The sequence below is a fragment of the Pseudomonas izuensis genome, from assembly GCF_009861505.1.
Taxonomy (GTDB): Bacteria; Pseudomonadota; Gammaproteobacteria; order Pseudomonadales; family Pseudomonadaceae; genus Aquipseudomonas; species Aquipseudomonas izuensis.
The window spans coordinates 1-57671 of record NZ_WTFT01000022.1 but is presented as its reverse complement, the minus strand read 5'-3'; the positions used below and the strand labels follow the sequence as shown (position 1 = coordinate 57671).

Genomic DNA, 57671 nt, shown 5'->3' with positions numbered 1-57671 from the left:
GATCCTCGACCCGAACAACCCGATGCAGATCATCGGCGTGCTCGACTGGGAGCTGACCACCCTCGGCGACCCGCTGATGGACCTGGGCAACACCCTCGCCTACTGGATCGAAGCCGGGGACCCGCCGCCGGTGCAACTGATGCGCCGCCAACCGAGCCACGCACCGGGCATGCTGACCCGCCGCGAGTTCGTCGATTACTACGCCGAACGCTCGGGCATCCAGATCGACAACTTCGACTTCTACTACACCTACGGCCTGTTCCGCCTGGCCGGCATCGTGCAGCAGATCTACTACCGCTTCTACCATGGCCAGACCCAGGACAAACGCTTCGCGCAGTTCATTCACATGAACAAACTGCTGGAGCAGATGAGCCTGCAAGTCATCCAGAAATCCAGCCTCTGACGCCCCCCCTGTAGGAGCGAGCCTGCTCGCGATGCTCGTCAACGATAACGCGTGCTAGCTGGATGAACGTGTTGTCCGGACGTTTTTCGCGAGCAGGCTCGCCCTACAGTGGACAGAATTAGCCTCTGATCCAGATCTCCAATAAGGAAAATCCCATGTCCAAGACTCAGTTGTTCGACCTCGACGGCAAGATCGCTTTCGTCTCCGGCGCCAGCCGTGGCATCGGTGAAGCCATCGCCAAACTGCTGGCGCAGCAAGGTGCCCATGTCATCGTTTCGAGCCGCAAACTCGAAGGCTGCCAGCACGTGGCCGACGCGATCATCGCCGCTGGCGGCAAGGCGACGGCCATCGCCTGCCATATCGGTGAAATGGAACAGATCAGCCAGGTCTTTGCCGGCATCAAGGAACAGTTCGGGCGCCTGGACATCCTGGTCAACAACGCGGCGACCAACCCGCAGTTCTGCAACGTGCTGGATACCGACCTCAGTGCGTTCCAGAAAACCGTCGACGTCAACATCCGCGGCTACTTCTTCATGTCGGTGGAAGCCGGCAAGCTGATGCGCGAAAACGGTGGCGGCAGCATCATCAACGTGGCGTCGATCAACGGTGTTTCGCCGGGCGTGTTCCAGGGCATCTACTCGGTGACCAAGGCGGCCGTGATCAACATGACCAAAGTGTTCGCCAAGGAATGCGCGCAATTCGGCATCCGTTGCAACGCCCTGCTGCCGGGCCTGACCGACACCAAGTTCGCTTCGGCGCTGGTGAAGAACGAGGCCATCCTGAACACCGCGCTGCAGCAGATTCCACTCAAGCGCGTGGCGGATCCGAGCGAAATGGCCGGTGCGGTGCTCTACCTGGCCAGCGATGCATCGAGCTACACCACGGGCGTTTCGCTGAACGTGGACGGTGGTTTCCTGTCCTGACCCGCAATACCCGGCGCCTGTAGGAGCCGGCTTGCTGGCGAAGGCGTCTGCATGGGCGATGCAAAACTTGAGGCCGCCTTCGCTGGCAAGCCAGCTCCTACAGAGGTCAGGGATGAATGGAATATCTGCGGCTGACGCAGCATGTGTAGGAGCCGGCTTGCCGGCGAAGGCGTCCCGGTAGTCGATGCAAGGCTTGAGGGCGCCTTCGCTGCGGTGCGGCGATCCGACAAGCCAGCTCCTACTGGGTGACACAGCGCGTCGTGGTAGTGAGCCGGGTCATTTCTCCCTCTTCAGCCCTCACATCACCCATGACATCGGTTTTATCCATGGTCTGACAGGTACGCTCAGGCGGTGGCGGCGGTGCAGCCGGTGGAGGTGGCGGCGGGCTGGCACAACCACCGAGAATCACGGCACTGAGTGCAATCGGAGCGAAAATGCATTTCCCGAAGCTGTTCATAAGATGACCCGCGATAAGTGATCGATAAGTTTGTGACAACGAAACACTGCCAAAAAGTTCACGATTGGGTCACAGAAAAGCTGCTTTCGTGGGTCTTGAAGCCCGACCGGGAGTCAAAACCGACAAAAACTATCGTACGGGATCGGGCCGAGGCAGGGTGTTGCTTTCCAGTTCGTAACGCAGCTCCTCGATCAGCGCCACAACCGCTTCGCTGGTGTTGAGTGTTGTCACGTTCAATCCACTGACCACCAGGTCCACCTGCCCCGATACCGGATGGTAGAGCTTCACTGTCAACGAATGATCGCCGGTGATCGTGCAATCGCAGGCCAGGGGAGAAAAGCTGCGCTCCAGTAGCAGCCGCAGTTGCGCCACGTGAATCATTACAATTGACCCTCGTGGCAAGGGGCTGCGAATGGAATGGATTTTGGGTGCATGGCGGGTCCTTGAGCGGCTGGAGAAATCGCGGACGGAAGATCCAGGGATCCCCGTTCACACGCTCTCAGCCTAAGAGCCGTCGCACCTCGCCAAAACATCCATTTGCACTAGAGCGACTAGTGCATTTGCACCTTAACGCTGCCCCCTGGATCGCCCGGCACTGGAGAACAACCCACGCTCTCGCGCCCAGACAATCGCTTCGCCGCGACTGTGCAGATCGAGCTTGGAGTACACCGTCGCCACGTGATTGCGCACCGTGTTCGGCGCAAGCTTGAGGCGCGCGGCAATCTCCTTGTCGGCCAGACCTTCGCAGATCAGCTCAAGTACCTCTCGCTCCCGCGCCGTCAGGTCGGTGTAGGACACACTGGGCAACTGCGGTGAATTGACATGCTTCACGTTGGCCAGTTTTTCGATCAGCGTGCGGCTGAACCACGAGGCGTCTTTCATCACCTCTTCGATGGCCGCCACCAGCTCCAGCTCCGTGCGTTTGCGTTCGGTGATGTCCATCAACACCAGCAAGTAGCAAGGGCTGTCCTGGATGTTCACGGTGTCCGCCGATACGGCGCAGTCGATCAGTTCGGCGTCTTTTTTACGCACGCGAACATCAACGCGATCCAGGCTTGCGCTGTTCTCCAGCGCCATGAACAGTGCTGTCTTCGCCCCTCTGTCATGGATGAAGTCGATCTCGGCGATGGTCTTGCCCAGCACCTCTTCACGGGGATACACGAGGGTATCGAGGAACGCCTCATTCACATCCAGCACCACCTGATCAGTCGCGCTGCACACCAGGATCGGCACCGGTGTCAGGCGGAACGCCTTGGCAAAACGCTCCTCGCTCTGGCGCAGGGCGATTTCGGCCTTGTGCCGGGGCTCCATGTCGACGAAGGAAAACAGCATGCAGGGTTCGTCGTTGAGTTCCAGGGGTTGCCCGGCGACGATCACTTGCTTGTGGCCGCCGCCAGCCATACGCAGCTCGGCCTGCATTTGCGGGATGGTCGCGCCTTCGCGCAAGCGCTGCTTGGCCAGGTCCTTGTTTTCGGCCTGGTCCAGCACGTCCAGCTCATAGGTCGAGTGGCCGATCACTTGATCGCGGGCATAGCCGGTCATTTCGAGAAATCCGGGATTGACCTTGATGTAGCGCAAATCGCTGAGACGGCAGATCACCGCAGGCGCCGGATTGGCGGCGAAGGTTTTTTCGAAGCGCTGCTCGGCGCTGGCCCAGTCAGTGACATCGTCCATGATCAGCACCAATGACGCCGGCTCGCCGTGGCTGTCGGTCACTACCAGGCTGCGCACACGATGGACCCAGGTGCGATCTTCGTCATGGATCGGAGTCAACTCGACCAGCACGTCACTGAACGTCTCGCCGCGAGCGACACGACTGATCGGATAATTCGCGACCGGGACCGGGTGATTATTGCGATAACGCAAGGCGAAGCGCCGCGCGTACTCCTTGGCGTCGGCCCCCAGCTCGCCGATCCGCTCGACGCCATGCATGGCCAGCGCGGCGTCGTTGGCCCAGACGATCGTCTCGTCCAGTTCCAGCAGGATGACGCCGTCGGACAGGCCGGTGATGATCTGCTGCAACTGGCGACGGCTGGTTTCGGTGGTCAGAACGTCTTGGCTCATGGGATCTCCACGGGGGCGTCGGCGCGCGCAGGCGCCGACCTGTGAAGATGTCGACCGCGGGGGGTGGCGATCGTGCGGACGACTTGCCCGGCCACCGTTGCCACCTTGTTATCGCATGTCGAGTGAATCCTGCAGTCCCACTAACTTCTCCGGATTACGCATGATGAAAATCCGGCTCACCCGCCCCGCTTCGTCAAAACCAAAGGTCATCGACGCCGTAATCATGCCGTCGGCCCGGATGATCACGCCCTGGGTGCCGTTGATTTCGGTGGGCAGCCATTCGCATGCCTGCCAATAGGCATGCAAAGACCGGCCGATAAAATCCCGTACAGCATGGATACCCGACAAGGTCTCGCGAATCGCCGCCGCCTTGCCGCCGCTGTCGGCGCACAGTTCGACGTCTTCGCTGAGCATTGCCGTCAGGGAGGCGGTCGATCCGCTGGCGATGGCGCTGTGGAAGGCGTCGAGCAGTTGTTCCTGGCGACCGACTTGCGGTCGATAACGAACCTGCCCGGCACCGAGACTGGCCTTGGCCCGGGACACCAGTTTGCGACAGGCCGCTTCCTGAACACCCACGGCATCGGCAACCTGCGGGTAATCCATCTCGAAGATTTCGTGAAGCAGGTACGCGGCGCGTTCCTTGGGGGTCAGGCGTTCGAGCAACAACAGGAAAGCTGTGGAGAGCGACGAGGCCAGTTCATGCATGTGTTCGGGTGAATCCTGGTGGGTCGTGTGAATCGGCTCCGGCAGCCAGGTGCCGATGTAGTCGACCCTGGACTTGTGCGCCGAGCGCAGCAGGTCGATGCAGTGCCGGGTGCAGGCCGTGGTCAGCCAGGCCGCCGGCGTGGCGATGGCGGCACGATCGGCTTCCAGCCATTTGATGAACAGCTCTTGCACCGCATCCTCGGCTTCGGCGCGCGAACCGAGGATGCGATAGGCCAGTCCCAGCAAAAAGGGTCGGCGCTGCTCGAACACAGCGCCGGCGTTTTCAGTGCAATTCATCGATCAGTGTCTCGATACCTGCAAACGATTCCACAGGTTGATCATGCCGATCTCGGCCGTCAAGGCAGCGATCAGGGCATCGTCGAAATGCTCGCGCAAATCGGCGCGCAGGCTGGCGTAATCGGTCTTCTGGTCGAGCACGGTCAGGGCTTCGGTCCAGGCCAGGGCAGCGCGTTCGGCGGCACTGAAATCATTGACGTGACGCCAGACGACCAAACGGTCCAGACGTTCACTGGATTCATTGGCTTCGCGGGCCTCGCGGCTGTGCATCTTCACGCAGAACCCGCATTGATTGATCTGCGAGGCGCGCAGGTGAACCAAGTGCTTCAGGCTCGACGGCAAGTCGTGGCTGTCGAGGGCGACATGAACCCGGGCCAGGCTTTCGAAGACCTGAGGCATGGCGTGTTGCAGGTTGACCGGTTGAGTGTTGGACGACATCGTGTTGCTCCACTGTTTTGAGGGATTCAACAGGATGACGATTGGGGATACCGGTTTGTGACGTGCGCTGTTTTTTTTCAGCGCACGTCACGTATTTCAGGCAGCCAATTGCCCCCCGGCAATCGCCGCCGACGCCGCCAGCATCGCCCGCAACAGCACCGCACACCCCGCCGCCAGGTCATCCGGCGCGGCGTTTTCGATTTCGTTGTGACTGATGCCGCCTTCGCACGGCACGAAGATCATCCCGGCCGGACCGAGTTCCGCGAGGAATATCGCGTCGTGCCCCGCGCCGCTGACGATGTCCATGTGGGACAGGCCCAGCCCTTGCGCGGCGCCGCGTACCGCTTCGACGCAGCCCTTGTCGAAATACAGCGGCGGGAAGTCGGCGGTGGGTGTCAGCTCGTAGGTCAGGCCATGTTCCTCACAGGTGGTTTCGATGACTTCGCGAACTTCGGCGATCATCGCGTCCAGGCGTGACGGCTCCAGATGCCGGAAGTCGAGGGTCATGCGCACTTCGCCGGGGATGACGTTACGTGAGCCGGGATAGGCTTGCAGGCAACCGACGGTGCCGCAGGCGTGGGGTTGATGACCGAGCGCGGCGCGGTTGACGGCGCCGACGATCACGGCGGCGCCGACCAGTGCATCCTTGCGCAGGTGCATCGGGGTCGGGCCGGCATGGGCTTCGACGCCGCGCAGTTTCAGGTCGAACCACTTCTGCCCGAGGGCGCCCATGACGACGCCGATGGTCTTGCGTTCATCTTCCAGAATCGGCCCTTGCTCGATGTGCGCTTCGAAGTAGGCGCCCACCGCGTGACCGCTGACTGCGCGCGGCCCGGCATAACCGATGGCGTTCAACGCCTCGCCGACGGTCACGCCCTCGGCATCGACCTTGGCCAGGGTTTCTTCCAGGGTGAATTTTTCCGCGAACACACCGGAGCCCATCATGCACGGGGCGAAGCGCGAGCCTTCTTCGTTGGTCCACACCACCACTTCCAGCGGTGCCTCGGTTTCAATGCCCAGGTCATTAAGGGTGCGCAGCACTTCGACCCCGGCCAGCACGCCGAAGCAGCCATCGAACTTGCCACCGGTGGGCTGGGTGTCGATGTGGCTGCCGGTCATCACCGGCGGCAGGTCCGGGTTGCGCCCAGGGCGGCGGGCGAAGATGTTGCCCACGGCGTCGATGCTGACGGTGCAGCCGGCATCGATGCACCACTGCACAAACGTATCGCGGGCCTGGCGGTCGAGGTCGGTCAGGGCCAGGCGGCAGACGCCGCCCTTGACCGTGGCACCGAGCCTGGCCAGCTCCATGAGCGACTGCCACAGGCGATCGCGGTTGATGTGCTGATGGGTGGACTGCAGAACGTCTACGGCTGCGTTCATGGGGATCTCCTCAGGCTGTTCTTATGGTTTTTTCAGGCAGTTTCCGGGTGTTCGTGAGGCCGTCTTCGCTGGCAAGCCAGCTCCTACAGTTGACCGCGATCCTCTGTAGGAGCTGGCTTGCCAGCGAAGAGGCCAGTGCTCACACCGCAGTTTTCGCCACGGATGGACTGGGCCGCGTCGCGCACAACCCGTAATAAATCAACCCGCCAAGGGCCGAGCCGGTGAACCAGCCATAGCTGTAGAACCAGCTGAACGCGTCGCTGCCCAGAGACAACAGCGTCAGCACCACCGGCACACCGAACGCGAGAAAACCGTTCCAGTTCCACGCCGGGTACACGTCATCGCGGTACAGCCCGGCCAGGTCCAGTTGCTGTTTCTTGATCAGGAAATAGTCCACCACCATGATCCCGGCAATCGGCCCCAGCAGGCTGGAATAGCCCAGCAACCAGTTGGAATAGACGGTTTCCAGGCTGACGTCCGAGACGATCAGCCCTAGCTTCTTGAGCAGTTCATGCCCCATCAGCGCCAGGCCAACGAAACCGGTGAGCATCACCGCTTTGGTTCGGTTGATCACCCTGGGTGCGATGTTCTGGAAGTCGTTGGTTGGCGACACGATGTTGGCTGCGGTGTTGGTGGACAGCGTGGCGATAATGATCAGTGCCATGGCCAACGCGACCCAGACCGGGCTCTGGATATGGCCGATCAGCGTCACCGGATCGGAGACCGTCACGCCCACCAGCTTCACCGAGGCGGCGGTCATGACCACGCCCAGCGAAGCGAACAGGAACATCGTCAGCGGCAAGCCCATGATCTGCCCGACGATCTGCGCCTTCTGGCTTTCGGCATAGCGACTGAAGTCTGGAATGTTCAGCGACAACGTGGCCCAGAACCCGACCATGGCGGTGAGCCCGGCGGCGAAGTAACTGACCACACTGGCCCCTTCAGGACGCTTGGCCGGAATCGCCAGCAATTCGGTCATCGAGACATTGGGCATCGCCCACACCAGCAGCCCCACGCCCACGGCCACCAGCAACGGCGCGGACAGGGTTTCCAGCCATTTGATCGACTCGGCGCCGCGAATCACTACCCACAGGTTCAGCGTCCAGAACATCATGAACCCCAGGACTTCACCGGTGCCGCCCAAGGATTTCCAGCCATCGAAAATCGACCCCAGGAACAGGTGAATGGCCAGGCCACCGAACATCGTCTGGATACCGAACCAGCCGCACGCCACCAAGGCGCGGATCAGGCACGGGATGTTGGAGCCAAGGATGCCGAACGACGAACGCAGCAACACCGGGAACGGAATGCCGTACTTGGTGCCGGGAAAGGCGTTCAGGGTCAGGGGAATCAACACGATGATATTGGCGAACAGAATCGCCATCAGCGCTTCACCGACGCTCAGGCCGAAGTACGCGGTGAGCACACCGCCGAGGGTATAGGTCGGCACGCAGATGGACATGCCGACCCATAGGGCGGTGATGTGCCATTTGTTCCAGGTTCGTTCGCGCACCTTGGTCGGTGCCATGTCGTGGTTGTAACGGGGACTGTCGAGGACATCGCTGCCGGCTTCCAGCTCAAACAAGCCGTCGCGCTCGGTCACTTGCGATCTGATCTGTTGCATGGCCGCTCCACTGTTCTTTGAATTATTTTTTTGCTCATCAGGGGCTGGCGACATCAATAAACGTGCCGGGCACCCCGTCTGCGCATCGGGCAGTTCCATAAACACTTTGCAAGTATCTGATTTTATTAATACAACTTTTGAATCCGCGGTTACTTGCAATGCCACTCAGGCCGAAGGTCAGGCAAGTTGTCCGAACTGACAGGACTCAATCTGGTGCGTGGATCTTTTTTTCAATGCCGCGCATCAACCATAGACCACGCTCAATCAGCTGATTTCACATAGGAAATCTTGACCATATTTCGATCCTGTCAAGTGCGTCAAAATGGTGAGCGTCCTCACCATTTTGGTGATTTTCAACTTTAATCTTTAATTATCAATGCGTTAAAACAGATATAAGCTTATAAAAAATATTCTTGCTGATTCCTCTAACAGCAGCTAGCGTTTATTCCTGACAGCGCTGACAGGAACACACCTGTTTTCGCTGTCTTCATATAAGAACGTCAAGAACCGGCATCAGCCGGTCATGCCTGCGAGGAATCCGGAATGTCTCTGTTGATTCGTGGCGCCACCGTTATTACCCATGATGAAAGTTATCGCGCCGACGTGTATTGCGCAGACGGCGTGATCAAGGCCATCGGCGAAAACCTCGAAGCGCCGGCAGGCGCCGAGATACTCGACGGCAGCGGCCAATACCTGATGCCCGGCGGCATCGACCCGCACACCCATATGCAACTGCCCTTCATGGGCACCGTGGCCAGCGAGGACTTTTTCAGCGGCACGGCGGCGGGTCTGGCCGGTGGCACCACCTCGATCATTGACTTCGTGATTCCCAATCCACAGCAGTCCTTGATGGAAGCCTTTCATCAATGGCGCGGCTGGGCCGAGAAATCGGCTTCCGACTACGGCTTCCACGTCGCCATCACCTGGTGGAGCGAGCAGGTCCGCGAGGAAATGGCCGAGCTGGTGAACCATCACGGAGTCAATAGTTTCAAGCACTTCATGGCTTACAAAAACGCGATCATGGCAGCCGACGACACCCTGGTGGCGAGTTTCGAGCGTTGCCTGGAATTGGGCGCGGTGCCGACCGTGCACGCAGAAAACGGCGAGCTGGTCTATCACCTGCAACGCAAGCTGATGGCCCAGGGCATGACCGGGCCGGAAGCCCATCCGCTGTCGCGTCCTTCCCAAGTCGAAGGTGAAGCCGCGAGCCGGGCGATCCGCATTGCCGAAACCCTCGGCACGCCGCTGTACCTGGTGCATGTCTCGACCCGGGAAGCCCTCGACGAAATCACCTACGCCCGGGCCAAGGGCCAACCGGTCTACGGCGAAGTGCTGGCCGGGCATTTGCTGCTGGACGACAGCGTCTATCAACACCCGGACTGGCAGACCGCCGCCGGTTACGTGATGAGCCCGCCCTTCCGCCCTCGCGGTCATCAGGAAGCCCTGTGGCATGGCCTGCAAGCCGGCAACCTGCACACCACCGCCACCGACCACTGCTGCTTCTGCGCCGAACAAAAAGCCGCCGGCAAGGACGATTTCAGCAAAATCCCCAATGGCACTGCCGGCATCGAAGACCGTATGGCCGTGCTCTGGGAGGAAGGGGTGAACACCGGGCGTCTGTCGATGCAGCACTTTGTCGCCCTGACCTCGACCAACACCGCGAAGATCTTCAACCTTTACCCACGCAAAGGCGCGATCCGCGTGGGCGCCGATGCCGACCTGGTGCTATGGGACCCGCAAGGTACACGAACGATTTCGGCCAAGACCCATCACCAGCAGGTCGATTTCAACATCTTCGAAGGCAAGGTCGTGCGCGGCGTACCCAGCCACACCATCAGCCAGGGCCGGGTGGTCTGGGCCGACGGCGATTTGCGCGCCGAGCGCGGGGCCGGGCGGTATGTCGAACGGCCGGCTTATCCGGCGGTGTTTGACTTGTTGAGCAAGCGGGCCGAGTTGAATCAGCCGGTGGCCGTGAAACGCTGAGAGCGGCCTTCGGCCTATCGCTGGCAAGTCGAATCGTCGCACCGCAGCTCCCACAGGGATCTCGGGTGTTCACAAACCCTGTGGGAGCTGGCTTGCCAGCGATGGGGCCGGTACGGACGACACAAAAAATCAATGCCCACCAGAGGCATAACCTCCATCACCGTGAGGCTAACAACCGTGATCAAGACCCTGAGCCATCTCCCGCACCCTTACGAGAATGCGGCCGCCCTCGCCAGCCATTTTACCGATCTGGCGCCGCCGCTCAATGACCGACAGGCCCACCTGGAAGCCTCGCGCTGCCTGTATTGCTACGACGCACCTTGCGTGAATGCCTGTCCGAGCGAAATCGACATCCCCTCGTTCATCCGCAACATCCATCAGGACAACGTCCAGGGTGCGGCACAGAAAATCCTCTCGGCCAACATTCTTGGCGGCAGTTGCGCCCGGGTCTGCCCGACAGAGATCCTTTGCCAGCAAGCCTGTGTGCGCAACAACGCCCATGAATGCGCGCCGGTGTTGATCGGACTCTTGCAACGTTACGCCGTGGACAACGCGCATTTCAGCCAGCACCCCTTCCCTCGCGCCGCCGCCACCGGTAAGCGCATTGCCGTGGTCGGCGCCGGTCCGGCCGGGTTGTCCTGCGCCCATCGCAGCGCCATGCACGGCCATGACGTGGTGATTTTCGAGGCACGGGAAAAGGCCGGCGGCCTCAATGAATACGGGATCGCCAAGTACAAACTGGTGGACGATTACGCGCAGAAGGAGCTGGACTTTCTGCTGGAGATCGGTGGCATCGAAATCCGCCACGGTCAGAAGCTCGGCGACAACCTGAGCCTCAGCGACCTGCATCAACAGTTCGACGCGGTATTCCTCGGCCTCGGCCTCAATGCCAGCAAACAGCTGGGTCTACCGCATGAAGAGGCACCTGGTCTGCTCGCTGCCACCGACTACATCCGCGAGCTGCGCCAGGCCGATGACCTGACCCAATTGCCGCTGGCTGACCATTGCATCGTGCTCGGCGCCGGCAATACCGCCATCGACATGGCCGTGCAAATGGCCCGCCTCGGTGCCCATGACGTCAACCTGGTGTACCGCCGTGGTGTCGAAGACATGGGCGCCACCCACCACGAGCAGGACATCGCCAAGGCCAATCAGGTACGCCTGTTGACCTGGGCGCAACCGGACGAAGTGCTGCTCGATGATCTGGGTCAGGTGCGCGGCATGCGTTTCGCCCGCACCCTCCTGGTCGAGGGCCGCCTGCAGACCACCGGCGAAACCTTCGACCTGGCCGCCAACGCGATCTTCAAAGCCATCGGCCAGAGCTTCGATGAGACCGCCCTCACCGACCCATTGGCCCGTGAACTCAAGCGCCAGGGCGATCGTATACAGGTGGACGAGCAGCTGCGCACGAGCATCCCCGGCGTGTATGCCGGCGGCGACTGCACCAGCCTGGACCAGGACCTCACCGTGCAAGCGGTGCAGCACGGCAAACAGGCCGCCGAGGCCATCAACGCTCAACTGATGCTCAACGTGGAGGCTGCGTAAATGGCCGATCTGTCGATTGTCTTCGCCGGCATCAAAAGCCCCAATCCGTTCTGGCTGGCCTCCGCGCCACCGACCGACAAGGCCTACAACGTGGTCCGCGCCTTCGAGGCCGGCTGGGGCGGCGTGGTCTGGAAAACCCTGGGTGAGGACCCGGCGGCGGTCAACGTGTCGTCGCGTTACTCGGCGCATTTCGGGGCTAATAGAGAGGTTCTCGGCTTTAACAACATCGAACTGATCACCGACCGTTCGCTGGAGATCAACCTGCGGGAAATCACCCAGGTCAAAAAGGACTGGCCGGACCGCGCGCTGATCGTGTCGTTGATGGTGCCCTGCGTCGAGGAATCCTGGAAAAACATCCTGCCGCTGGTGGAAGCCACCGGTGCCGACGGCATCGAATTGAACTTCGGTTGCCCCCACGGCATGCCGGAACGCGGCATGGGTGCGGCGGTCGGCCAGGTGCCGGAGTACGTCGAACAGGTCACGCGCTGGTGCAAGACGTATTGTTCGCTGCCGGTGATCGTCAAGCTCACGCCGAATATCACCGACATCCGCGTCGCCGCCCGCGCGGCGCACAGGGGCGGTGCCGATGCCGTGTCGCTGATCAACACCATCAATTCGATCACCAGCGTCAATCTGGAGCGCATGGTGGCCAATCCGATGGTCGGCAGCCAGAGCACCCATGGCGGCTATTGCGGTTCGGCGGTCAAGCCGATTGCCCTGAACATGGTTGCCGAAATCGCCCGCGACCCGCAGACCCAGGGCCTGCCGATCAGTGGCATTGGCGGTATCGGCAACTGGCGCGACGCGGCGGAATTCATCGCCCTGGGCAGTGGGTCGGTGCAGGTGTGCACAGCGGCCATGCTGCACGGCTTCCGGATCGTCGAGGAAATGAAGGACGGCCTGTCGCGCTGGATGGACAGTCAGGGTTACGCGAGCATTTCGCAGTTCTCAGGTCGGGCGGTGGCCAATACCACGGACTGGAAGTACCTGGACATCAACTATCAGGTGATCGCGAAGATCGACCAGGAGGCGTGCATCGGGTGCGGCCGCTGCCACATCGCCTGCGAAGACACCTCGCACCAAGCGGTGGCCAGCGTGAAAAAGGCCGATGGGACCCACGCCTATGAAGTGATCGATGAGGAATGCGTGGGCTGCAATTTATGCCAGATCACCTGCCCGGTGCAGGACTGCATCGAAATGGTGCCGGTGGACACCGGGAAACCGTTTCTGGATTGGAACCATGATCCGAGGAATCCGTATCACGTTGCCGTCTGAGTTCAGCGGTGCCTGAACTGACGCCATCGCGGGCAAGCCTTGCTCCCACAGGATTAAAGTCGACTCATCAATGTGTGAGCTACCTTTAACCTGTGGGAGCAAGGCTTGCCCGCGATGAGGCCAGCAGCAACACCACACCTCTTCAAGGCTCCAACCCAATCCCCCGCAATATCACACTCGTCACCGTCTGCACCGCGCGCTCGAACTGCATGTCCGACAGCGGCTGATGGTCATTGAGAATATTCACCTGGTGATCGAAATCGGCGTAGTGCTACACCGGGAAACCGTTTCTGGATTGGAACCACGATCCGAGGAATCCCTACCATGTAGCAGTCTGAAATTTACGGTGCCTGAACTGGCGCCATCGCGGGCAAGCCTTGCTCCCACAGGATTAAAGTCGACTCATTAATGTGTGAGCTACCTTTAACCTGTGGGAGCAAGGCTTGCCCGCGATGAGGCCAGCAGCAACACCACACCTCTTCAAGGCTCCAGCCCAATCCCCCGCAAAATCACACTCGTCACCGTCTGCACCGCCCGCTCGAACTGCATGTCCGACAGCGGCTGATGGTCATTGAGAATATTCACTTGGTGATCGAAGTCGGCGTAGTGCTGGGTCGAGGCCCAGATCATGTACAGCAGGCTCGAGGGCTCCACCGGCAGGATGCGTTTGTCGTCCACCCATTGGCGGATTTTCGCTTCTTTCATCTTGGCCCAATCGTACAGGCTGGCGTCCAGTGTCTCGCCCAGGGTCGGTGCGCCGTGGATGATTTCGTTGGCCCAGACTTTCGAACCGTAGGGCCGGCTGCGGGAGTGGTTCATCTTGGCGCGGATGTAGCTGCTGAGCACCACCCGCGGGTCATCGAACATCTCGAAGCACAGCGCGTCCTGCTTCCACACTTCCAGCAGGCCCAACAGCACAGCGCTGTATAGCTCGGTCTTGGTGCTGAAGTAGTAATGCAGATTGGAGCGAGGCAGTTGCACCTCGGCGGCGATGTCGGCCATGGCGGTGCTGCCGAAGCCTTTTTCGGCGAAAACCTTCTCGGCCCCCAGCAGGATTTTCTCGACGTTACTGCGACGAATCTCGATCTTGTGATTGCCCATGAGGGCTCCCTGACAACAGCGTTAAACAAGACTAGCATCCGCTCTACCTCGCGGCGACAGGGTAAAAGCAAACTTCGTATAACTCGCGTCGCGCGACTAAACTTGCGCCCACATCGAACCTGCCGCCGAGGGACTCAACATGCGCTTCAAGAAAACCCTGACCGCCGCCGCCCTGCTCGGCTCGCTGCTCGCCGCTTCGTCGGTGTGGGCCCACGCTCATTTGAAGAGCCAGACGCCCGCCGCCGACAGCACCGTCAGCGCGCCGGCAGAATTGAGCCTGATCTTTTCCGAAGGGGTCGAAGCCGACTTCTGCAAAGTCACGATCACCAAGGACGGTGCCGACGTACTGGTGAAAAGCCTGATCACCCAAGGCGGCGATAAAAAGACCCTGATCGTCACCCCGGCCGTCCCCTTGACCAAAGGCAACTACAAAGTCGAGTGGCACGTCGTGTCGGTCGATACCCACAAAAGCGAAGGCGCTTACGCGTTCACGGTCGGCCAGTAATACATGACGAGCGCGATGGTGCTGTGCCGTTTCCTGCATTTCACCGTGGTGCTGATGCTATTCGGGGCGTGGGTGTTCAGGCCGCTGCTGTTAGCGCGCGGCACAACACTGGATCAGCCGTTGGCCCGTATCAGCCGTTGGCTGGCGGCCGTGGCGCTGATCAGCGGCGTTGGCTGGTTGCTGCTGGTCACCGCCAGCATGGCCGGTGCCTGGGACGCGGCGTTCGAGCCATCGACCTTGCGCCTGGTGCTGGACCGTACTTTTTTTGGTCAGGTCTGGCGCTGGCACCTGGTGCTCAACGGGGTGCTGGTCGTGTTGCTGCTGACACCGCTGCGTGCCAGCCGGCCCTTGCAAATTATTCTCGGCAGCTTGCTGATGGCGACCCTGGCCCCGGTCGGTCATGGCGCCATGCTCGACGGTATCGAGGGCCAACTGCTCATCCTCAATCAACTGGTGCACCTGACCTGCGTCGGCGCCTGGCTCGGTGGCTTGATGCTGCTGGTGATGATCCTGTGGCGACCTGACGGGCATTCCATCAGCGCGCTGTTGCAGCGTTTCAGTGGTGTCGGTTACGGGTTGGTGGCCGGGTTGTTGGTCACCGGCCTGATCAACGTGCGGGTGCTTACGGGGGCCTTCTGGCCGACGCCCCTGCTGTCCGGGTTTGCCTTGATTCTGTTGATCAAGGTCATGTTGATTGCGGCAATGCTTGGGTTGGCGCTGTTCAATCGGTTGCAGATCAACGACTGTGAACCGCGTCTGGCGACGTTGCGCAAGAGCGTGATGCTGGAATGGTTGCTGGGGATGGGCGCGGTGGCAGCGGTCTCTCTACTCGGTACCATGCCGCCGATGATTTCCAGCTGACACCCCCCAATCTCCTGTGGGAGTGAGCCTGCTCGCGAATAGCAATCTCACATTCACCCTCAATGTTGACTGCCTGTCAGTCTTCGCGAGCAGGCTCGCTCCTACAGGGTCGAGGCAGGCTTTCGAGTCATCGTACAACTTCTGATTGACAACACGTAAAGCCCTCGCAAATAATCGCCCTCATGTTGTACGACGACGTATGACAACCATAACAACAAAAAACAAGAGAGCGTCACAGTGAGCAAACTCGCCCGCAATTCATCCCTCCGCAGTCTCCGTCCCACCTTTGCCCGTCGTCACACCCTGAGCCTGATCGGTTGCAGCAGCCTCGCCCTCGCCCTGCCCATGGTCAGCCAGGCCGAAGGTTTCACCGATGACGCCAAAGCCACGCTGAATCTGCGCAACGCCTACTTCAACCGCAACTTCACCAACCCGGCCTACCCCCAGGGCAAGGCTGAAGAGTGGACGCAGAACTTCATCCTCGATGCCAAATCCGGTTACACCCAAGGCCCGGTCGGCTTCGGTGTGGATGTGCTGGGGCTGTACTCGCAAAAGCTCGATGGCGGTAAAGGCACTGGCGGTACTCAGTTGCTGCCGATCCACGATGACGGCCGCCCTGCCGACAACTTCGGCCGCCTGGGCGTGGCGCTCAAGGGCAAGGTGTCGAAAACCGAATTGAAGGTCGGTGAATGGATGCCGGTGCTGCCGATCCTGCGCTCCGACGACGGCCGCTCGCTGCCGCAAACCTTCCAGGGCGCTCAGTTGACCTCCACGGAAATCAGTGGCCTGACGCTCTACGGCGGCCAGTTCCGCCAGAACAGCCCGCGTAACGATGCGAGCATGGAAGACATGTTCATGAACGGCAAAGCGGCGTTCACCTCGGACCGGTTCAACTTCGGGGGCGGCGAATACGCCTTCAACGACAAACGTACCCAGATCGGTGTTTGGTACGCCGAACTCAGCGATATTTATCAGCAGCAGTATTTCAACCTGACTCATAGCCAGCCCCTGGGCGACTGGACACTGGGCGCCAACCTTGGCTATTTCATCGGCAAGGAAGACGGCAGCGCCCTGGCCGGCGACCTCGACAACAAAACCGCCTTCGCCCTGCTCTCGGCCAAGTACGGTGGCAACACCTTCTACGTCGGCCTGCAAAAACTCAACGGCGATGATGTCTGGATGCGGGTCAACGGCACCAGCGGCGGCACCCTGGCCAACGACAGTTACAACTCCAGCTACGACAACGCCCGGGAGAAATCCTGGCAGGTGCGCCACGACTACAACTTCGTTGCCCTCGGCATTCCCGGTCTGACCCTGATGAACCGCTACATCAGCGGCGACAACGTACACACCGGCACTATCACCGACGGCAAGGAGTGGGGACGCGAATCGGAACTGGCCTATACCGTGCAGAGCGGACCGCTGAAAAACCTCAACGTCAAATGGCGCAACGCGAGTATCCGCAAGAACTTCAGCACCAACGAGTTCGATGAAAACCGGATATTCATCAGCTATCCAATCAGCCTGCTGTAATCACTGTGGGAGCGAGCCTGCTCGCGAAAGCGGTTTAACATTCAACATTAATGTTGCCTGACTTGGCGCCTTCGCGAGCAGGCTCGCTCCCACAGGGTGAGTGTCTTGCCCCCGCGTCAATTTCCATCAAAGTTGGTTTGACAAAAACCGGGAAGTCTTACGATACTTCGACATAGTCGTACGACAACCTACAACAATTTCATGACAACCTGTCCAGGGATTCCCATGACGACCACTTCAACAGCCCGCGCCCCTTTCAATCGCCTGCTTCTGACCGGTGCTGCCGGTGGCCTGGGCAAAGTCTTGCGCGAAAGTCTGCGCCCCTATGCCAATGTCATTCGCCTGTCGGACATCGCGGACATCGCCCCAGCCATCGATGATCGCGAAGAAGTCGTACCCTGCGACCTCGCCGACAAGCACGCCGTGCATCAATTGGTCGAAGGCGTGGACGCCATCCTGCACTTCGGCGGCGTGTCCACCGAGCATTCCTTCGAAGACATCCTCGGCGCCAATATTTGCGGCGTGTTCCACATCTATGAAGCCGCGCGCCGTCACGGTGTGAAACGCGTGATCTTCGCCAGCTCCAACCATGTCATCGGCTTCTACAAGCAGGATGAAGTCATCGATGCCCGCTCCCCTCACCGCCCGGACAGTTACTACGGTTTGTCCAAGTCCTATGGCGAAGACATGGCGACCTTCTACTTCGACCGCTATGGCATCGAAACCGTCAGCGTGCGGATCGGCTCTTCGTTCCCGGAACCACAAAACCGCCGGATGATGAGTACCTGGCTGAGCTTCGGCGACCTCACCCAATTGCTCGAGCGCGCGTTGTACACCCCGGACGTCGGTCACACCGTGGTCTACGGCGTGTCCGACAACAAGGACATCTGGTGGGACAACCGCTACGCTGCCGCGCTGGGTTATGCCCCGAACGACACCTCCGAAGTGTTCCGCGAAAAAGTCGAGGCCCAACCCATGCCCGCCGCCAATGATCCGGCACGGGTCTATCAGGGCGGTGCCTTCTGCGCGGCGGGTCCGTTCGGCGACTGAAACCAATCCTGCTGATCACTTGATCCCCACAACAATCCCAAGGGAATGAGTTGCCATGCAAGCCGAATTGATTGTCGATGCCCGCAACGCAGTCGGTGAAAGCCCGGTCTGGGTCCCCGGGGAAAACGCCCTGTACTGGGTCGATATTCCCGCCGGGGGCCTGCAACGCTGGAGCGCTGATACCGGTCATGTCGACGCTTGGAAAACCCCGGAAATGCTCGCGTGCATCGTCCGCCATCCCGACGGTGGCTGGGTCGCAGGCATGGAGAGCGGCTTTTTCCACCTGACGCCGCACACTGACGGCAGTCTCGACAGCGAACCTCTGGCCCATGTCGATCATGCCCGCCCGGACATGCGCCTCAACGATGGTCGCTGTGACCGTCAGGGGCGTTTCTGGGCCGGCAGCATGGTGCTGAACATGGGCGCCAATGCAGCCGACGGCATGCTTTATCGCTACAGCGCCGGGCAACCCGGGCCGCTGGCAGCACGACTGGGCGGCTTCATCGTGCCCAATGGCCTGGGCTTCAGCCCGGACGGACGCACGATGTACCTGTCCGACTCCCATCCATCGGTCCAGCAGATCTGGGCCTTCGACTACGACATCGACAGCGGCACACCGTCCAATCGCCGGGTCTATGTCGACATGAACCGGTTTGCCGGTCGCCCCGACGGCGCGGCCGTGGATGCCGAAGGCTGCTACTGGATCTGCGCCAATGACGCCGGGTTGATTCACCGCTTCACCCCCGACGGTCGTCTCGACCGCTCCCTGGCCGTTCCCGTGAAAAAACCGACCATGTGCGCCTTCGGTGGCAGTCGACTGGACACACTGTACGTGACCTCGATTCGCCCCGGTGACGACCATGATCCACAGTCACTCGCCGGTGGCGTGTTCGCCCTCGATCCCGGCGTCAAGGGCTTGCCCGAGCCGCTATTTCAGGATCGTTGATACCTTCTCCATGACCATGAAACTGCTCGAACTCAAAGACGAACTCACCCACCTCACCCTCGCCCCCGAACTCGGCGCGAGCATCGTCAACTGGATCGTGCGCGGCAGCGGCCAACCCTTGCTGCGCCACGCCGATGCGCAGGCACTGAACACCGGTTTACCTGGCAAACTCGGCTGTTTCCCGCTGGTACCCTGGTCCAACCGCATCGCCGAAGGCGGTTTCGACTGCCCCGATGGCTGGCTGACCCTGGCATCCAACAGCCTCACCGATCCGTTGCCGATTCATGGCAGTGCCTGGCAGCAACCATGGCAAGTGGTTTTCCAGTCAGCGGACGAAGTGGTCCTGCAACTCGACAGCAGCACGCCCTTCGCCTACCGCGCCCGCCAGCGCTTTCACCTGAGCGCGGGAAAGCTGAGTATCGAGTTGCAGGTCATTCATCTGTCTGAACACGCGGCGTGGCATGGGCTGGGTTTGCATCCTTACTTTCCGCGCACGGCGAACACACGCCTACAGGCACGGGCCGAACAGGTCTGGTTGAGCGATGCGTCCAAACTGCCGACCCGTCTCGTTGCACTCCCCGCCGAATGGGATTTCCAGCAGCCCAAGGCATTACCCGAAACACTGGTCGACAACGGCTTTTGCCAATGGAACGGCCACTGCCTGATCCAGCAGCCGGACCTGGGGTATGAACTGCAGTGCCAGGCCACCGGTAGCGACTACTACCTGCTCTATTGCCCGGCGGGGCTGGGTTTTTTCTGCATCGAACCGGTCAGCCACCCAGTCAACGCGCATCACCTGCCGGGGCGACCGGGGTTGCGTTTGCTGGAGCAAGGTCAATCCACGGCGCTGGGGTTCAATCTTCAGTATCGAGCGTGCACCAACATGTAAACGGCGACGATCAGGCAGACGCTGGCAAACCCTACTTGCAACGCCCGCGCCGGCACGCGGGCGCAGAGTTTTCGGCCGATGATCATGCCGACGATGCTGGAGGCAATGAAAGCCACGCCCAGCCCGTCGATGCGCACCCCGGCGTGCAACGCGCCGATCACGCCGATAGCCGAGATCAGGCTGATCACCATCAGGGACGTGGCGATGATCCCGCGCATTTGCACGTCGGTCAGTTGCTTGAAGGCCGGCACAATCAGAAAGCCGCCACCCACGCCCAGCAATCCCGAGACCACGCCGGTCACCGCGCCGAGGGCCGCGAGGGTCGCGGTGCATTTGGCCGTCCAGGAAAAGCGCCCGGTCTGTTGGTCGAGCATGCAGTTTTTCTGGCCCCAGCTGGCGTGACCGTGATCACTGGGCCCCTCGTCCTTGCGCTCCCGACGCAGCATCCGCCCTGCCACCATGACCATCAGCAGACTGAAGAGGATCATCAGGACCTTTTCCGGCAACTGATGGGCGAAGTAGATGCCCACCGGCGAAAAAACCGCGCCGAGCGCCGCAATCAACAACGCCGCACGATAGCGCACCAGACCGTGACGCAACCCATCGATGGCACCGACCGCCGCCGCGCTGCCCACGGCAAATAGTGCAACGGGTGCCGCCGCGGTCATGCTCCATCCCAGGCCCAGCACCAGCGCCGGTACCGCAAGAATGCCGCCGCCGGCCCCGGTCAAACCGAGCACCAGCCCCATGACCACACCAAAAAAACTCGCCAGCAACATAGAACGCTCGTAATCCATGACAAAGGCCGGGAACGCCCGGTATCGATTGAGTGACAGGATAGAGCCCGCACGGTTTTTTTCATTAACAGAATTGACGCGGGACTGGTCAGCACAGTGAGAATGAAACTAACCTCATGGCTTCTCCACGAAGAAAAACACCATGTCAGCCTTGATTGAAGCCTTTTTTGACGACGCCTCGTCCACCTACAGCTACGTGATCTACGAAGCTGAAGGCGGGCAATGCGCAATCGTCGACCCGGTGCTCGACTACAACGCCGCCGCCGGCCGAACCTCTACCGTGCACGCCGACCGGATCATCGCATTCGTGCGCGAGCATCGCTTGCAAGTGCAATGGCTGCTGGAAACCCACGCCCACGCCGATCACCTCTCCGCCGCGCCGTACCTGCGCCGGGAGCTGGGCGGCAAGATCGCCATCGGCCAATCGATCTGCAAGGTGCAGGACGTATTCAAGGCGCTGTTCAATCTTGAGCCGCAATTCCGTATCGACGGTTCGCAGTTCGATCACCTGTTCGCCCCCGACGAGTCATTCCACATCGGCAACCTCAAGGCCACGGCCCTGCATGTGCCCGGCCATACCCCGGCGGACATGGCGTACCTGATCGGCAACGACGTGATTCTGGTGGGCGATACGCTGTTCATGCCGGACGTGGGTACCGCGCGCTGCGACTTTCCTGGCGGCGATGCCCACCAGATGTTCACCTCGATCCACAAGCTGCTGGCCTTCCCCGCCAGCGTGCGCCTCTACGTCTGCCACGACTACCCGCCCGCGGGCCGCGAACCGGGCTGCATGACCACGGTGGGCGAACAGCGTAAAAGCAACATCCACGTGCGCGACGGCATCGACGAAGCGGCCTTTGTCGACATGCGCACCCGCCGCGATGCCGGGTTAGGCATGCCGACGCTGTTGCTGCCGGCGATTCAGGTCAATGTACGGGCGGGGAATCTGCCACCGGCAGAGGACAATGGCGTGACCTACCTCAAGATCCCCCTGAACAAATTCTAAGCCCGACCCCCTGCGCAAACTAAACCTGTGGGAGCAAAGCTTGCTCGCGATGGCGGCGTATCAGGCACCATCGCAGTTGACTGGACGGACGCCATCGCGAGCAAGCTTTGCTCCCACAGGGTTTGCTTACCTCAGGTACCTAGGGTCAAGCCGTTGGCCGGCAACGGCAACGCCGTCTTGTAGCGCACCTGCTTGAGCGCAAAGCTCGAACGAATGTTGGCCACGCCCGGCACCTTGGTCAGAAAGTCCATCATGAAACGCTCCAGCGACTGGATGGTTGGCACCAGGACCCGGATCAGGTAATCCGGGTCGCCGGCCATCAGGTAACACTCCATCACTTCCGGGCGATCCGAGATCGCCTCCTCGAAATGCTGCAACGCCTCCTCCACCTGTTTTTCCAGGCTGACATGGATGAACACGTTCACGTGCAACCCCAGCAGGTCGGCATCGAGCAGGGTCACTTGCTCGCGAATCAGGCCCAGTTCTTCCATCGCCTTGACCCGGTTGAAACACGGCGTTGGCGACAGGTTGACCGAGCGCGCGAGGTCAGCGTTGGTGATGCGTGCGTTCTCTTGAAGGCTGTTGAGAATGCCGATGTCGGTACGGTCCAGTTTGCGCATGAGACAAAAACACCTGTTTTTTATGTTTATGCAGATTTTTTATCTGCAAATGATCTTTAGCGCAACGAAACAGAGAGAAATATTCTTCTTGGCCGGGCCTATGATTGTTGTAGGACAAGATTTCGTTTACCGAACGAAGCCTGTCAGCTCACTACAAGAAATTCACAAGATCGAGCGTAGAAGCCATGAACCAAGCGTACGAACCGCTGCGCCTTCACGTCCCCGAACCTTCGGGCCGTCCCGGCTGTAAAACCGACTTCTCCTACTTGCACCTGACCGATGCCGGCACGGTGCGCAAACCCCCAATCGACGTTGAACCCGCCGAAACGGCCGACCTGGCCCGCGGCCTGATTCGCGTGCTCGACGATCAGGGCAATGCCCTGGGTCCGTGGGCCGAAGGCGTGCCGGTGGAGATCCTGCGCAAAGGCATGCGCGCCATGCTCAAGACGCGGATCTACGACAACCGCATGGTCGTCGCCCAGCGCCAGAAGAAAATGTCCTTCTACATGCAGAGCCTCGGCGAAGAAGCCATCGGCAGTGCCCAGGCCCTGGCGTTGAACATCGACGACATGTGCTTCCCTACCTACCGTCAGCAAAGCATCCTGATGGCCCGCGACGTACCGCTGGTCGACCTGATCTGCCAGCTGCTGTCCAACGAGCGCGATCCGCTCAAGGGACGCCAGTTGCCGATCATGTACTCGGTCAAGGAAGCCGGTTTCTTCACCATTTCCGGCAACCTCGCCACCCAATTCGTACAAGCCGTAGGCTGGGCCATGGCCTCGGCGATCAAGGGCGATACCAAGATCGCCTCGGCGTGGATCGGCGATGGCGCCACCGCCGAATCGGACTTCCACACCGCCCTGACCTTCGCCCACGTGTACCGCGCGCCGGTGATCCTCAACGTGGTCAACAACCAGTGGGCCATCTCCACCTTCCAGGCGATTGCCGGTGGTGAAGCCACCACCTTCGCCGGTCGAGGTGTCGGTTGCGGCATCGCTTCCCTGCGGGTCGACGGCAACGACTTCTATGCGGTCTACGCCGCGTCTGCCTGGGCCGCCGAACGCGCCCGCCGCAACCTCGGCCCGACCATGATCGAATGGGTCACCTACCGCGCCGGCCCGCACTCGACCTCCGATGATCCGTCCAAATACCGTCCTGCCGACGACTGGAGCCACTTCCCGTTGGGCGATCCGATCGCGCGCCTCAAGCAGCACCTGATCAAGGTCGGCCACTGGTCCGAAGAGGAACACACCGCCGTCAGCGCCGAACTGGAAGCCGAAGTGATCGCCGCGCAGAAGCAAGCCGAGCAGTTCGGCACCCTCGCCGGCGGCCAGATTCCAAGCGCCGCGACCATGTTCGAAGACGTCTACAAAGAGATGCCGGAGCATTTGAAGCGCCAGCGTCAAGAGCTGGGGATCTGACATGAACGATCACAACAACAATATCCAGCTGGAAACCGCCATGACCACGACCACCATGACCATGATCCAGGCCCTGCGCTCGGCCATGGATGTGATGCTTGAGCGCGACGAAGACGTCGTGGTGTTCGGCCAGGACGTGGGCTACTTCGGCGGCGTGTTCCGTTGCACCGAAGGCTTGCAAACCAAGTACGGCACCTCACGGGTATTCGACGCACCGATCTCCGAAAGCGGCATCGTCGGCACCGCCGTGGGCATGGGCGCCTACGGCCTGCGCCCGGTAGTGGAGATCCAGTTCGCCGACTACGTGTACCCGGCCTACGACCAGATCATTTCCGAAGCCGCCCGCCTGCGTTATCGCTCGGCCGGTGAATTCACCGCGCCGCTGACCCTGCGCATGCCTTGCGGCGGCGGTATCTATGGCGGCCAGACTCACAGCCAGAGCATCGAGGCGCTGTTCACCCAGGTCTGCGGCCTGCGCACCGTCATGCCGTCCAACCCGTACGACGCCAAAGGTTTGCTGATCGCCTCCATCGAAAACGATGACCCGGTGATCTTCCTTGAGCCAAAGCGCCTTTACAACGGCCCGTTCGATGGCCACCACGAGCGTCCGGTAACCCCGTGGTCGAAACACCCTGCCGCACAGGTTCCGGACGGCTACTACACGGTGCCACTGGACGTTGCCGCTATCGCCCGTCCGGGCAAGGACGTCACCGTGCTGACCTACGGCACCACTGTCTACGTGTCGCAAGTCGCCGCTGAAGAAAGCGGTGTGGATGCCGAAGTCATCGACCTGCGCAGCCTGTGGCCGCTGGACCTGGAAACCATCACCAAGTCGGTGAAGAAAACCGGGCGCTGCGTGATCGTTCACGAAGCGACTCGCACCTGCGGTTTCGGTGCCGAACTGGCCGCACTGGTGCAAGAGCACTGTTTCCATCACCTGGAAGCGCCGATCGAACGCGTCACCGGTTGGGACACCCCCTACCCGCACGCGCAAGAGTGGGCGTATTTCCCAGGGCCGTCCCGTGTGGGCGCGGCGTTGAAACGGGTCATGGAGGTCTGAATGGGCACGCACGTTATCAAGATGCCGGACATTGGCGAAGGCATCGCAGAAGTTGAATTGTCTCAGTGGCACGTGAAAGTCGGCGACATGGTTGTCGAGGATCAGGTGCTGGCCGATGTCATGACTGACAAGGCGATGGTGGATATTCCGTCGCCGGTGCATGGCAAGGTGATCGCATTGGGTGGTGTGCCCGGCGAAGTCATGGCGGTTGGCAGTATCCTGATCAGCATTGAAGTCGAAGGCGCGGGCAACGTGAAGGAATCGGCTGCACCAGCGGCGGCTCCCGTGAAAGAAGCGCCAGCAGTCACCGCGCCGAAAGTCGAACCGGTCGTGGAAAGCAAACCGGTAGCAGCAGCACCGCGTCCGGCAGCCGTATGCCAGGGACCGATGGTCGCCCGCGAAGCCAATGAGCGTCCGCTGGCCTCCCCGGCCGTGCGCAAACATGCGCTGGACCTCGGCATTCAGTTGCGTCTGGTACGTGGCTCCGGCCCGGCCGGTCGTGTTCTGCACGAAGACCTCGATGCCTATCTGGCTCAAGGTCAGTCCAATGCATCGTCCGTCAGCAGCGCCTACATCCAGCGTAACGACGAAGAGCAGATCCCGGTGATCGGCATGCGCCGCAAGATTGCCCAGCGCATGCAGGACGCCACGCAACGCGCCGCACACTTCAGCTATGTCGAAGAAATCGATGTGACCGCCGTGGAAGAGCTGCGCGCGCACCTCAACGAGAAACACGGCGCGACCCGCGGCAAGCTGACCCTGCTGCCATTCCTGGTCCGCGCCATGGTCGTCGCCCTGCGCGACTTCCCGCAGATCAACGCCCGCTACGACGACGAAGCCCAGGTCATCACCCGCCTCGGCGCGGTGCACGTGGGCATCGCCACCCAGGCCGACATCGGCTTGATGGTGCCGGTGGTGCGTCACGCCGAAACTCGCAGCCTGTGGGACAGTGCGGCGGAAATTGCCCGCCTGGCCACCGCCGCACGCAACGGCAAGGCCAGCCGCGATGAGCTGTCCGGCTCCAGCATCACCCTGACCAGCCTTGGCGCGTTGGGCGGCATCGTCAGCACCCCGGTGCTGAACCTGCCGGAAGTGTCGATTGTCGGCGTGAACAAGATCGTCGAACGGCCAATGGTGATCAAAGGCCAGATCGTGGTCCGCAAGATGATGAACCTCTCCAGCTCCTTCGATCACCGCGTGGTCGACGGCATGGACGCGGCGCTCTTCATCCAGGCCATCCGTGGCCTGCTCGAACAACCCGCCACGCTGTTTATGGAGTAAGTCATGCAAACTCTGCACACCACGCTGCTGATCATCGGCGGCGGCCCTGGCGGTTATGTGACGGCAATCCGTGCCGGCCAACTCGGTATCTCGACCATTCTGGTGGAAGGCGAATCATTGGGTGGCACCTGCCTGAACATCGGCTGCATTCCGTCCAAGGCGCTGATTCACGTTGCCGAGCAGTTCCATCAAACGCAGCGCCACAGCCAGCAGTCGACACTGGGCATCAACGTGTCGGCGCCGACTCTGGAAATCAGCAAAAGCGTCGAGTGGAAGGACGGTATCGTCGATCGCCTGACCACCGGCGTCGCGGCGCTGCTGAAAAAGAACAAGGTTCAGGTCATTCAAGGCTGGGCCAAAGTGGTTGACGGTAAAACCGTCGACGTTGGCGACACGCGCATTATTTGCGAACACTTGGTGCTGGCCACGGGTTCCAAAAGCGTGAACCTGCCAATACTGCCGATGGGTGGTCCGATCATTTCCTCCACCGAAGCCCTGGCACCGAAGTCCGTTCCGAAGCGGTTGATCGTGGTCGGTGGCGGTTATATCGGTCTGGAGCTGGGGATTGCCTATCGCAAGCTCGGTGCCGACGTCAGCGTGGTCGAGGCCCAGGAGCGCATCCTGCCGGCCTACGACGCCGAGTTGACCCAGCCGGTACATGAAGAACTGAAGAAACTTGGCGTGAGGCTTTACTTGAATCACAGCGTGCAAGGCTTTGATTCAAATACAAATACCCTGCAAGTCAGTACGCCCGATGATCGCACATTGAATCTGGAAACCGATCAGGTGCTGGTCGCCGTTGGCCGCAAACCGAATACCCAAGGCTGGAACCTCGAAGCGTTGAACCTGGACATGAACGGTTCGTCGATCAAGATCGACAACCGCTGCCAGACCAGCATGCGCAACGTGTATGCCATCGGTGACCTGAGTGGCGAACCGATGCTCGCCCACCGGGCCATGGCCCAGGGCGAGATGGTCGCCGAGTTGATCAGCGGTAAGTCCCGCGAATTCAACCCCACCGCCATCGCCGCCGTGTGTTTCACCGACCCGGAACTGGTGGTAGTCGGCCAGACCCCGGACGAGGCCAACGCCGCCGGCCTGGACTGCATCGTTTCCAGCTTCCCGTTCGCCGCCAATGGCCGGGCGATGACGCTGGAGTCGAAAAGCGGCTTCGTGCGCGTGGTCGCCCGTCGCGACAATCATGTGATTGTCGGCTGGCAGGCGGTGGGCGTTGGGGTCTCCGAATTGTCCACGGCGTTCGCGCAAAGCCTGGAGATGGGCGCGCGACTGGAAGACATCGGCGGCACCATCCATGCCCATCCGACGCTCGGTGAGGCGGTGCAGGAAGCGGCGCTGCGGGCCCTTGGCCACGCACTCCACCTGTAACCAGACCTGTGGGAGCAAAGCTTGCTCGCGATGAAAGCACCGCGGTGCACCTGCGAAACCGTGTCATCGTTCATCGCGGGCAAGTCGGGTCGCCGCATCGCTTGTTCCCACAAGGAACGCATTTCAGGCTGCGAAACATCAGCCGAATGAAGTATTGTTGTGCCCATCCGGAAAAACGTCAGAAGCCTTGAACCGTTTCGGCGGTTGTTAAGTGAAAGAGGGTGTCATGGGTAACGAAAGCATCAACTGGGACAAGCTGGGTTTTGACTACATCAAGACCGACAAACGCTATCTGTCGTACTTTCGCAATGGCGAATGGGACAAAGGCACCCTGACCGAAGACAACGTGCTGCACATCAGCGAAGGCTCTACTGCCCTTCACTATGGCCAGCAATGCTTCGAAGGCCTGAAGGCCTATCGTTGCAAGGACGGCTCGATCAACCTGTTCCGCCCGGACCAGAACGCCGCGCGCATGCAGCGCAGCTGCGCCCGCCTGCTGATGCCGCATGTGTCCACCGAACAGTTCATCGAAGCCTGCAAGGAAGTGGTGCGCGCCAACGAGCGCTTCATCCCGCCTTACGGTACCGGCGGCGCGCTGTACTTGCGCCCGTTCGTGATCGGCGTGGGTGACAACATCGGCGTGCGTACCGCCCCCGAGTTCATCTTCTCGGTGTTTGCGATCCCGGTCGGCGCCTACTTCAAGGGCGGCCTGACCCCGCACAACTTCCTGATTTCCACCTACGACCGTGCCGCGCCACAAGGCACCGGCGCAGCCAAGGTCGGTGGCAACTACGCCGCCAGCCTGATGCCGGGCTCCCAGGCCAAGAAGGCGCACTTCGCCGACTGCATCTACCTGGACCCGCTGACCCACACCAAGATCGAGGAAGTCGGTTCGGCCAACTTCTTCGGGATCACCCACGACAACAAGTTCGTGACCCCGAACTCGCCGTCGGTGCTGCCGGGCATCACCCGCCTGTCGCTGATCGAGCTGGCCAAGACCCGTCTGGGCCTGGAAGTGATCGAAGGCGACGTGTTCATCGACAAGCTCTCGGACTTCAAGGAAGCCGGTGCCTGCGGCACTGCTGCCGTGATCACGCCGATCGGCGGCATCAACTACAACGATCACCTGCACGTGTTCCACAGCGAAACCGAAGTCGGCCCGATCACCCAGAAGCTCTACAAAGAGCTGACCGGCGTGCAAACCGGCGACATCGAAGCGCCAGCAGGCTGGATCGTCAAGGTTTGATCTGACGTCAACCCGCCCTAAAAATCGCCGCCCTCGGTTGTCGAAGGCGGCGATTTTTTTTGTCTGGCGCCAGGGCGGGCCTAAGCCAGGTGGCCCACACGCTCCGGGTCCGGCCAGAACAAGGCCGCCTGACCACAAGGAGCACCCTGCTCGTCTATCAGCGTCCACACGCTGCCGTGGTGAATCATGAAGGCTTGGCCCGAGCGGTCCACCCGGTAACCGCTATAGCCATGGGCAATGCCCTTGGCCGTGACTTGCTCCAGCAGGAATTGGCGCATTTCCCAATCCAAAGGCGATGCGCTGAAACGCGAAGGCATGCCGATGAACTGCTCACGCGGGTATTTGAAACTGGCGAGCGCCTGCTCGTTAGCATAGTAGAACAGTGGATCAGCCTCCGTGCCGTGGGCCAGCAAGGCATACGGCGCCTGAGCATGCAGCCAGGCCAGACGCTCGTGTTCACCCAGGGAATCCGGTGCGGGCAAGGGGACGCCGGTCCAGTGTCGGTAAGCGATATCCAGTTGTTGAACCAACGCTGTGAATTCGTTGAGTGACGACATGGGTTTCCTTGCAGAACGATGGTGAGGGAGACGTCGCGCAATGACGCTACTGAAAATCCACCCTGAAAAACAGCCCCACATACATGAATCGCTCTTTGTAGGAGCGAGCCCGCTCGCGATGGTCGTTAACGATTACGCTTAAGGCCAGGTACCCATCGGCGCATTGCCGTTTTTCGCGAGCAGGGCTCGCTCCTACAGGTGCCTGTCAATAAGACCAAATGCAGTCTTAATGACCAGGTCAAGATCCAGTCATAACGACCACACCTCGTCTGTAACACCCGGTTTTTCGGGCCCGTCCTGTTGGCCTGCTTTTTGGTACGTGAACAGCGAAAGCTTATTTACCCAAAAGGAAACCGTGTATGAACAATGCTTTTCAGGATCGCCTTGCCGTCGTCACTGGCGCCAGTTCCGGCATAGGCCTGGCCGTTACCGAGCGGCTGCTTACCCAAGGCGCTCGCGTACTGGCCATGTCGCGCCAGATCGGTGACCTCGGCGATTTAGCGGAGCGCTTCACGACACAGCTCTCGTGGGTGACCGGTGATGTCACCCGGCAGGCCGACCTGGAGCGGCTGGCAAAACAGGCCTCGACCATGGGCCCGGTCAGTTTCCTGGTGCCCAACGCCGGTATTGCGGAACTGGCCGATGGGCTGGACCTGGCAGCATTCGACCGGCAATGGGCGGTCAACGGCGCCGGGGCACTGAACACCCTGGCCTGCCTGCGTGGGCAACTGGCGGCGACCGCCTCGGTGGTGTTCATCGGTACTTTCCTGGCGCAAGTGACCTTTCCGGGCCTGGCGGCCTACATCGCCTCCAAAGCCGCATTGATCCACCATGCCCGCACCCTGGCGGTAGAACTGGCGCCCCACGGCATTCGCATCAACACCGTGTCCCCCGGCCCCACCGCCACACCTATCTGGTCAACGCTGGGATTGAAAAACGAAGAGCTGAGCCAGGTCGCCAACACGGTCAATCAGCGTTTGCTCGACGGTCAATTCCTGGAGCCTGGCGCCGTTGCCGACGTGATTTTGTTTCAGCTCGGCAACGGTGCACGCAATGTGATCGGCCAGGACTGGGTGGTCGATAGTGGGTATACGTTGCGATAGTTACGGCGTGTAGATCAAAAGATCGCAGCCTGCGGCAGCTCCTACAGAGATCTAATGTTCACTCGATCCATGTAGGAGCTGCCGCAGGCTGCGATCTTTTGATTTTGCGACCCAGGCAGATGCATCCGACCGACGCATGCTCCAGCTCAGGCACGGGCACGGGCACGGGCACGGGCAAGCAAAGCGGCGGCGTGATGCCACTCGCACCATCACGGATAGAAATTCGATATGACTTCACGGCGCTCATTAATTCGCCGCACAGCATTAGCAGTCCCCACGTTGCCCAAAGGAAACCCCTTGTAAGCTTTACTTGGAGTTGACCACAGCATCAGGGTTTCGTGAGCCTCATCCTGATTCATAATAGTCCGAAATAATTTCCCTTGATGATGACCATTCATGTACGTTGGATTACTTGGATTGCGCCAATCATAGCTATGATCAACCCCAATGTTATGCCCCATTTCATGAACAGGAGTAATGCCTGAAAAACATTTTGAATCCACTACAGAAAAAGCTGTATCTACCCTTGAATTAAGCCATGCTCTCCCACACAGAACATCAGGCGGAAACCAAGCCGCATACATAACTAAATCGCTACGACTTGCATCTCGAAGGGGCGCTATGATGGAACCCAAGTTCGGATCATCCTTATCCCTCATCTTGCCCAAGACTTTAGACATCGATAAGCCATGCATCATCGGCGAATAGTTTATAGTCTTAAAATCACTCAATCTAAAAATAACATCAACACCACTATTCCTGTTCGCTGAATTGGCTTTTTGCACCATCAGCATCGCATCAAGAAGATCTATGCTAGGTTCAAAGGCTGATGATGCAACGACAAGAACATCTATTACACTATAAGGGGTCTTCGGTGATGTCACCTCGACATCAGCAGGCAATTGATTGCTTGCCGATAGAGGTTCATCAGGCGGAACTTTCGATTCATCTATTTTTACAAAAATATACGTTTTATCCTTCAGCGTCCTAAGCGAATACTCATCCCCCGCAACCCACAACGAGCCTGCAACCTCATCTCCTTTACGCAGAATGAGTGCAGAATTCAATGGATCAACATCGACCTCCTCCTTCGATGGATATTGAACATGCCTGTCTGAATCAATTTGCCCCTCCCATGACGATATTCCATTCTCAAGTTCTTTAGATGCAATCAACCGATAGGAGACGTTTTTATTATCTGCAACTTTAACAACCAACTCCTTGGTATCCGGTGCGATCAACGCTGTATTCACGCCAACAAACCTGACCTCTTCGTTGGCCGGGGTAGATCGTAGTATCTCTAGCTCTTTAGCCTCTTTTTTTTGCATCTCCACCTGTTCGGCTTCGGGAACAAAAGTTAACAGCTCATTGGGCGAACCGGCATAGCTCGGGGAAGCAAGCATCATGCACGCGCTGCCAAAACTTAACGACCTCGTGATCAACACCTGTATTGACTTGCAATTGCGAGCAACTTCAAGCATGGCACTATCCTCACAAGTAGAGAACTCGTCCATGCATTGAAATTCACTTTCGCTTATTCAACAACTGTCACAGTTGACAGGGTGTATACCTATACACCCTGTCAACTATACTCAAACCTAAACAAATAACTGAAATAAACTACTGTTTATTCTAGAGAACTTTTCGAAAGTATCGGCCAAGCCCTCCTGACAATACAACAAAGCGTACCCGTCACTCGCCTCGTAGTTTTGGCCAGACTTTGCCATTTCAGACCGCGCGTAATGCCCCCGATTGATCAGTCATCCCGCGTCTGTACTTCCAGCAATTCAATCTCGAAAACAAGGTTCGAGTTCGACGGGATCTTGCCCATCGTGCGCTCGCCATAGCCCAGATGCGCCGGCACCAGCAATTTGCGCTTGCCACCGACTTGCATGCCCATGATGCCCTGGTCCCAGCCCTTGATCACACGCCCGGTGCCGATCACGCACTGGAACGGCTTGCCCCGGCTCCAGGAAGAATCGAATTCAGTGCCGTCTTCCAGCCATCCGCGGTACTGCGTGGTGATCAGTGCGCCTTTGACGGCGGCTTTTCCGTCACCTACCTGGAGTTCGATTACCTGAAGGTCGTCATTCATTGTTTTCACTCGTATCCTTGTTGCCCGAAAGGCTTGATGGGCGCCGTTTTCCCAGATTTTCAGCCAATTGGCAACCATCGCCGCCACTTGACGATGGTTTGCCGCTGTTTGCCGAAGTTAGGCTGAACTAAGCTAACCCCCACTTCTCCACACGGTTCACTACGCCATGATGGCAATCTTCGAATGATATTGCTTTGGACCAGCGCCGCCATCGGCTCGATGATGCTCATTTTGATCGTCGTGTTGATCGGTCGCGAGCGCGGGTTACGCAGGCAACTGGCCGAATATCGCTCGATCATCAATGACCTGGCCGAGGGCCATAACATCCGCCAGGACGGTGACGTCGAGCGCTTCAAGCGCAGCCAGTACTTCGCCCGCATCGGCACCTGGGACTGGGATGTCGACACCGACAAGCTCTACTGGTCCGAAGCAATCTACGCCATGTTCGGGTTCAGGATCGGCGAAGTGACCCCCTCCTACAGCCTGTTTTGCGCCTGTGTGCACCCGGACGACCGGGCCAGGGTCCGGGCCGGCGAGCTGCGCTGCCTGGCAACCGGCGAAAACCACGACGAGGAATACCGCGTGGTCTGGCCCGACGGCACCATCCGCTGGCTGCGGGAAACCGGTAATGTGGTCAAGAACAATCACGATGAAACCATCAAGATGATGGGCGTGGTGCGCGATATCACCGAGGAAAAAGCCTCGGCCAGCTACCTGCAACACTTGGCCCATTTCGACCCGTTGACCGGATTGCCCAACCGGCTGGTGCTGGAGGAACGCCTGTCCGATGCACTGGAACAGGCGCGAGTCAGCGCCACCAGGGTGGCACTGGTGTTTGTCGACCTTAACGGTTTCAAGGCCATCAATGACCGCTACGGACATGCGGCCGGCGACCGTGTGTTGATCACCACCGCCACACGGCTGAAAAAAATACTGAACACCGCCGACACCGTCGCCCGGATCGGCGGCGACGAATTCGTGGTCATTCTCCAGGGCCTGCCCCAAGGCATCTGCCTGCAGGATGAAGCCCGCAGCATCTGCCAGAAAATCTTCGTCGAACTCTCCCCGCCCGTGACCATCGGCAATGACCAGCGCCACATCGGCACCAGCCTGGGCGTCGCCGTATTCCCCGACCATGCACCCAGCATGGACCGGCTGATCCACATTGCCGACCTGGCGATGTATGAGGCCAAGCGCAGCGGGAACAATCAGTATCGGTTGGGTGAGCAGGCAGTGTTTCATCCAACATGAATGCTGACTGGCAGGGCCTCATCGCGGGCAAGCCTTGCTCCCACAGATCGCAGTGATGCTTCTGTGGGAGCAAGTCTTGCCCGCGATGGCATCCGCCCATACGACACAGCTACATTGATCCACCCCGCGCATCAATGCATGCCAACTATGCAATTAACATATCGCTCCCCCTGCTCCACTATCCGCCCCAATAAGAACCGTGCGCCGCGTCCAGGCGACGCACGTCATAAAAGCGGTGGAGTACTTATCTATGACAGCCTCAATCCCACGCGGACGCTCCCGCGCCAGTGCGATTTTCCGGGTTACCTCGGGTAACTTCCTTGAACAGTTCGACTTCTTCCTCTTCGGTTTTTACGCCACGCAAATCGCTGCCGTGTTCTTCCCGGCCAGTAGCGAATTCGCCTCGCTGATGATGACCTTTGCCGTATTCGGCGCAGGCTTCCTGATGCGTCCACTGGGTGCCGTGGTGCTGGGTGCGTACATCGATGATGTGGGCCGACGCAAAGGCTTGATCGTGACGTTGTCGATCATGGCCAGCGGCACGATCCTGATCGTACTGGTGCCCGGTTATGAAACCATCGGCCTGTTCGCCCCCGCGCTCGTGCTCATTGGCCGCTTGCTACAGGGCTTCTCGGCCGGCGCGGAACTGGGTGGTGTTTCGGTGTATCTCTCGGAGATCGCGACGCCTGGCAATAAAGGCTTTTTCACCAGTTGGCAGTCGGGCAGCCAGCAAGTGGCGATCGTCGTCGCGGCTGCGTTGGGCTATGGCCTGAACCAATGGATGGCGCCAGCGGTGATTGCCGACTGGGGCTGGCGGATTCCGTTTTTCGTCGGCTGCATGATCGTGCCCTTCATCTTCTTCCTGCGCCGTAACCTGGAAGAGTCTGAAGAATTCGCCGCGCGCAAACACCGGCCAAGCATGGCCGAAGTGTTCCGCACCCTGGCACAGAACTGGGTGATCGTCATCGCCAGCATGTTGATGGTGGCCCTGACCACCACGGCGTTCTACCTGATCACCGTGTACGCGCCGACTTTCGGCAAGACGGTGCTGCACCTGAGCACATCCGATGCATTGCTGGTGACCTTGCTGGTGGGTGTCTCGAACTTCTTCTGGCTGCCGATCGGTGGCGCGTTGTCGGACCGCATCGGGCGGCGTCCGGTGTTGATTGCCATGTCTCTGCTGGCACTCGCTTCGACCTACCCGGCGCTGTCGTATCTGGTGCAGGCGCCGAGCTTCCTCAACATGCTGTTGGTGCTGCTGTGGTTGTCGTTCATTTACGGTTTGTACAACGGCGCGATGATTCCGGCGCTGACTGAAATCATGCCGGTGGAGGTGCGGGTCGCGGGGTTCTCCCTGGCCTACAGCCTGGCTACCGCAGTCTTTGGCGGGTTCACCCCAGCGATGTCGACGTTGCTGATCCAGTACAGCGGCGACAAGGCTGCGCCCGGCTACTGGATGAGTTTCGCGGCACTCTGCGCGTTGTGCGCGACGCTGTTTCTCTATCGCCGTGCCAGTGGTCGCCTGCAACCGGCCCTGTCGTGAACCTGCCCTGTTCGAGAATGCCCATGAAGAAGCTATTTAATGTCGCGGCCCTGGCGGTGCTCATCAGCGTGAGCGCTGTCGCCCATGCGCAAGAGATTCGCGTGATGACCTCCGGTGGCTTCACCGCCGCCTACAAGATCCTCGGCCCGAAGTTCGCCGCCTCCACCGGCAACACCCTCGACACGGCCCTCGGCCCGTCGATGGGCAAAGCCCCGGAAGCGATCCCCAACCGCCTCGCCCGGGGAGAACGAGCCGACGTGGTGATCATGGTCGGCTACGCGCTGGACGATCTGATCAAGCAAGGCAAAGTCGATCCGGCATCCCGGGTCGAACTGGCTGACTCACGGATCGGCCTGGTGGTTCGCGAAGGCGCGCCCAAGCCGGACATCAGTTCCGTCGACAGTCTGAAAAAGACATTGCTCGACGCCAAGTCAGTCGCCTATTCAGACAGCGCCAGCGGCGTGTATATCGAACAGCAATTGTTCAAACGCCTGGGCATCGAGGATCAGCTCAAAGCCAAGTCGACGATGGTGCCGAAAATCCCCGTGGCCTCCGTGGTTGCCACTGGCGACTATCAATTGGGATTCCAGCAGGTCAGCGAGTTGCTGCCGGTGCCAGGAGTGACTTTTGTGGCGAAGATTCCGGAGTCGGTGCAATCGGTCACCCGTTTTGCCGCGGGTGTTCCGGTGGGCGCGCAACACCCGGCCGAGGCCAAGGCGCTGCTGGCGTTCATGGCTTCGGCCCAGGCTCAGGCGGATGTGAAAGCCACTGGGCTGGACTCGGTCAGTCACTGAGGGTCGGCGGCACGACTTTCATTTCCACCACCAGGCGCTCCAGCGCCAGGGCGGCCGGGGTCAGCGTGCGCCCCCGGCGCTTGATCAGTCCGACACTGCGCATCACCTGTGGGTCGGTGAGCGTCACCCGCGTCAGAATCGGGTGGTCCGCAGCCGGCATCGCCATCAACGGCACCGCCGCCACGCCCAGCCCCGCTTCCACCAGGCCGATCATGGTCGTCACGTGCAGGGTTTCACAGATGCTCTGCCGCTGCGGCACCACCCGGGCCAGCGCCTGATCCAGCAGAAAGCGGTTGCCCGACGTCTTGCCCAGCGAGATGTAGTCCTGCTGATAAAACTCGTCCCAGGTCACGCTGGTGCGCCCGGCCAACGGATGATCGCGTCGGCAGGCCACCACATAACTCTCTTGCACCAACGGCTCGAAATCCACTTCGGCCTCAAGGGTACCCATGAAGCTCAGGCCAAAATCCGCCTCGCCGTTGACCACCGCACTCAGCACTTCGTGAGCGCTGGAATCCAGCACCTTGACCTTGATTCGTGGAAATTGCCGGTGATAGTGAGCGATGACCCGCGGCATGAAGTAGTACGCCGCCGACGGCACACAGGCGACGGTGACATGGCCGAGTCGGGTCGAAGCGACTTCACTGATGCCCAGCAACGCCACGTCCAGATCGTCCAGCAGACGCTCGACGTTGGGAATGAAACCGCGCCCGGCCTGGGTCAGGCTGACTTTGCGCGTGGTTCGATCGAACAATCTCACGCCGAGGGCGTCCTCCAGCTTTTCTATCCGTCGGCTCAGGGCTGGCTGAGAGATGCGCACGGCATCGGCAGCCTTGCGAAAGCTGCCCTGCTCGACCACCGCGCGAAAGGCTTGCAGGTCGTTGAGGTCGAAATTGATGGCCATGGTGCGCACCCGGGGTCGAATCCGATTGATCCGATTGGTCTATGAATGTAAGCAATTAATGCAAAATGTAACATCATCTGTGCATGTCAGGCCGCCATCGCGAGCAGGCTCGCTCCCACAGTTGTTGGGTGACGTTTATACATTTTGTGACCGACACCCGCCTCTGTGGGATCGAGCTTGCTCGCGATGACGGCCTGTCAGCCAACAACGATGCACGGCCAAAGCTGACGCACGAAGCCTCAGCCTTTATCCTTGTCGCCCCCGCCTTACCGAGTAAATGGAGTTTTTCCCATGCCCCATGAAGGCAATCTATTGCAAGCCGCCGTCGTGTTTCTGTTCGCGGCAGTCCTCACCGTTCCCCTGGCTAAACGCCTGCAACTGGGGGCGGTGCTGGGTTATCTGTTTGCCGGGGTGATCATCGGCCCCTCGGTGCTGGGCCTGATCGGCAACCCGAGCAGTGTCAGCCACATCTCGGAACTCGGCGTGGTGCTGCTGCTGTTCATCATCGGCCTGGAATTGTCGCCGCGACGCCTGTGGGTGATGCGCAAATCGGTATTCGGCGTAGGTCTGGCGCAAGTGCTGTTGACCGGCTCGGTGATTGGCGTGGTGGCGCTGTTTCTGTTTGGCCAACCCTTGAACAGCTCGATCGTGCTGGGCCTGGGGCTGGCCCTGTCGTCCACCGCGTTTGGCCTGCAAAGCCTGGCCGAGCGCAAGGAACTGACCAGCCCCCATGGGCGACTGGCCTTCGCGATTCTGTTGTTTCAAGACATCGCCGCGATCCCGTTGATCGCCATGGTGCCGTTGCTGGCCGGCGTCGATCACAACGCCAGCGCGGCGCAAGATGTGAACCATGGTTTGCGGGTGCTGGGCAGTATCGCTGTGGTGGTGATCGGCGGCCGTTATCTGTTGCGTCCGGTATTCCGGGTGGTGGCAAAAACCGGTTTGCCGGAGGTGTCTACCGCCACCGCGCTGCTGGTGGTGATCGGCACCGCATGGCTGATGGATCTGGTCGGGGTGTCCATGGCCCTCGGCGCGTTTCTCGCTGGCCTGCTGCTGGCGGACTCCGAGTACCGTCATGAGCTGGAAGCGCAAATCGAACCGTTCAAGGGCCTGTTGCTGGGTCTGTTTTTCATCAGTGTCGGCATGGGCGCGAACCTGAGCCTGCTGCTGAGCGCGCCGATCACGGTATTGGGCCTGACCCTGCTGCTGATCGCGATCAAGCTGCCGTTACTGTTCATTGTGGGCCGATTGGCCGGGGGCTTGAGCAAAGTCAGCGCCATTCGCCTGGGCATCGTCCTGGCGGCCGGAGGTGAGTTTGCCTTTGTGGTGTTCAAGATTGGCCGCGATCAAGGCTTGTTCGAACCGCGCCTGTACGACTTGCTGGTGCTGGCCATCACCCTGTCCATGGCCGTCACACCCTTGCTGCTGCTGGCATGCGCGCGTCTGGTCAGCCCCAAGGTGCAACCGGTGGTGGTGCCGGAGAAATTCCGCGAAATCGATACCGATGCGCCCCGCGTAGTGATCGCCGGCATGGGCCGTATGGGCCAGATCGTGGCGCGGATCCTGCGGGCACAGAACATCAAGTTTGTCGCCCTCGACACCTCGGTGGAAACCATCGAGCTGTCCCGCAGTTTCGGCGGTGTGCCGGTGTTCTACGGCGACCCGATGCGCCCGGAAATCCTCAGCGCGGCCAAGGTCGAGCAAGCCGAGTTCTTCGTGATTGCCACCGATGACCCGGACACCAACATCAAGACCGCCGAGCTGGTGCACAAGCTCTACCCGCACATGAAGATCATCGCCCGTGCCCGTAACCGCCAGCATGTGCATCGTTTGGTGGACGTGGGTGCCCACGCCGTTCGCGAAACCTTTTATTCGAGCCTGGAAATGAGCCGGCAGACGCTGATCGGCCTGGGCTTGACCCAGGCCCAGGCCGATGCGCGGATCAAGCGCTTCAAGCATCACGACGAACAGGTACTCGAAGCCCAGCATGCGATCTACGACGATGCGGCGAAAGTCATGCAGACGGCGCAGGAAGCACGGGCGGAACTGGCGCGGTTGTTTGAGTCGGATCAGCTGGAAGAGCAAGCCGGTAAAAAATGAGGCGGCTGTGATGGCCTCATCGCGGGCAAGCCTTGCTCCCACAGTGAACGCGAAACCTGTGGGAGCAAGGCTTGCCCGCGATGAACGATAACGCGGTTTATCAGACGAACCCAATTTTCAAGGACACTGCTTTGGCCGACCAATCCTCCCCCGCCCTGAAGGAAATCTTCAACGCCGAGCGCCTCGAGCACATCGCCATCGAGATGACCGCGGTCTATCCCGACTTCGACGCCAAGGCGTTCCTGAAACTGGCCAAGGCGGGGCTGGCGGATCTGTCGGTGATGCAGCGCATGGCCCGCGTCAGCGAATGCCTGCATGCGGTATTGCCGCTGGACTATGAAGCGTCGCTGGAGATGTTGCGCGCCCTCGCCCCGCGCCTCAACAGCGGCTTTGTCAGCATGTGCCTGCCGCATTACGTGGCGACTTACGGCGCAGACCGGTTCGAGTTGTCCATGGAGGCTCTCAAGTACTTCACCGCGTTCGGCTCTTCGGAGTTCGCGGTCCGCCCATTCCTGCGCAACAATTTCGAGCGTTCACTGCAGTTGATGCACGACTGGTCGCTGGATGACAACGAGCATGTCCGGCGCCTGGCCAGCGAAGGTTGCCGCCCGCGCCTGCCATGGTCGTTTCGCCTGGAGCGGATTCAGGCCGACCCGAGTCTCGCCGCAAACATTCTCGACAACCTCAAGGCCGATCCCAGTCTGTACGTGCGCAAGTCCGTGGCCAACCACCTCAACGACATCACCAAGGAGCATCCCGAGTGGGTGCTTGATCTGATCGAGGGCTGGTCACTGGACAACAAGCACACCGCCTGGATTGCCCGGCACGCCCTGCGCAGCCTGATCAAGCAAGGCAATCAGCGGGCGCTGGCGATCATGGGAGCCGGTGGCAAGCCTGAAGTCGAGATCATCGATGTGCAGGTCAACCCGCCAGTGATTGGCCTGGGAGAGAAAATCACCCTGTCTTTCGCCGTCAAATCCACGGTCGAGGCCAGCCAGCGCCTGGTGATCGACTACGCCATCGATTACGTGAAAGCCAATGGCAGCACCTCGTCGAAGGTGTTCAAGCTCAAGGCCCTGACCCTGCCGGGCAATGCCACCGAATCCATCGCCCGTAGCCAGCACATCAAGGCACTCACCACCCGCCGGCACTACGCCGGCACGCATGCGGTGCATGTATTGGTGAATGGCGAACGGCTGGCGAGCACGGCGTTCGAAATCCTTCCTTGAAACACGACCCGGCACTCTGTGGGAGCAAAGCTTGCTCGCGATAGCGTCAATTCAGGCACACCGCGTTATCGTTGATCGCGAGCAAGCATTGCTCCTACAAGGGTTGTGCACCCAGCAAGAGATCCTGTTCACGCTCACACAACTGCACCACGTAATCCCACATCACCCGCAATCGCACGGATTTGTGCAGCTCGCGGCGGGTGCTGATCCAATAGCTGCGCAGGATGCTTTCATCCGCAAATAGCGGCACCAGCCCGGGGTCGGCGCTGGCCATGTAGCACGGCAACACGGCGATGCCCAGGCCCGCGCGGGCGGCCTGTTGCTGGGCGATCACGCTGGTGCTATGGAAGACCACCTGCGGGTTGCGGCAGAAGCTGTTGAGGAACATCAGTTCCTGGCTGAACAGCAGGTCGTCGACGTAACCGATCCAGGCATGCCGGCCCAGGTCTTCTCGATTGACCAGCGGTGGCGCCTTGTCGAGATAATCCTGGCTGGCATACAGCGCCAGGCGATAGTCGGTGAGTTTGCGCGTGACCAGCATGTCGGCGGCCGGGCGTTCGAGGTGGATGCTGATTTCCGCCTCTCGGTTGAGGATGCTGACGAAGCGCGGCACCGCCACCAACTCAACCTCCAGGCCCGGATAACGTTCGAACAGGCCGTTCATGCGGCTGGCGAGAAACATGATGCCCAGCCCTTCCGTGACCCCGACGCGGATCTTGCCCAGCGGCGCCGTGGATTGGGTGATTTCCTCCTGGGCCAGCAGCGCGACGTTTTCCATGGCTTCGGCGTGCTTGAGCAGCGCCTCGCCGGCCGGTGTCAGCTCATAGCCCTGGGCATGCTGCACGAACAGCGCGGTGCCGAGGCTCTTTTCGATGGCCTCGATATGCCGTGCCACCGTGGCATGGGTGGTGTTCAGGCGGCGGGCCGCAGTGAGCAACCGCCCGCTGCGCTGCAACTCCAGAAAAAACCGCAGGTCATTCCAGTCGAACATGAATCATCCTTGAACTCGGCCATTGAAGACGCTGTTTAAAAACGCACAGCAGCTGGGTAAAAACTAACATTCTTTAAACGAAAGCTAACAACTAGGATGGAACACAACAAGAACAACAACACGAGGTCAGGGATGCAAACCGCCCTTGATGAATACGACTACATCGTGGTCGGCGCCGGGCCGGCCGGTTGTTTGCTGGCCAATCGGCTATCGTCCGACCCGCAACACCGGGTGCTGCTGCTCGAAGCCGGTGGCCGCGACAACTATGCGTGGATTCACATCCCCGTGGGTTATCTGTTTTGCATCGGCAACCCGCGCACCGACTGGTGCTACAAGACCGAAGCGCAACCCGGCCTGCAAGGCCGTGCCTTGAGTTATCCGCGCGGCAAAGTGCTGGGTGGCTGCTCGTCGATCAACGGCATGATCTACATGCGCGGCCAGGCCGGCGATTACGACCGCTGGGCCGCCGATGGCAACCCCGGCTGGCGCTGGCAGGACGTACTGCCGTTGTTCAAGAAAAGCGAAAATCACTTTGCCGGGGCGTCCGAGTTTCATGGTGCCGACGGCCAATGGCGAGTGGAACGCCAGCGCCTGTCGTGGCCGATTCTCGATGCCTTCCGCAGTGCCGCCGAGCAAAGCGGCATTGCCAGCATCGATGACTTCAACCAGGGCGATAATGAAGGTTGCGGCTATTTCCAGGTCAACCAGAAGGCCGGCATCCGCTGGAACGCGGCCAAGGCGTTTCTCAAGCCGATCCGCCACCGCCCGAATCTGACCGTGCTGACCGGGGTCGAGGTCGACCGCGTGCTACTGGAAAACGCCCGCGCCTCGGCGGTCAGTGTCCGCTGGCAGGGTCAGGCGAAAACCTTCAAGGCGCGCAAGGAAATCATCCTGTGCGCCGGCTCCGTCGGTTCGCCGAGCATCCTGCAACGATCAGGGATCGGCCCTCGCCCGCTGTTGCAACGCCTGGGCATCGGCGTCATTCATGAACTGTCTGGCGTGGGCGGCAATCTGCAAGATCACCTGCAATTGCGGCTGATCTACAAACTGGAAAATGCCCGCACGCTCAATCAGATTGCCGGCAGCCTGTGGGGCAAGATGGGCATGGGCCTGCGTTATCTGTACGACCGCAGTGGCCCGCTGTCCATGGCGCCAAGCCAACTGGGCGCCTTCGCCCGCTCGGGGCCGGAGCAGACTTCGGCCAATCTTGAGTACCACGTGCAACCGTTGTCCCTGGAGCGCTTCGGCGAACCGCTGCATGCCTTCCCGGCGTTCACGGCATCGGTTTGCGACTTGCGTCCGCAAAGTCGAGGCAAGGTGGAAATCCGCTCCGCGAATCCACAAGAAGCACCGTTGATCCAGCCCAACTACCTGAGCCATCCGGAAGACTTGCGCGTTGCCGCCGACGCCATTCGCCTGACCCGGCGCATCGTTGCCGCGCCGGCCCTGCAAGCGTTCAAGCCCGTCGAATACTTGCCCGGCGACAGCCTGCAAAGCGAAGAACAACTGCACGAAGCCGCCGCGCGGATCGGCACCACGATTTTCCATCCGGTCGGTACCTGCCGCATGGGCAACGATGCGGATGCAGTGGTCGATGCCCAACTGCGCGTCCACGGCGTCCCCGGCCTGCGCATCGCCGACGCCTCGATCATGCCGCGCATCACCTCGGGCAATACCTGTTCGCCGACGCTGATGATCGCGGAGAAGGCTGCGCAACTGATCCTCAACCCCGACACAAGGAGCATCACCCAGACAATGGAACTGGTCGCACATCCCTGAATCCTGCACGCCCCCTGTAGGAGCGAGCCTGCTCGCGATGAACCTGAGCACGCACGTGGATGTCAGGTTTATAGCGTTATCGTTGACGACCATCGCGAGCAGGCTCGCTCCTACAAGTAACGAGTACACCCGATACATCGAAGTAGCGGCACCCGCCCACAAGGCAGGCGCCGACAGTGGAACAACAAAAACAATCACTGTGAGGGATACCGATATGTCAGAACATGTTCAGCCCCTGGAAGCCGTGCGCAGCGCGGGCACCAGTCAGGAAACCCAGAAAGTCATCTTCGCCTCGTCACTCGGCACGGTCTTCGAGTGGTATGACTTTTTCCTCTATGGCGCCCTCGCGGCGGTGATCAGCAAGCAGTTTTTCGCCGGGGTCAACGACACCACGGCGTTCATCTTTGCCCTGATGGCCTTCGCCGCCGGTTTCATTGTCAGGCCGTTCGGCGCCCTGGTGTTCGGCCGGTTGGGGGACATGATCGGACGTAAATACACCTTCCTCGCCACCATCATCCTCATGGGCCTGGCGACCTTTTGCGTCGGCCTGTTACCGAACTACGCCAGCATCGGCATCGCCGCGCCGATCATCCTCGTGGCGCTGCGCATGCTCCAGGGCCTGGCCCTGGGCGGCGAGTACGGTGGTGCCGCGACCTATGTTGCGGAACACGCGCCCATCGGCAAACGCGGCTTCCACACCAGCTGGATTCAGTCCACCGCCACCCTCGGCCTGTTGCTGTCGCTGCTGGTGGTGCTGGGCTGCCGCTACTTCACCGGCGATCAGTTCGAAGTCTGGGGCTGGCGCATTCCGTTCCTGTTTTCGATCATCCTGCTGGGCATTTCGACCTGGATTCGCCTGAGCCTGCACGAGTCGCCGGCCTTCGTGAAAATGAAAGAAGAAGGCAAACTCTGCAAGTCGCCGATCCGCGACTCCTTCGGCAAATGGGAAAACCTCAAGGTCGTGTTGATCGCCCTGTTCAGCATCAATGCCGGGCAGGCCGTGACCTTCTACGCGGCACAGTTCTACGTGCTGTTCTTCCTCACCCAGTTCCTGAAAATGGACCCGGCCGTGGCCAATGGCCTGCTGATCGTCAGCGTGACCATCGGCGCGCCGTTCTTCATTTTCTTCGGCTGGCTGTCGGACAAGGTCGGGCGTAAACCGGTGCTGATGCTCGGCCTGTTGCTGGCCACTGCCCTGTACTTCCCGATCTTCAAGACCCTGGCCCACTACGCCAACCCGGCCATCGACCAGGCCAGCCGTCAGGCACCGATCACTGTGCTGGCCGACCCGGCCACTTGCACCTTCCAGTTCGACCCGGTGGGCAAGGCGAAATTTGATAGCCCCTGCGACAAGGTCAAGACCTTCCTGGTCAAGCAGGGTCTGCCGTACAACAGCGCCGCCGCCCCGACTGGCAGCGGCGTGCAGGTGAGTGTCGGCGACGTGAAGATCGACGGCTTCGACGAGGCTGCCCTGCGCGGTGCGGTGACCCTCGCCGGCTACCCGCAACAGGCCGACACGCAGCAGATCAACAAACCGATGATCGTGGCGCTGATCGTCGCGTTGATCATCATCTCCGCCATGTGCTACGGCCCATTGGCGGCGCTGATGGTCGAATTGTTCCCGACCCGCATTCGCTACACCTCGATGTCCCTGCCCTACCACATCGGCAATGGCTGGTTTGGTGGCTTCCTGCCAACCGTGTCGTTTGCGCTGGTGGTGTACACCGGGGATATTTTCTACGGGCTGTGGTACCCGGTGCTGATTACCGGGGTGAGCCTGGTGGTGGGGATGATTTGCCTGCGTGAGACGCGGAACGTGGATCTGGACAAAAACTGATGTGAACTGTGGGAGCGAGCCTGCTCGCGAATAGGCCGTGTCAGTCGACGTTAATGTCGCCTGATACACCGCTTTCGTCGGAACGCCGCCCGGAGCCGGCTCGCTCCCACAGTGGTTTGTGAATCACTCCTCGAGTTCAACGATCTCGAACTTCACCTGATCCGGATAAAACGCCATGTATTCGCGAATCTGCGAGACAGACACCTTGGGATTCTCGTAGCTCCACACCGCATTGGCGCCTTCATGCCCGGGAACCTGCAGACTGAAGTAGCTGGCATCCCCCTTGTAGGGGCAATAACTGGTGTGATCGGTCCGGGCGTAATATTTTTCGTCGATGTCTTCTCGCGGTACGTAATACACCGGCGGGTAATTGGCCTCCAGCAGCACCAGTGCCCGCGAAGACGCGGCCACCTGGATACCGTGAAATTTCACCAACAGGCAGCCGGGCTGCTCGGCAATGGTGATGACAGGACTAGGACCGGTGCTTTTCATGGAATACGTTCCTCATGACGATGATTGACCGCGTTATCGTTCATCGCGAGCAAGCTCGCTCCTACAGCGATGGGCTGCGCAGCAGCCCCAAAACCTGAGACCACGATGTATCAGGTATAACCCAAGTTTCGCATTCACAACGTCTTCGCAGCCGAACGGGACTTTGCGCGGGATTGAACGATGAATCCTGGCCCCGGGGGAATTTCGTCTACGATCTATAAACCGTTTACATCCCTACTGCGCAGGTACGCAGTCGTGGCGTGGGGTTGCGAATCTCAGTCGCTGAGGACCCCCACATGCCTGCCACAACCTTCTCTCTCAACCAGAAAGTCATCACCCTGGACGCCCGGCCGGACCGCCTGGACCTGCGCGATCGCATGTTTACGCCTCGGGTCCAGTCGCTGCCGGCAACCTGGCCTGCGCAAAGCGACATTGTCAGCCAATTTTCGGCTTATCTGGGCCGTGGCCTGGTACTCAATCAAGGCAACGAGGGTGCGTGCACCGGCTTCGGGCTGGCAGCCGTGGTGAACTATCTATTGTGGAGAAACGACCGTGCGTCCCCCAAGACCAGCCCGCGCCAGCTCTATCACCTGGCCAAGCTGTATGACGAATGGCCGGGCGAAGACTACACGGGCTCCAGTTGTCGCGGAGCCTTGAAGGGATGGCACAAGCACGGCGTCTGCGCCGAGGAACTGTGGCCTTATACCGTGAAGGCCGACGGCTCGGTTCCGGCATTTGAAGCGCCGGACCCGAGCTGGGCAGCCGACGCCGTGACCCGCCCGCTAGGGGTTTACTACCGCGTCGAGAAAGATGACATCACTGCCATGATGGCGGCGTTGCATGAAGCCAATGCGATTTACGTTTCGGCCAATGTGCATCAGGGTTGGGCATTGATGCAGCCTCAAAGCAAAAAAAAACCGGTGGTGCAGTTCCAGGACATGTCTCAACTTCCGGTCATTCAATGGCCCTCAAGGGCTGAGGGCGGACACGCCTTTGCATTGATCGGCTACACCCACCAAGGGTTCATCGTGCAGAACTCCTGGTCGACCGATTGGGGATTCGCAGGCTTTGCCATCCTGACCTTCGAAGACTGGCTCGCCAACGGCACCGACGCGTGGACCGTCGCCCTCGGCGTGCCGATCGAACACGGCGCGATATCGCGCAATGCGCGCCCTTCGCGCTCCAGATCCGATGTGCAATCAGCGTTTCGCAGCGCCCTTTCAAGTGCCAGCGCCAAGCGCGAAGGTTTCTCGCTGTTTACCGCCAGCAATCGGGACGCCGACCGCAAAGGACCTGCATTGTTAACCGTCGATCAGGCCTACGGCTTGACCATCGTGATGGAAAACAATGGCAGCATCGGCCCCCGTCTTACCGACGTGGAAAACGTCAGCGCCGGCGTCAGGCGAATCGTCTACGAATCACCTCGCGCCTGGTACGACAAACTGCCTGCGGCGGACAAACCCTCCGTCCTGCGTATCGCAGTTTTCACCCACGGCGGGCTCAACTCCGAGCAGGACTCCATCAACCGGATTTGCGCGATGGCGCCCTACTTCCTCGAAAACGGCATTTATCCCTTGTTCATCACCTGGCGCACCGGTGTGCTCGAGACGCTGGAAGACATCGTCCATGACACGATGCCCGGACTGTTTCCCGAGGCTGGCGGATTCAGCGATGTGTTGAAAGTCATCAAGGACAAAGCCCTGGAAAGCCTGGATCGCACAGTGGAACTGGCCACCAAAAAACTCGGGGGCGATCAGTGGAGTCAGATGAAGCAGAATGCCGATGCGGCCGCCGTGGCAGGCTTTACGCCGCGCGGTCTGGTGGAAATGGCCGACTCGCTGAAAAAACTGATCGGTGACATGGGCCAAAAGAACGTAGAGCTACACCTGATCGGACATTCCGCGGGCTCCTTGATCAATGGACGCCTGATTCAATTGTTGTGGGCCAGAGGTTTGCCCGTTGAAACGTCGACGCTGCTGGCTCCCGCCTGCACCCTCGACTTCGCCAACCAGACCTACCGCAAAGTCATCGAGGCCGGTGGACTCAAGCGCAAGGATTTCCATATCCACATGATGTCCGATAACCGTGAACAAAGTGACAATGTCATCGGCGTGTACCACAAGTCACTGCTGTACCTCGTGTCCCGGGCCTACGAAGAACTGCAACGCATGCCGCTGCTGGGTATGGCCAAGAGCCTGGACAAGGATTTCCAGGATTTCGCCGATCCCGCTCTGGCGGAGTGGAACATTGCCGCCAGGAACATGACCGAACAGTGGAACAGTTTCTACTGGGGCAAGGACGGGAAACCGGCAAAAGACATTCCGTCAGGTTTTGCCGCGACGGGCAACGGGCTTGCCGAAGAGTTTGCCAATACCCTGCATATCTTCAACGATCAGAAAATGAACTATGGTGCGGGCACCAAAGCGGACACCTCCCATGGTGGGTTCGACAATGACGTAAACGTCATTACCACGGCATTGCTGACGATTCTCAGGCAAGTGCCTGGCACGAAGCTGAAGCAGCCGGTGGTCAATCTCAACTACTGACGGATCCAGGAGAATGACATGCCGGACTCCTCCATCGCACCGCCAGGCGCTCGCACGCTGCTTTATCGCGGGGACATCCAGGCGTGCGACCCCTGGTTCAAGACATCTGTGGAGATAACCGCCGCCGAGCGCTATTTTTTCCGCGCATCGGGATCGTGGACCGACTGGACACAGGTCCATGATCCCAACGGATCACCCATGGCAAACCTGCGGCTTTTCGAGCGCTTTATTCGTTGCAAGGAGGCGGACGCCACCTGGTTTACGCTCGTGGGAACGATCGACAAGGATCCCGCCAGCTTTTTTGCCATCGGTGACGGTCGCCGTTGGCCGACGGGCTGGATTGCGCCGGCGTCTGGTCGACTGTTCTGCTTCGCCAACGACGCGAGGTTGATGTACTTCAACAACCGCGGCGCCATCACGCTGGAGGTGTGGACCACCTGAAATGGCAACACATCAACTGTATATTCATACAGATAAAGATTGCCCCCGCGCCCATCTCCGGCCATTCTGTGCACCTCCCGGACACTGATCGACGATGGTGGTTATGCGGCTGTACCTCTGTGAAAAACCTTCCCAGGCCAAAGACATTGCGGCCGTGCTCGGCGCCAAACGTCGCGGCGATGGCTGCTGGCTGGGAATGGACGTCACGGTGACCTGGTGTATCGGCCATCTGCTGGAAACCGCGCCGCCGGATGCCTATGACGCGCGCTACAAACGGTGGGTGCTGGCCGACCTGCCGATCATTCCGGACAAATGGAAGATGACCGTCAAACCGCGCACGGCCAGCCAGTACAAGGCCGTCAAGCGCCTGCTCGGCGAGGCCAGCGAACTGATCATTGCCACCGACGCCGACCGCGAGGGCGAAATGATCGCCCGGGAACTGGTGGAGCATTGCCGTTATCGCGGTCCGATCCGCCGCTTGTGGCTGTCGGCACTGGACGATGCCTCGATCCGCAAGGCCCTGGCCGCGCTCAAGCCGGGGGCCGAGACCTTCAGCCTTTACCATTCGGCATTGGGGCGCAGCCGGGCCGACTGGCTGATCGGGATGAACATGAGCCGGCTGTTCACCCTGCTGGGGCGCCAGTCAGGCTATCAGGGCGTATTACCGGTCGGCCGGGTGCAAACGCCGACCCTGCGCCTGGTAGTAGACCGCGACCGCAGCATTGCCGATTTCGTACCGGTCGCCTACTGGGCTATCGACGTGCAACTGCTGCATGACGGCACCACCTTCACCGCCCAATGGCGGGCGACCTCCGATGCCTGCGACGATCAGGATCGCTGCCTGAATCAGGCACTGGCCCGGCAGGCAGCGGCGGCAATGACGGGCGCTGCGAGCGCCAGGGTCATCAAGCTGCGCACCGAGCGCATGCGTGAGGTGGCTCCGCTGCCGTTCGACCTGGGCACGCTGCAGGAAGTCTGTTCGAAGAAACTCGGACTCGGCGCCCAGGAAACCCTCGATATTGCCCAGGCGCTCTACGAAACCCATAAAGTCATCACCTACCCGCGCAGCGACTGCGGCTACCTGCCGCTGAGCCAGCACAGCGAAGCGCCGGGCATTCTGGCGGCATTGCGCCAGGCCGATCCGACGCTGGACGCCTTGCACGGTCACCTCGAACCACAACGCCGCTCACGGGCCTGGAACGATGCCAAGGTCAGCGCGCACCATGGCATCATTCCCACCGCTGCCGCGAAAAACCTCGATCGTCTGGTGGGCAAGCAGCGCGCGGTCTACACCCTGATCCGCGCGCGGTATCTGGCGCAGTTCCTGCCCAATCATGAATACGATCGCACCCAGGCCGACTTCGACTGCGCCGGTGAAGCCTTGCGCGCGGTCGGCAAGCAGATCGTCGAAGCCGGCTGGAAACGGGCCTTGCCCGAAGCCCTTGCACCGGCCAAAGGACGTGAGGCACCGGCACCGCAGACCTTGCCGAACCTCAGGGAGGGAATTGAGTGTGCGGTAGCCAGCGTGCAGCTCAAGGACCTTTGGACTCAGCCACCCAAGCCGTTCACCGAGGGTGATTTGATCAAGGCCATGAAAAACGTGGCCAAGCTGGTGGAAGATCCGCTGCTCAAGCAAAAGCTCAAGGACACCACCGGTATCGGCACCGAAGCGACCCGCGCCTCGATCATCCAGGGCCTGCTCGATCGCGGTTATCTGGTCAAGAACGGCAAGGCACTGTCTGCAACCCCGGCCGCGTTCAGCCTGATCGATGCCGTGCCGCGGGCGATTGCCGATCCGGGCACCACCGCTATCTGGGAGCAGGCTCTGGACATGGTGCAAAGCGGAGAAATGAGCCTCGAGGAATTCGTGACCAAGCAGGCCGCCTGGATGAGCAAGCAGGTCAGCCGTTGCGCCGGCCTGAGCCTGACCATCAGCGGCCCGGCCAGCCCTGCGGGGCGTGGCGCCACACCGTGGAAAAACAAGCGCAAACCGGCTAAACGCAAAACATCAACCGGTAGCAAACGAACGGCGAAACCGACAAGCAAGGTCTGAAGCGAATCAGGCCACAGGGTTATTGTCGCCCGAGCTATCCTTGGCTGAGGGGTATCGCGTCTCAGGAGCCACCTCCCATGTCGTCAATAGAACTGCACGCCGCCCAGCGCGACGAACTGGAAACCCTCGAAAACCTGATGCAGTTCTACACCTATGACTTCAGCGAGTGGCTGCCACTGAAGCTGGGGGAACATGGCTTTTTCAATATTCAGCCCCTGCCAGACTATTGGCGAAACCCCGCGACCCGACCATTCCTGATCCGTGTCGACGGTGAATTGGCTGGTTTCGTAACGGTAGACAACGAGACCCACCTGCCCGGCGCCCGGTACAACATCGGCTATCTGTTTATTGCGCGGCGCTTTCGTGGCCAGGGTGTCGCGAGGTTTGTCGTTTCCACCCTCTTGAGTCGCTTCCCCGGTCAATGGCAGATTTTGCATCTTGATGCGAACCTTGGCGCTCGGGCGTTCTGGACCAGGGTAATGCCAGACTTTTGCCCAAAGGGTTTTGACCAGCATCAACAGTCAATCAAGGGTCTACCCTGCACCCTTTACCGATTTTCGATGTAGTCGTCACCCCCCTCGATGGGTGCTTTTCTACCCCCCTCCCCTAATTCCACACAGCTTTGTCCGACAATATGTAGTGACCAAAAATAATCACTACAAAACCGTTGACGCCTGCGATTTGCCCTTGCATGATGCAGACGTCTCCCCGATCGGGAGTACAGGCAACACGTTTGAGCAAGCTCGTCTGACCGCCGAGCTGTTTTTTCCGGATACACGCTGCCCACAAGGCAGATTGAAGAAGCTGACCTGGCCTGAACGTCCAGTACAAGGGCGAGAAGCGCTGGCGATCCATCCTCATGAAGCTTGTGGCCGACCTTGAAAACGTCGGCAGGGCCAGAAGGTTTTCGCCGCTTCTCTTCGTTGTGACGCTATTGCGTAGCAGTTATTCAACACGACTACATGCAACAGACGCAGGACCTCGCCTCTATAGGCGGACGACTGCTGACGTCCTGGTTTCGGTGCCAGGGATCAACTAACCGATGGGCTACTTGTATTAGCGAATCAACTTTGAAAGATCACCAATTGGTCAAGGGAGCTTTATGATGAATCTGAACAATCAACCGACTATCGAAGAACTGGCTCGTCTGTTCGCGGCGAAAAAAGATACGCTCGACAACCATATTCTTTGGATCAGCAAATCGGGCAGCGTTCATATCGACTGCCTGTCGCCCCACACCCATGAAGCGGAGTTCGACCAGAACAACCAGAACCTGCTGGCCCGACTGAAGATGTACCGTCGCGGCCAGGGCTATGTCGGCAAGAAAGCCGCGGCCGACAAGGACTTCATCGGTAATGTTCTACAAACGCTGAAACAGGCTTGGGCCTCGTTGCAGAATCAGAATGAAGTTCGGGTGATTGATCGGTTGTACTAATTGAAATGAGTCATTACTGACTTATTAAATAAAAAAGGCCTGCTCCCAAAGAGCAGGCCTTTTTTATTGAATCCGATACACAAATGATCAGATCACTCCAGTCCCTGTGGGAGCGGGCTTGCCCGCGATGACGGTGTGTCAGCCAACATCAATGTTGAACTTGCTGGCCTCTTCGCTGGCAAGCCAGCTCCTACAGGGGTATTAGGTGGTTATGAGAGATCCTTACCCAACACCAACTCCAAAAACGCCAATGATGCAGCGCTGTGATAGTTGTTTTTACGCCGCAGCAACGCCGCCCCACGCTTGGGCGCCTCTCCCACCAATGGAATCTTGCGTAATGCCCGCTCCACCGTGGCGATGGGTTCCGGAAGGATCGTCGCAATGGCTGTGTGGCGAATGACTTCCAGCAATGTATTGACCGAATTAACCTCGATGGCCACCTTCGGCGTGATCTGGGCCTCAGCGAAGTACTCATCAATGCAAGTGCGGGTGACGAAACCCGGGGTCAACAACGCGAACTGCAGTTGCGCCACCTCTTCGCTGGTCAATGCCTCCTGGCGTTCATACAACGGGTGCGCCCGACCGACCATCAGCGCCAGGGTCTCGGTAAACGCCGGAATCGACTCGATCTCGGCGTTTCTCACCTGATCGAACGCAATCGCGATATCCAGTGAATCACCCGCCAGCCCGGCCTCGATGTCGTCCATCGACAGTTCGAAAATCTCCAGGTGGATGTTCGGGTACCGCGCCACGTAATCGCGCACCAGCGGCCCCACCAGATACGCCATGAACGTCGGAGTCATGGCCAGGCGCAAGGTGCCACGGGACAAGTCCTTCACGTCATGCAACGCACGCTTGCCCGCCTCCAGTTCCACCAGCACCCGACGGGCGCATTCAATGTAGGCCTGGCCCGCGTCGGTCGGCTTGACCGTGCGCGAGTTGCGGTCGAACAGGCTGACACCGAGGGTTTCTTCCAGCTGCCGAATCTGTTGCGACAGGGTGGGCTGGGACACGTGCAAGGCTTCGGCGGCGCGGGTGAAACCGCCGTTATCGGCGACGGCCAGCAAGTAACGCAAATGACGCAGCAGCATAGGATCTCCATCTATAGGCAACACTTATACGTTGCATTGTATATCGGTCTTGGACGCTATGAGTTGATCAGCAGAAGATGAGCCCACACCCAAGCGCTACCCACTGCAACAGGAGATCCACCATGCAACAGTCCCACGCTTACAACGACACCAGCCTCGAACTGACCGCTAAAATCCTGGACGCCAAGGCTCGCAAAAACCTGTCCTTCGAAGACGTGGCACAAGGCACTGGCCTGGGCCTGGCTTACGTCACCGCTGCCCTGCTCGGCCAGCACCCTCTGCCGCAAAGCGCGGCGAAAGTAATCGGCGAAAAACTCGAGCTGGACGCCGACACCGTGGCCCGCCTGCAGATCATCCCGCTGCGCGGCAGCCTCTCGGGTGTTCCGACCGACCCGACCATCTACCGTTTCTACGAAATGATCCAGATCTACGGCACCACCTTGAAAGCCTTGGTCCATGAGCAGTTCGGCGACGGCATCATCAGTGCAATCAACTTCAAGCTCGACATGAAGAAAGTCGAAGATCCGGAAGGCGGCTCCCGCGCGGTGATCACCCTCGACGGCAAATTCCTGCCCCTGCGTCCTTTCTGAGTTGATAGCGGCCCGCACCGCCGTGCGGGCCAAACCCGGCATATCCATGAGGACGCAACCATGAAAGCGCTCATCGAAGGTTTCCTGAAGTTCCAGAAAGAAGCCTTTCCACAACGTACCGATCTGTTCAAGCACCTGGCCACCACCCAACACCCAGGCACCCTGTTCATCACCTGTTCCGACAGCCGAGTCGTGCCGGAACTGCTGACCCAGCAAGAGCCCGGTGAGCTGTTCGTGATCCGGAACGCCGGCAACATCGTGCCCTCCTACAGCCCCCATCCTGGCGGTGTGTCCGCCACGGTCGAGTACGCTGTCGCCGTGCTGGGAGTGACCGATATCGTGATCTGCGGCCATTCGGACTGCGGCGCGATGACCGCTGTCGCCAAGTGCACCTGCATGGATCACCTGCCTGCCGTGAGCGGCTGGCTGCAACACGCCGAGTCGGCAAAAGTCATCAACGAATCCCGCCCTCACGCGAGTGACGCGGCGAAGGTGAGTTCAATGGTCCGGGAGAATGTCATCGCGCAACTGGCCAATATCCAGACGCACCCGAGCGTACGCCTGGCTCAGGAGAAAGGCCTGTTGAATTTGCATGGTTGGGTTTACGACATCGAGACCGGTTCGGTCGACGCCCTGGATGCCAACAGCCACCGCTTCGTGGCACTCGCCGAGTATCCGGACACCTGTGCCATTCAAGCACGACCCGCAGCAGCAGCCTGACGTTTTAACCCACTGACAGCGAGACAATCGACCCAGCGCTCCCGGCTCACGGGAGCGCTGCACCGACACGATCGACAGGGTTATTTATCGTCCATCCTCGTTGACGATTGTGACCGTTTTTCAGGGGCCTCTTCAGCGTTGGGTGGTTCTGGAATGCTGCCCGGTGTGAACACGTGAGTCAGCAAGTCCCGGGCATCGACTTCGACGACGCCCTGAACCGAACGAGCCAGACTGACAGCCTGCTCACACTGTTTATGGGTGTTGACGCGACCGCTCAACGCCACCGTGCCCCCATGGGTCTTGACATGGATTTGCAGGCCAAGGCTGGGTTCAACCATTGCCAGGGCTGACTTCACCCTGGTGGTAATCCACGTGTCGTGAACGCCCCTTTCCAGATCCTGAGAGTAATGTTGAAACGAATGAAGTTTCATGCTGCAACCCTCTTCACGTTATCAGATGCGCTGTCCGTCCCATTTGCTGTACAGCCCTCTGCCTTTCAGGCGAGCGTCATGGGACATCTGATTCGTTTTGGAGTGCTCGCCACGGCAATACAGACACTCATTAAGTATAGTGCGGCCGTCGCCCCGGGGTCGGGGAGCCGACTCAACGTTTGACCGACAGATCCGTCTGGGTCATGCGGCTGCGAATGGTGAACACACCGTCGCCCGACAGGATCGCGCTGCGCGCAAACAGACGCCCGCTCTCCCAGTTCGACAGGCCCAGTTCCGGCTTGTTGAGCGCGTACTGGCCATCGACCCAACGGGTAATGCCGTTGCCGACAAAAGGTGCATTGACCGCGTTGTAGAAACGCTCCTGAGCCGCCGCGTCTTCACTGATCAGCGACACGGTGAACTGCGGGCTGTAGCGATTGAACAAGGCGATGGCACTGTCCAGGTCGTCGATGATGTTCAGGCTGACTTCCGGGGTTTCCTCCCATTCCCACTCGCGGCCCAATTGATCTTCCGGCAGCGGTTCGGCCAGGGCTTCGGTGCGGTAGCCTTCGGCGCGGTACACCTCGACGGTTGCACTTTGCCAATCGGCGGGCAGGTACGTTTCGCTGCCTTCGACGATGTGCAGTTTGCAGCCCTGGCCCCGGGCCTTGCCGGCCTGTTGCAGTGCATCGAGAAACAGCGGCACCAGCTCTGCGGCGCGGTCGCGGTGGATCAGGCAGACGTTCAGGGTATTGCAGACCTTGCGGTCAAGGGAGTTGCGCACCACGCGGGTGAAGCGTGTGGCATCGGCATCGGTATCGGCGATCAGCCAGGCACCACCGGTGCCGTGCAGGCTGACGGCGGTGCCGGCCTGTTGCGCGATGCTGCCCAACTGGCTGACGGCACGCCCCGAACCACGGGCCACGGCCAGCGACAGGCGCCGGTCGGCGAACATCGCCCAGCCTGCGGCGTGATTGACGCTTTCCACCAGCGACACCGCACCGCTCGGCAACCCGGCGTCGGCAAGCGCCGGATTCAACGCATGGGTGACGATCGCCTGAGCCGTGCCCAACGCATCGCTGCCAATGCGCAGCACGGCCGTATTACCGGTGCGCAAGACGCCGGCGGCATCGGCGAAAACATTCGGCCGGCCTTCGAAGACAAACGCAACGATGCCCAGCGGCGATACCACTTGCTCGACTTTCCAGCCATCGTGCTCGACGCAACTGATCACTTTGCCGCGAGTGGCCGACGCATCGCGCCAGGCGCGCAGCCCCGCGATCATGTCCCGGCGCATGCGCTCATCGGCCAGCAAGCGCGTGGTCGAACGGCCACGGGTCTTGGCCCGCTCGATGTCGGCCTGGTTGGCCGCTTCGATCAAGGCCCAGCAATCCTGGGTTTCCAGGCGTTGGGCGAACAGGTCGAAGAAGTGGCTGATCGCCTGATCCGACACCGCCGACATCGCGCTAAACGCCGCTTCGGCGCGTTCGATCGCGACCGCCGCCGCCTGCTGGTCGACCACTGGAATCAACAGCAACTCGCCGCTGACCTGCTCCACCAGCAGATGGTCTCCGGGCTGGAAGCGTGCCGCCAGTTCGGGGCTGACCACAGTGACACGATTACCGGCGAAAGGGATCGGCGTGCCAGCGACTAGACGTTCGAGCGCAAGAGACATGAAGCGGTATCACCATGCAATGGGCGGGCGGAAAATGTATAGCAAAAGACCCTGAGCGTCACCCGCCACCGGCCTGCGCCGATGATCGCAAAAGCGCGTGCACGGCCCCGGCGCACCTACGCTTAAGCGTGCACCCGCGTTTCCATTTTCGAAGGAGGCCGTCATGAGCGATGAATTCAGAAGCCATGGCGCGGCCCTTGACGACGAAGGTCTGGAAAATGCATTGGACCTGGCCAAAGTCAGCGCTGCGCAATTGTGGGCTGTTCTGGCAGTAGAAACCTCCGGCAACGGATACTTTTCCGATCGCCGTCCGAAAATCCTCTTCGAGCGACATGTATTCAGCCGCTTGACCCACCAGATGTTTGACGCGCAACACCCTGATATCAGTAGTAAAACCCCCGGTAATTATGGCGCTACGGGGGATCATCAGTACGATCGTCTGAACCAGGCCATCCGCCTGAACCGCAATGCGGCGCTGCAAAGTGCTTCATGGGGCTTGGGGCAGACCATGGGATTCAACTACACCACCACCGGCTCGGCGGACGTCGAGGCAATGGTCAAGCGCATGGTGATGTCCGAAAACGAACAACTGCTGTGCACCGTCGGCGAACTGATCGGCGGTGGATCGGTGGCGGCATTGCGGGCCAAGGACTGGGCGAATTTCGCCCGACGCTACAACGGCCCCAATTACGCCATCAACAACTACGACTTGCGGCTCAGTGCCGCCTACCAGAAGTTTTCCTATGGCGGCACGCCGGACCTGAGGATCCGCATGGCCCAGACCTATCTGACGTACCTGGGCTGGCACCCTGGCCCCATTGACGGCATCGTCGGCAAACAGACCCGGGACGCGATGAACCTATTCCAGGCCAAAGAGGGCCTGGACCTGACCACGGTGCTGGATGACCAGACGCTGGAACGCTTGCGCAGCAACATCCTGGCGTTGCCGCTCTGACCCGCAATACCTGCACAAATCCCCTGTAGGAGCGAGCTTGCTCGCGAAGGGGCCGGCACATCCCACATCACCGCTACCCGACACACCGCTTTCGCTGGCAAGCCAGCTCCCACAGGGCCTGGGTTGGTCAGGAAACCAGGCGAACACCCCAAAATCACTGTGGGAGCTGGCTTGCCAGCGATGGGGCCGGTACATCCAACATCGCCGATGCCTGATACACCGCTTTCGCTGGCAAGCCAGCGCCCACAGGGCCTGGGTTGGTC

The 57671-nt window shown here is 60.2% G+C and carries 51 protein-coding genes and 1 pseudogene (1 of these 52 running past the window's edge); 33 read left to right on the top strand and 19 right to left on the bottom strand.

The annotated features are described in order from the left end of the window. Nucleotides 1-403, top strand: the 3' end of a protein-coding gene (locus GPL81_RS19070; RefSeq protein WP_096510951.1) for a phosphotransferase family protein. It extends 665 nt beyond the left edge of the window; 403 of the gene's 1068 nt are visible here — the last part of the coding sequence; its start codon lies off the left edge, out of view; its stop codon occupies nt 401-403. Nucleotides 404-558: 155 nt separating this feature from the next. Beyond that, nucleotides 559-1326 carry an SDR family oxidoreductase gene (locus GPL81_RS19065; RefSeq protein ID WP_096510949.1) on the top strand — a complete coding sequence of 256 codons (768 nt, stop codon included), beginning with the start codon at nt 559-561 and terminating at the stop codon, nt 1324-1326. 586 nt (nt 1327-1912) lie between these two features. Here GPL81_RS19065 and GPL81_RS19060 read toward each other — a convergent pair. The 6 genes from GPL81_RS19060 to GPL81_RS19035 form a co-directional block, all read right to left on the bottom strand. Further along, on the bottom strand, nt 1913-2164 hold the full coding sequence (locus GPL81_RS19060) for a DUF1652 domain-containing protein (RefSeq protein WP_160107963.1): 252 nt from the start codon (nt 2162-2164) through the stop codon (nt 1913-1915). A gap of 186 nt (nt 2165-2350) precedes the next feature. Beyond that, nucleotides 2351-3847: a helix-turn-helix transcriptional regulator gene (locus tag GPL81_RS19055; protein ID WP_160107962.1), complete on the bottom strand. Its 1497-nt coding sequence runs from the start codon at nt 3845-3847 to the stop codon at nt 2351-2353. A 108-nt stretch (nt 3848-3955) separates the two neighbouring features. Next, nucleotides 3956-4849: an RNA polymerase sigma factor SigJ gene (gene sigJ, locus GPL81_RS19050; RefSeq protein ID WP_160107961.1), complete on the bottom strand. Its 894-nt coding sequence runs from the start codon at nt 4847-4849 to the stop codon at nt 3956-3958. Nucleotides 4850-4852: 3 nt separating this feature from the next. Further along, the gene (locus tag GPL81_RS19045) at nt 4853-5287 is read right to left on the bottom strand and encodes a carboxymuconolactone decarboxylase family protein (RefSeq protein WP_160107960.1); all 435 of its coding nucleotides are present in this window, start codon (nt 5285-5287) and stop codon (nt 4853-4855) included. Between the two features lie 96 nt (nt 5288-5383). Beyond that, a complete protein-coding gene (locus GPL81_RS19040; protein ID WP_160107959.1) occupies nt 5384-6667 on the bottom strand; it encodes a Zn-dependent hydrolase in 1284 nt (427 codons plus the stop codon). Between the two features lie 139 nt (nt 6668-6806). Continuing rightward, a complete protein-coding gene (locus tag GPL81_RS19035) occupies nt 6807-8291 on the bottom strand; it encodes an NCS1 family nucleobase:cation symporter-1 (protein ID WP_160107958.1) in 1485 nt (494 codons plus the stop codon). A gap of 543 nt (nt 8292-8834) precedes the next feature. Here GPL81_RS19035 and hydA point away from each other — a divergent pair. From hydA to preA, 3 genes are all read left to right on the top strand, one after another. After that, on the top strand, nt 8835-10274 hold the full coding sequence (gene hydA, locus GPL81_RS19030; protein ID WP_160107957.1) for a dihydropyrimidinase: 1440 nt from the start codon (nt 8835-8837) through the stop codon (nt 10272-10274). Nucleotides 10275-10451: 177 nt separating this feature from the next. Further along, nucleotides 10452-11819 (top strand): NAD(P)-dependent oxidoreductase, encoded by a 1368-nt coding sequence (locus tag GPL81_RS19025; RefSeq protein WP_160107956.1) that lies wholly within the window; start codon nt 10452-10454, stop codon nt 11817-11819. Continuing rightward, nucleotides 11820-13094 carry an NAD-dependent dihydropyrimidine dehydrogenase subunit PreA gene (gene preA, locus GPL81_RS19020; RefSeq protein WP_096510937.1) on the top strand — a complete coding sequence of 425 codons (1275 nt, stop codon included), beginning with the start codon at nt 11820-11822 and terminating at the stop codon, nt 13092-13094. It begins immediately after the preceding gene. 142 nt (nt 13095-13236) lie between these two features. On the opposite strand, the pseudogene GPL81_RS19015 reads toward preA, so the two are convergent. Further along, nucleotides 13237-13365 (bottom strand): annotated as a pseudogene (locus GPL81_RS19015) (TetR family transcriptional regulator C-terminal domain-containing protein); the annotation flags it as partial. A gap of 209 nt (nt 13366-13574) precedes the next feature. Next, the gene (locus GPL81_RS19010) at nt 13575-14195 is read right to left on the bottom strand and encodes a TetR/AcrR family transcriptional regulator (RefSeq protein WP_096510935.1); all 621 of its coding nucleotides are present in this window, start codon (nt 14193-14195) and stop codon (nt 13575-13577) included. Between the two features lie 139 nt (nt 14196-14334). Here GPL81_RS19010 and copC point away from each other — a divergent pair, with 139 nt between their 5' ends. The 6 genes from copC to GPL81_RS18980 all read left to right on the top strand — a co-directional run bounded on the left by copC (nt 14335) and on the right by GPL81_RS18980 (nt 19979). After that, nucleotides 14335-14700, top strand: a complete 366-nt coding sequence (gene copC / locus GPL81_RS19005; protein WP_160107955.1) for a copper homeostasis periplasmic binding protein CopC — start codon at nt 14335-14337, stop codon at nt 14698-14700. A gap of 3 nt (nt 14701-14703) precedes the next feature. Continuing rightward, nucleotides 14704-15561, top strand: a complete 858-nt coding sequence (gene copD, locus GPL81_RS19000) for a copper homeostasis membrane protein CopD (RefSeq protein WP_160107954.1) — start codon at nt 14704-14706, stop codon at nt 15559-15561. A 237-nt stretch (nt 15562-15798) separates the two neighbouring features. Further along, entirely contained in the window at nt 15799-17094 is a 1296-nt protein-coding gene (locus tag GPL81_RS18995) for an OprD family porin (RefSeq protein WP_160107953.1), read from the top strand. A 225-nt stretch (nt 17095-17319) separates the two neighbouring features. Beyond that, nucleotides 17320-18144: an NAD-dependent epimerase/dehydratase family protein gene (locus tag GPL81_RS18990; RefSeq protein ID WP_160107952.1), complete on the top strand. Its 825-nt coding sequence runs from the start codon at nt 17320-17322 to the stop codon at nt 18142-18144. Nucleotides 18145-18199: 55 nt separating this feature from the next. After that, nucleotides 18200-19090, top strand: coding sequence for an SMP-30/gluconolactonase/LRE family protein (locus GPL81_RS18985; RefSeq protein WP_160107951.1), 891 nt, complete (start codon nt 18200-18202; stop codon nt 19088-19090). 10 nt (nt 19091-19100) lie between these two features. Then, nucleotides 19101-19979 carry an aldose 1-epimerase gene (locus tag GPL81_RS18980; protein ID WP_160107950.1) on the top strand — a complete coding sequence of 293 codons (879 nt, stop codon included), beginning with the start codon at nt 19101-19103 and terminating at the stop codon, nt 19977-19979. Here the strand turns inward: GPL81_RS18980 and GPL81_RS18975 are convergent. Next, nucleotides 19952-20758, bottom strand: a complete 807-nt coding sequence (locus GPL81_RS18975; protein WP_160107949.1) for a sulfite exporter TauE/SafE family protein — start codon at nt 20756-20758, stop codon at nt 19952-19954. The two genes, GPL81_RS18980 and GPL81_RS18975, sit on opposite strands and share 28 nt — an antisense overlap. Before the next feature lie 160 nt (nt 20759-20918). Here GPL81_RS18975 and GPL81_RS18970 point away from each other — a divergent pair, with 160 nt between their 5' ends. Then, nucleotides 20919-21782 (top strand): MBL fold metallo-hydrolase, encoded by an 864-nt coding sequence (locus GPL81_RS18970; RefSeq protein ID WP_160107948.1) that lies wholly within the window; start codon nt 20919-20921, stop codon nt 21780-21782. Nucleotides 21783-21913: 131 nt separating this feature from the next. Here GPL81_RS18970 and bkdR read toward each other — a convergent pair whose 3' ends face one another. Then, a complete protein-coding gene (bkdR, locus tag GPL81_RS18965; RefSeq protein ID WP_008059350.1) occupies nt 21914-22402 on the bottom strand; it encodes a Bkd operon transcriptional regulator BkdR in 489 nt (162 codons plus the stop codon). A gap of 185 nt (nt 22403-22587) precedes the next feature. On the opposite strand from bkdR, the gene GPL81_RS18960 reads away from it, so the two are divergent. From GPL81_RS18960 to GPL81_RS18940, 5 genes are all read left to right on the top strand, one after another. Then, nucleotides 22588-23823, top strand: coding sequence for a 3-methyl-2-oxobutanoate dehydrogenase (2-methylpropanoyl-transferring) subunit alpha (locus tag GPL81_RS18960; protein WP_160107947.1), 1236 nt, complete (start codon nt 22588-22590; stop codon nt 23821-23823). A gap of 1 nt (nt 23824) precedes the next feature. Then, nucleotides 23825-24883, top strand: coding sequence for an alpha-ketoacid dehydrogenase subunit beta (locus GPL81_RS18955; protein ID WP_160107946.1), 1059 nt, complete (start codon nt 23825-23827; stop codon nt 24881-24883). After that, nucleotides 24884-26164 (top strand): dihydrolipoamide acetyltransferase family protein, encoded by a 1281-nt coding sequence (locus tag GPL81_RS18950; protein ID WP_160107945.1) that lies wholly within the window; start codon nt 24884-24886, stop codon nt 26162-26164. It begins immediately after the preceding gene. A 3-nt stretch (nt 26165-26167) separates the two neighbouring features. Then, nucleotides 26168-27550 carry a dihydrolipoyl dehydrogenase gene (lpdA, locus tag GPL81_RS18945; protein WP_160107944.1) on the top strand — a complete coding sequence of 461 codons (1383 nt, stop codon included), beginning with the start codon at nt 26168-26170 and terminating at the stop codon, nt 27548-27550. 226 nt (nt 27551-27776) lie between these two features. Continuing rightward, nucleotides 27777-28796, top strand: a complete 1020-nt coding sequence (locus GPL81_RS18940; RefSeq protein ID WP_096510868.1) for a branched-chain amino acid aminotransferase — start codon at nt 27777-27779, stop codon at nt 28794-28796. A gap of 80 nt (nt 28797-28876) precedes the next feature. Here GPL81_RS18940 and GPL81_RS18935 read toward each other — a convergent pair whose 3' ends face one another. After that, nucleotides 28877-29353 (bottom strand): MEKHLA domain-containing protein, encoded by a 477-nt coding sequence (locus GPL81_RS18935; RefSeq protein WP_160107943.1) that lies wholly within the window; start codon nt 29351-29353, stop codon nt 28877-28879. Between the two features lie 359 nt (nt 29354-29712). On the opposite strand from GPL81_RS18935, the gene GPL81_RS18930 reads away from it, so the two are divergent. Further along, the gene (locus GPL81_RS18930) at nt 29713-30456 is read left to right on the top strand and encodes an SDR family NAD(P)-dependent oxidoreductase (protein ID WP_160107942.1); all 744 of its coding nucleotides are present in this window, start codon (nt 29713-29715) and stop codon (nt 30454-30456) included. A gap of 209 nt (nt 30457-30665) precedes the next feature. Here GPL81_RS18930 and GPL81_RS18925 read toward each other — a convergent pair whose 3' ends face one another. Further along, the gene (locus GPL81_RS18925; RefSeq protein WP_160107941.1) at nt 30666-31937 is read right to left on the bottom strand and encodes a hypothetical protein; all 1272 of its coding nucleotides are present in this window, start codon (nt 31935-31937) and stop codon (nt 30666-30668) included. Between the two features lie 275 nt (nt 31938-32212). Next, nucleotides 32213-32551, bottom strand: a complete 339-nt coding sequence (locus GPL81_RS18920; protein WP_160107940.1) for an FKBP-type peptidyl-prolyl cis-trans isomerase — start codon at nt 32549-32551, stop codon at nt 32213-32215. Between the two features lie 183 nt (nt 32552-32734). On the opposite strand from GPL81_RS18920, the gene GPL81_RS18915 reads away from it, so the two are divergent. The 3 genes from GPL81_RS18915 (at nt 32735) to GPL81_RS18905 (ending at nt 36139) form a co-directional block, all read left to right on the top strand. Beyond that, nucleotides 32735-33802 carry a sensor domain-containing diguanylate cyclase gene (locus tag GPL81_RS18915; RefSeq protein WP_160107939.1) on the top strand — a complete coding sequence of 356 codons (1068 nt, stop codon included), beginning with the start codon at nt 32735-32737 and terminating at the stop codon, nt 33800-33802. Between the two features lie 250 nt (nt 33803-34052). After that, on the top strand, nt 34053-35345 hold the full coding sequence (tcuC, locus tag GPL81_RS18910) for an MFS transporter (protein ID WP_160107938.1): 1293 nt from the start codon (nt 34053-34055) through the stop codon (nt 35343-35345). Between the two features lie 23 nt (nt 35346-35368). After that, the gene (locus GPL81_RS18905) at nt 35369-36139 is read left to right on the top strand and encodes a substrate-binding domain-containing protein (protein ID WP_160107937.1); all 771 of its coding nucleotides are present in this window, start codon (nt 35369-35371) and stop codon (nt 36137-36139) included. Here GPL81_RS18905 and GPL81_RS18900 read toward each other — a convergent pair. Then, the gene (locus GPL81_RS18900; RefSeq protein WP_160107936.1) at nt 36129-37043 is read right to left on the bottom strand and encodes a LysR family transcriptional regulator; all 915 of its coding nucleotides are present in this window, start codon (nt 37041-37043) and stop codon (nt 36129-36131) included. The two genes, GPL81_RS18905 and GPL81_RS18900, sit on opposite strands and share 11 nt — an antisense overlap. A 291-nt stretch (nt 37044-37334) precedes the next feature. Between GPL81_RS18900 and GPL81_RS18895 the strand changes: the two genes are divergently transcribed. Both GPL81_RS18895 and GPL81_RS18890 read left to right on the top strand, forming a co-directional pair. After that, nucleotides 37335-39143 (top strand): monovalent cation:proton antiporter-2 (CPA2) family protein, encoded by a 1809-nt coding sequence (locus GPL81_RS18895; RefSeq protein ID WP_160107935.1) that lies wholly within the window; start codon nt 37335-37337, stop codon nt 39141-39143. Nucleotides 39144-39274: 131 nt separating this feature from the next. Beyond that, entirely contained in the window at nt 39275-40372 is a 1098-nt protein-coding gene (locus GPL81_RS18890; RefSeq protein ID WP_160107934.1) for a DNA alkylation repair protein, read from the top strand. Nucleotides 40373-40466: 94 nt separating this feature from the next. On the opposite strand, the gene GPL81_RS18885 is transcribed toward GPL81_RS18890, so the two are convergent. Next, a complete protein-coding gene (locus GPL81_RS18885) occupies nt 40467-41363 on the bottom strand; it encodes a LysR family transcriptional regulator (protein WP_096510848.1) in 897 nt (298 codons plus the stop codon). A gap of 132 nt (nt 41364-41495) precedes the next feature. Here GPL81_RS18885 and GPL81_RS18880 point away from each other — a divergent pair, with 132 nt between their 5' ends. After that, the gene (locus tag GPL81_RS18880) at nt 41496-43142 is read left to right on the top strand and encodes a GMC family oxidoreductase (protein WP_160107933.1); all 1647 of its coding nucleotides are present in this window, start codon (nt 41496-41498) and stop codon (nt 43140-43142) included. A 214-nt stretch (nt 43143-43356) separates the two neighbouring features. Further along, nucleotides 43357-44979 (top strand): MFS transporter, encoded by a 1623-nt coding sequence (locus GPL81_RS18875; RefSeq protein WP_160107932.1) that lies wholly within the window; start codon nt 43357-43359, stop codon nt 44977-44979. 123 nt (nt 44980-45102) lie between these two features. Here GPL81_RS18875 and GPL81_RS18870 read toward each other — a convergent pair whose 3' ends face one another. After that, complete coding sequence (locus tag GPL81_RS18870; RefSeq protein WP_121101967.1) at nt 45103-45471, bottom strand: DUF427 domain-containing protein; 369 nt, start codon at nt 45469-45471, stop codon at nt 45103-45105. 296 nt (nt 45472-45767) lie between these two features. On the opposite strand from GPL81_RS18870, the gene GPL81_RS18865 reads away from it, so the two are divergent. The 5 genes from GPL81_RS18865 to GPL81_RS18845 all read left to right on the top strand — a co-directional run bounded on the left by GPL81_RS18865 (nt 45768) and on the right by GPL81_RS18845 (nt 51946). Next, nucleotides 45768-48017, top strand: coding sequence for a C1 family peptidase (locus GPL81_RS18865; protein WP_160107931.1), 2250 nt, complete (start codon nt 45768-45770; stop codon nt 48015-48017). Nucleotides 48018-48035: 18 nt separating this feature from the next. Further along, nucleotides 48036-48458 carry a hypothetical protein gene (locus GPL81_RS18860; protein WP_160107930.1) on the top strand — a complete coding sequence of 141 codons (423 nt, stop codon included), beginning with the start codon at nt 48036-48038 and terminating at the stop codon, nt 48456-48458. 103 nt (nt 48459-48561) lie between these two features. Further along, nucleotides 48562-50511: a DNA topoisomerase III gene (locus GPL81_RS18855; RefSeq protein WP_178122611.1), complete on the top strand. Its 1950-nt coding sequence runs from the start codon at nt 48562-48564 to the stop codon at nt 50509-50511. A 77-nt stretch (nt 50512-50588) separates the two neighbouring features. Further along, complete coding sequence (locus GPL81_RS18850) at nt 50589-51077, top strand: GNAT family N-acetyltransferase (protein WP_160107928.1); 489 nt, start codon at nt 50589-50591, stop codon at nt 51075-51077. Nucleotides 51078-51616: 539 nt separating this feature from the next. Beyond that, nucleotides 51617-51946 (top strand): hypothetical protein, encoded by a 330-nt coding sequence (locus GPL81_RS18845; RefSeq protein ID WP_096510833.1) that lies wholly within the window; start codon nt 51617-51619, stop codon nt 51944-51946. Nucleotides 51947-52155: 209 nt separating this feature from the next. On the opposite strand, the gene cynR is transcribed toward GPL81_RS18845, so the two are convergent. Continuing rightward, nucleotides 52156-53037: a transcriptional regulator CynR gene (gene cynR, locus GPL81_RS18840; RefSeq protein ID WP_160107927.1), complete on the bottom strand. Its 882-nt coding sequence runs from the start codon at nt 53035-53037 to the stop codon at nt 52156-52158. Between the two features lie 122 nt (nt 53038-53159). Between cynR and cynS the strand changes: the two genes are divergently transcribed. Continuing rightward, entirely contained in the window at nt 53160-53627 is a 468-nt protein-coding gene (cynS, locus tag GPL81_RS18835) for a cyanase (protein WP_160107926.1), read from the top strand. 60 nt (nt 53628-53687) lie between these two features. Beyond that, a complete protein-coding gene (locus GPL81_RS18830) occupies nt 53688-54347 on the top strand; it encodes a carbonic anhydrase (protein WP_160107925.1) in 660 nt (219 codons plus the stop codon). 80 nt (nt 54348-54427) lie between these two features. Here the strand turns inward: GPL81_RS18830 and GPL81_RS18825 are convergent, their stop codons facing one another. After that, nucleotides 54428-54778: a BON domain-containing protein gene (locus GPL81_RS18825; RefSeq protein WP_160107924.1), complete on the bottom strand. Its 351-nt coding sequence runs from the start codon at nt 54776-54778 to the stop codon at nt 54428-54430. A 172-nt stretch (nt 54779-54950) separates the two neighbouring features. Next, the gene (locus GPL81_RS18820) at nt 54951-56453 is read right to left on the bottom strand and encodes an aldehyde dehydrogenase family protein (RefSeq protein ID WP_160107923.1); all 1503 of its coding nucleotides are present in this window, start codon (nt 56451-56453) and stop codon (nt 54951-54953) included. A gap of 163 nt (nt 56454-56616) precedes the next feature. Between GPL81_RS18820 and GPL81_RS18815 the strand changes: the two genes are divergently transcribed. Further along, complete coding sequence (locus GPL81_RS18815; protein ID WP_160107922.1) at nt 56617-57408, top strand: N-acetylmuramidase domain-containing protein; 792 nt, start codon at nt 56617-56619, stop codon at nt 57406-57408. The last annotated feature ends 263 nt before the right edge of the window (nt 57409-57671 follow it).

Coding starts and splice junctions, on each gene's coding strand:
- GPL81_RS18960 (WP_160107947.1), top strand. CDS start 22,588: ATGAACCAAGCGTACGAACCGCTGCGCCTTCACGTCCCCGAACCTTCG.
- GPL81_RS18900 (WP_160107936.1), bottom strand. CDS start 37,043: ATGGCCATCAATTTCGACCTCAACGACCTGCAAGCCTTTCGCGCGGTG.
- sigJ (WP_160107961.1), bottom strand. CDS start 4,849: ATGAATTGCACTGAAAACGCCGGCGCTGTGTTCGAGCAGCGCCGACCC.
- GPL81_RS19065 (WP_096510949.1), top strand. CDS start 559: ATGTCCAAGACTCAGTTGTTCGACCTCGACGGCAAGATCGCTTTCGTC.
- copC (WP_160107955.1), top strand. CDS start 14,335: ATGCGCTTCAAGAAAACCCTGACCGCCGCCGCCCTGCTCGGCTCGCTG.
- GPL81_RS19060 (WP_160107963.1), bottom strand. CDS start 2,164: ATGATTCACGTGGCGCAACTGCGGCTGCTACTGGAGCGCAGCTTTTCT.
- GPL81_RS18990 (WP_160107952.1), top strand. CDS start 17,320: ATGACGACCACTTCAACAGCCCGCGCCCCTTTCAATCGCCTGCTTCTG.
- GPL81_RS18885 (WP_096510848.1), bottom strand. CDS start 41,363: ATGTTCGACTGGAATGACCTGCGGTTTTTTCTGGAGTTGCAGCGCAGC.
- GPL81_RS18925 (WP_160107941.1), bottom strand. CDS start 31,937: ATGCTTGAAGTTGCTCGCAATTGCAAGTCAATACAGGTGTTGATCACG.
- GPL81_RS18825 (WP_160107924.1), bottom strand. CDS start 54,778: ATGAAACTTCATTCGTTTCAACATTACTCTCAGGATCTGGAAAGGGGC.
- GPL81_RS18860 (WP_160107930.1), top strand. CDS start 48,036: ATGCCGGACTCCTCCATCGCACCGCCAGGCGCTCGCACGCTGCTTTAT.
- copD (WP_160107954.1), top strand. CDS start 14,704: ATGACGAGCGCGATGGTGCTGTGCCGTTTCCTGCATTTCACCGTGGTG.
- GPL81_RS18930 (WP_160107942.1), top strand. CDS start 29,713: ATGAACAATGCTTTTCAGGATCGCCTTGCCGTCGTCACTGGCGCCAGT.
- cynS (WP_160107926.1), top strand. CDS start 53,160: ATGCAACAGTCCCACGCTTACAACGACACCAGCCTCGAACTGACCGCT.
- GPL81_RS19040 (WP_160107959.1), bottom strand. CDS start 6,667: ATGAACGCAGCCGTAGACGTTCTGCAGTCCACCCATCAGCACATCAAC.
- GPL81_RS18955 (WP_160107946.1), top strand. CDS start 23,825: ATGAACGATCACAACAACAATATCCAGCTGGAAACCGCCATGACCACG.
- GPL81_RS18845 (WP_096510833.1), top strand. CDS start 51,617: ATGAATCTGAACAATCAACCGACTATCGAAGAACTGGCTCGTCTGTTC.
- GPL81_RS19010 (WP_096510935.1), bottom strand. CDS start 14,195: ATGGGCAATCACAAGATCGAGATTCGTCGCAGTAACGTCGAGAAAATC.
- hydA (WP_160107957.1), top strand. CDS start 8,835: ATGTCTCTGTTGATTCGTGGCGCCACCGTTATTACCCATGATGAAAGT.
- GPL81_RS18895 (WP_160107935.1), top strand. CDS start 37,335: ATGCCCCATGAAGGCAATCTATTGCAAGCCGCCGTCGTGTTTCTGTTC.
- GPL81_RS19055 (WP_160107962.1), bottom strand. CDS start 3,847: ATGAGCCAAGACGTTCTGACCACCGAAACCAGCCGTCGCCAGTTGCAG.
- GPL81_RS18875 (WP_160107932.1), top strand. CDS start 43,357: ATGTCAGAACATGTTCAGCCCCTGGAAGCCGTGCGCAGCGCGGGCACC.
- GPL81_RS18970 (WP_160107948.1), top strand. CDS start 20,919: ATGTCAGCCTTGATTGAAGCCTTTTTTGACGACGCCTCGTCCACCTAC.
- GPL81_RS19035 (WP_160107958.1), bottom strand. CDS start 8,291: ATGCAACAGATCAGATCGCAAGTGACCGAGCGCGACGGCTTGTTTGAG.
- GPL81_RS18855 (WP_178122611.1), top strand. CDS start 48,562: ATGCGGCTGTACCTCTGTGAAAAACCTTCCCAGGCCAAAGACATTGCG.
- GPL81_RS18815 (WP_160107922.1), top strand. CDS start 56,617: ATGAGCGATGAATTCAGAAGCCATGGCGCGGCCCTTGACGACGAAGGT.
- GPL81_RS18935 (WP_160107943.1), bottom strand. CDS start 29,353: ATGTCGTCACTCAACGAATTCACAGCGTTGGTTCAACAACTGGATATC.
- GPL81_RS18975 (WP_160107949.1), bottom strand. CDS start 20,758: ATGTTGCTGGCGAGTTTTTTTGGTGTGGTCATGGGGCTGGTGCTCGGT.
- GPL81_RS18880 (WP_160107933.1), top strand. CDS start 41,496: ATGCAAACCGCCCTTGATGAATACGACTACATCGTGGTCGGCGCCGGG.
- preA (WP_096510937.1), top strand. CDS start 11,820: ATGGCCGATCTGTCGATTGTCTTCGCCGGCATCAAAAGCCCCAATCCG.
- GPL81_RS18830 (WP_160107925.1), top strand. CDS start 53,688: ATGAAAGCGCTCATCGAAGGTTTCCTGAAGTTCCAGAAAGAAGCCTTT.
- GPL81_RS18850 (WP_160107928.1), top strand. CDS start 50,589: ATGTCGTCAATAGAACTGCACGCCGCCCAGCGCGACGAACTGGAAACC.
- GPL81_RS18950 (WP_160107945.1), top strand. CDS start 24,884: ATGGGCACGCACGTTATCAAGATGCCGGACATTGGCGAAGGCATCGCA.
- GPL81_RS18820 (WP_160107923.1), bottom strand. CDS start 56,453: ATGTCTCTTGCGCTCGAACGTCTAGTCGCTGGCACGCCGATCCCTTTC.
- GPL81_RS18870 (WP_121101967.1), bottom strand. CDS start 45,471: ATGAAAAGCACCGGTCCTAGTCCTGTCATCACCATTGCCGAGCAGCCC.
- GPL81_RS18905 (WP_160107937.1), top strand. CDS start 35,369: ATGAAGAAGCTATTTAATGTCGCGGCCCTGGCGGTGCTCATCAGCGTG.
- GPL81_RS18920 (WP_160107940.1), bottom strand. CDS start 32,551: ATGAATGACGACCTTCAGGTAATCGAACTCCAGGTAGGTGACGGAAAA.
- GPL81_RS18940 (WP_096510868.1), top strand. CDS start 27,777: ATGGGTAACGAAAGCATCAACTGGGACAAGCTGGGTTTTGACTACATC.
- GPL81_RS18985 (WP_160107951.1), top strand. CDS start 18,200: ATGCAAGCCGAATTGATTGTCGATGCCCGCAACGCAGTCGGTGAAAGC.
- GPL81_RS18980 (WP_160107950.1), top strand. CDS start 19,101: ATGACCATGAAACTGCTCGAACTCAAAGACGAACTCACCCACCTCACC.
- GPL81_RS19045 (WP_160107960.1), bottom strand. CDS start 5,287: ATGTCGTCCAACACTCAACCGGTCAACCTGCAACACGCCATGCCTCAG.
- cynR (WP_160107927.1), bottom strand. CDS start 53,037: ATGCTGCTGCGTCATTTGCGTTACTTGCTGGCCGTCGCCGATAACGGC.
- bkdR (WP_008059350.1), bottom strand. CDS start 22,402: ATGCGCAAACTGGACCGTACCGACATCGGCATTCTCAACAGCCTTCAA.
- GPL81_RS18865 (WP_160107931.1), top strand. CDS start 45,768: ATGCCTGCCACAACCTTCTCTCTCAACCAGAAAGTCATCACCCTGGAC.
- GPL81_RS18915 (WP_160107939.1), top strand. CDS start 32,735: ATGATATTGCTTTGGACCAGCGCCGCCATCGGCTCGATGATGCTCATT.
- tcuC (WP_160107938.1), top strand. CDS start 34,053: ATGACAGCCTCAATCCCACGCGGACGCTCCCGCGCCAGTGCGATTTTC.
- lpdA (WP_160107944.1), top strand. CDS start 26,168: ATGCAAACTCTGCACACCACGCTGCTGATCATCGGCGGCGGCCCTGGC.